Below are 57465 nucleotides of genomic sequence, written 5' to 3'. Positions count from 1 at the left end.
CGCACCGGCACACGTTCGATGACGCAGGTATCCCCGTCGGACAAAAGCCCGATGGGGATACGCCCCAAAGCCCCCCGCGCGTCGATTTCAAGGCAGTCAATCGCGGCCAGTTCGTTTTCAACGGGTTTTATGATGTCGCTGTAAAGGCGCTTGGCAATCTCGACCCATGCATCGGTGTCCGTGGCCGCCAGACGCAGCTCGCCCACGCGTTGGAAAAAGCTCTGCGCCTCAACGTCGAGGCGGACCACCTCGGCGCGGTCGGCCCACAGGTAATGAATTTCGCAATGATCCTCCGCCGGCACAAAGCACAGGCGCAAAACGTCCTTGGGCGGAGGTGGGAGCAGCTCTAGACGGTGCAGCAGACCAGATCGGGTTTTGAAGGTTAACAGGTCCTCAATAATCTCACGGGCCCGTTCAACGGCCTGTCCAAGATGACCCGCAGCGCGCATATCAGCCAGTTCCGCCCGCCAGATCAGCCACTCTGCCTCGGCCTGTTTTTCCGCCGCGTCAAACGGGATCGGGTCAAGAAGCAAGATTTCGGATGCAGGGCGCTTCTGGATGAACACGTAGTGGCGGATGCGTTCATACAGGCGTTCGACGATGGCCGCCTCTTGGTATCGCCCTCTGCTGCGCAAGAGTGTCGCCGCCTTTTCGTTGTACGTATCCCCCGTCTCACATACCGCACGCTGTTCTGCCGCGCTTAGGGACTCGATCGCGCGAATGAACAGTTTGATAACCAGTTTTGCAATGAACGCGGCCGCGTCAGGGTTGCCATTTATTTCCAACATACCTGGTAGCGTGGAAAGCAGTTCGTGTTCGGCGGCGGCATCGCTGCTGCCCCCGTGGGTGGCAAGCAAAATCGCGACACTTTCTTTGGCACCAGGCGGGTCTTTTACGATCTGCTGAAGCTGGGATAGACGAAATACTCCGACCCATTTCATGTCGAGAGGGGCTTGATCGCACAGACGTTTTAGATTGGAAATGGCCTTTGCGCCCCCGTCGACTTTTTGGGCGGCGATGGCATAACATCCGGCCATGTGTAATTTGTTGACCCAATTGTCTGGATCTTGCTTTTCGAGCAGGTTTAAAAAATCCCAGAGGATTTTGGCCTCTTTCGCAAAATCTTTCTGGTATTGTGCCAACAGTGCCCGAGTGTTCGCTATCGAAGTGTCCCCAGCCAGAGGGACCGTGTCGACATGATCGCGGATCTCGATCATGCGCTCGATTTGGCGCTGAGCCGTGGCCATATCCCCCGTCCGCAAACACAGTTCCGCATAATTCCCGAGGACGGGCAGATACATAGAGGCCTGCGCCATGTCGTCAGGGATGTTCTGTTTCGCCGCCGCGAAACTGGCCTTTGCATCCTCTATATGGGCGTTTTCCCAGTGTAGGACACCTACGGCGTGGTGCCATTGTAGCCGCTCAAGTGGGGGTGTTTTTTCGGTCGGCGCAATGCGTTGGTATAGGGTAAGCGCCGCCTCATGGTCCCGCGCCGTGCTTAGGGCAATGGCCCACGTTCGGATGACGCCGGTCGGGTCAAGGTCATGCTTTATACAGAGCTGCTCTAATTCGGGAAGGATCTCCAGAGCTTCCTGAATGTGCCCCATTTCACGCAGGGTGTTGGCCAATTCTTTTTTTGCCCACACCACAATGTTGATTGGTGCATCCTCGGGTAAAAGTGAGACGGCTTTGCGATACGAATTCAGACTGTCTGAAATTTTTCCCGCGTTCCAAAAATCAAACCCGCTTTGCATCAAATCGTTGATCTGTGAAAGAATATCTTTGGTCACCTGGGCGCATTTCCTTTGTCGAAATTCGATCAAGGATTTCCGCTTTGGACGCATTCTGTCAAAGAAAAAGATCGCTACAGGACGCCTGCGGGACAGCCTAGGTCAATCGAAATGCCTTTAGCCGCCGAAATGACCGCGTTTATCTGAGCGGGATCGGGCGGGGTTTCGATATATTGGGTCAGGCTGACGATCGCGATGGTCGCGACCACCTTGGCGTCTGCGTCCATGATCGGGCAGGCCAGCGCGTTCAGGCCCAGCATTGTCTCATTCGGCGCGGTGGCCCAGCCCTGTGTGGCGATGGCGTCCAGATGGGCGTCGAATTCCGCTGGGTCTTTGATGGTGAACTGGGTGGTTGCGGGCAAAACGGTGGGCAGGGTGGCCTGACGCGCCTCTGGGGGCATCTTGGCCAGTGCCATTTTGCCTTGGGCCGAGTTGGTGAACCCAAGTAGCGATCCGGGGCGGACGCCGACCTCAATCTCCATGGTGCCGGCGATTGTGTTCAGGATGCGGATGCCGGTGTCCTGCACCTGACCCAGACTGACCGCGTGCCCGGTCGCGTCCCTGAGCGCCCGCATATGGGGCAGAGCGGCCGAGCTGAGATCAGCCGAACCAGACGCGGCCTTTCCAAGCGAGATCAGACGCGCACCGATTCGATAGCGCTCGGTCTCTTCGGATTGCGAGATATAGCCCAGCGTCACCAATGTCCGCAGGTGGCGATAGATGCGGCTTTTGGTGGTGCCAAGCGCAGTCGCCAAGGCGGTTACGCCGATGTCACTGTCACTTTCTGCAAGCGTTTCAAGGAGCTGCAGGGCAAGTGCCACGCTCTGGATCACGTCGGATTTGTCGTCATTCGCCGGTGTCACGCGCGTCTCTCCCTGTGTCGTCTGTCGTCTTACATCCCCTCAAACGGTCCTCGGATGCAATGCTTGACAGCGTCGCAAAACTCTCTCTATGTTTTATCTAAAGAAACATCGTATCGCCTAGCGAAACAAATGCAATAGGAAACGACGGCGCCACATATTGGCATTTACCGTTTCCGTCGCGGGGCACACGATTTGAGGGGGGAGAATGCCATGTATGACAAATCCGATCCGCGTGCGTCTTTGGCGCCCCAAGCGGCGGCCAGCATGATCGGTGTGACGGGCCTCGTCGCGGAGCCGCAAGAGGGGTATTTCTACGACACCGCGCCGCAGATTGATGACGGGACGGGCAAGACATGGCTGCATCGCGGGCATAATTTTCTGATCGCCTACACCGAGGCCCTACCGGGGGCGGTGTTCGGTCGGATCGGGCAGACGGATGAATATGCCGTGCTGTTGCCTGAGGCCGCTGCGATTATCGAATGGGACGGCGCGCGTGAGGACGTTTCCGGCAATAGCTTGACCTTTGTTCCGCCCGGAAACAGTGCCGTTACCTTGCCCGAGGGCGGCGTGATCGTGCGCCTGTTTTCGACCCAGAACTCCGATCTGGCCGAGGCCTGTGGCAACGCGCGGGGCTATGACGCGCCGCGCACGCATATTCCCGATTTTGTACCTTGGCCGGAGCCGGTGGGTGGCTGGAAAATCCGGTCCTATGATCTGGACGTGCCGCGCCAAGAGGGGCGGTTTGGCCGTATCTTCCGGTGTACGACATTGATGGTGAATGTGCTGGAGCCCTTTGACGGGCCGCGCGATCCATCCAAGATGTCGCCGCATCACCACGATGATTTTGAACAGGGTTCATTGGCCCTGTCGGGGAATTTTACCCACTATCTGCGCTGGGCATGGACCAGCGATATGGCCGACTGGCGCGATGACCGCGCGGTTGAGATGGGCGCGCCATCTGCCCTGATCATTCCGCCGCCCGTCATCCACACCACCCGCGCCACGGGTGAGGGCAGCAATGTCTTGGTCGATATCTTCAGCCCGCCGCGCGTCGATTTTTCGATGAAGCCGGGCTGGGTTCTGAACGCCGACGACTACCCCATGCCCGAGGGCTAATCCCACGCACGACAAAGCACGCCAAGGACCGCTTGGCCAAGGAGACACTCTTACGATCACTTGGGAGGAGAAACCGATGATCACCAGACGACACCTGTTACAGACCAGCACCGCCGCCGTGGCGGGGACGTTGATGGCCCCGCATGTGGCGCGCGCCGCAGGGAAATCGATGAAGATCGCGCATGCCGCGAACGAGGTTCATCCGGGCCATATCCTTGCGACCAGCTTTGCCGTCGCGCTTGAGGAACTGATGCCCGGCGGGTTCAACATCAACATCTTCCCCAACCGTCAATTGGGTGATGACAAACAACTGTTGGAAAGCACCGTGGCCGGAAGCATGGACGTCACCGCCGTCTCGGGCGTACTGATCCCGCTGGTCACCGGTCGTCAGGCGATGAACGCATGGCAATTGCCGTTCTTGGTGCGCGACTATGACCACTTTGGCGAACTGGCTCTTGGTCCGGTCGGCCAGAAAATTCAGGACGATCTACGCGCCGCCGGTTTGATCAGCCTTGCCACCGCCGACACCGGTCAGCGTCATTTCCTGTCGATCAAGGATCCGGTGACGTCGCTGGATGATCTGTCGGGTCTCAAGACGCGGATCGTGCCCGTGCCGTTGCACAAACAGATCTGGGAAACCTTGGGCACCGCGCCTGTGGGCCTGCCCTATGGCGAGATTTACGGCGCACTGGAAACCGGTGTTCTGGACGCGGTTGAGATCAACGTGTCCTCGATGCTGGGCGAAAACCTGTGGGAGGTCGGCAAGAACTTTACCCTGACCGGCCATTATCCGTGGCACATGACCACCATCATGTCCGAACGGTACTGGAATGACCTCAATGACGAGGAAAAAGCCGTCGTGACTGAGGCCGGTCGTCGCTCGGTGTCCGCCACGTTGGACTATGCCAAGACACAGGACGCCGAGGGCCGCGAGACCCTGAAATCCAAAGGGGTCGAGGTTTTGGAATTGTCCGATCTGGACGCGATGCGCTCCAAGGTGTCGGCGATGACGACCGAATGGGCCGCCAAAGATCCGTTGATCGCGGAACTGGTCGCCGCCGCCGGTTGATCCGGCCACGAACCATTCCCCGCGCGGGCCAAAACCGCGCGGGGGCTTTTCTGAAAGGTAGGTCATGACCTCTGTCTCCCCATCGCCGCCGCCCTTAATCGTGCGCGGCTATTTGATGACTGTGCGCGTTCTGGCGGGGATTTGCATGGCGTTGATCGTGGTGATCATGATTGCGCAGGTCTTTGCACGCTATGTTCTTGGGGATTCACTGATCTGGGCCGAGGAACTGTGCCGCTACCTGTTGATCTGGCAGACGTTTCTGGTGCTTGGCCTTGCCTATCAGCGCGGTGAGTTCGTCACGTTGGACTTTGTTCCGATGCAATTGCCGCCGCGCGGACGTTGGGTCCTTAGTGCGATGATGGCGGGGCCGATCCTGTTCTTTCTGGGGCTGATGGCGATGCACGGCTATAGCTATGCCGCACGGTTTGAGAGTCAGACGATCCCCGCCCTCGATTTCATCTGGGAATCCCTGACCGGCGACCCCCTGGGTCTGTCGATCCGCTGGGTCTATGTGTCGGTGACGGTTGGTCTGTCCCTGATGGGGGTGCATGTGATTGCCGATCTGATCGTCCGTTTCGGCCCCGAATTCCGCAATAACATCGACCTATCAGGCGCGGGTGCGACCCCGTCCGGAGAGCTGGGCTAATGGGCAGTTTCTTTATTGTTTTCGCCGGTCTGCTGGCCAGTGGCATTCCCATCGCGCTGGCCCTTGGGATTGGGGGCACGATCTATCTGTACCTTTCGGGCAACGGGATGATGGCGCTGTTGTTGCCGCAGCGGATGATCGCGGGGATTGACCAGTTTGTTCTGCTGACCATTCCGTTGTTCCTGTTGGCGGGGACGTTGATGAACGTCGGGGGCGTGACGGATCGGATCGTCAATTTCGCCCGAGCCATGGTCGGTCATCGACGTGGCGGCATGTCGTCCGTGTCGATCCTGTCCTCGGGTTTTTTCGCGGGCATTTCGGGCAGTGCGACCGCCGAGGCGTCTGCGCTGGGCACGATCCTGATCCCGACCATGTCCAAACAGGGGATGCCGCCCGCCTATGCCGCCGCCCTGATCGCGGTCAGTTCGGTCATGGGGCCGATCATCCCGCCGTCAATCACGATGATCATCTATGGCGTGTTGTCGGGCGCGTCGATTGGTCAGTTGTTTCTGGCCGGTGTCGTGCCGGGGATCATGATCGCGACGGGCCTGTTGACCTATGGCACATGGCGCGCGCGCCGCGACGGGTTTCCCGTGACCGAGAAGATGGGTCTGGCTGATCGTCTGTCGGCCACGCGCCGCACCTTGCCCGCGCTGATCTTGCCGTTGATCATTCTGGTGGGAATCAAGGCGGGGATTTTCACCCCGACCGAGGCCGCAGCCGTCGCCGTCGCCTATGCCCTGATCATCGGGTTCATCTACAAGGACCTGACCGTCACGCGCGTGTGGAACGCCTTGATCGCGACGGCGCTTGTGTCGACCTCGATCCTGTTCATCACCTCGATGGCCAGCATCGTGTCCTTCGTCTTTACGCTGGAACAGGTGCCGACATTGATCGCCAACGCGATGCTGTCGGTGACGGAAAACCCGTGGCTGATCCTGTTGTTCCTGAACCTGTTCCTGTTGGTTCTGGGCATGTTCCTCGAGCCGATTTCGATCCTGATCCTGACCATGCCGATCCTGTTGAAGATACAGGCGATCATCGGAATGGATCCGGTGCAATTCGGCACGGTCGTCGTACTGAACGTGGTGATCGGGATGGCGACGCCGCCGGTGGGTATCCTGTTGTTCATCGCCTCGGCGATTTCGGGCGAACCTGTCACGCGGGTGATCCGTGAAGCGCTGCCGCTGGTCGGGATTTGCTTGGCTATTCTGGCGCTGATCGCCCTGATCCCGCAACTGACGCTGTTCATTCCGCGTGCGTTGTTCTGAGGTTCCTGATGTCTGATACGCGAAATGTCCTGATCGTTGTGGCGCATCCTGAACCGCGTTCATTCAACCATGCTTTGGCCGGGGAAATGGCGGATGCATTGCGCACGGCCGGTCACACCGTCACGATTTCCGACCTCGCGGCCGAGGAGTTTCGCGCCGATGTTGGCCGCTACGACATGACCGATCCCGCCGATCCCGCACAGTTTCATGTGCAGGGCGAACAGGCCCACGCCGCACGCCATGGCACATTCGCCCCCGACATCGCGCGGGAACAGGCGCGGGTTGCGGCGGCGGACAATGTGATCCTGCAATTTCCCCTGTGGTGGGGTGGGCCGCCTGCGTTGCTTAAGGGGTGGATCGACCGCGTCCTCAGCTATGGGTTCGCCTATGTCGATGGTCGCCGGTTTGACAGCGGCATCTTAAAAGGACGCCGCGCCATGATCAGCGTGACAACCGGCGGCACGCCCGAACGGTTCTCTGACACGGGTGTCTATGGTCCCATCGGCCCGCTGTTGATGCCGATCCGCAAACTTGCCCTTGAATACATGGGGTTTGGGGTCGCCGAGCCGGTCATCAGCTATGGCGTCCCCCGCACAGACGGAGACGCGCGCGCCGAATACCTGCGCGCTGCGGCGTCTGCTGCCCTGTCCCTTGCCGCGCTGCCCGTAGACCCGACCGACGATTGGCGCACCGCCATAGACACCGTTCCCGACGGCGCATGGGCGCGCAAAACCTGACCCATGCCACATCCCACGAAACCCGCATCAAGAGGTCCAAAATGACAGACATCGCAACCATCCGAACCGATCAGGCCGCGCGGATTGCCGATCTCTTGGTCGGGGCGGTCGACCCGCATGTGCACAGCGGCCCGTCCATCGCGCCGCGTGCCGTCGATCATCTGGACCTTGCGCGCGTTTACTCCGACAACGGGTTCGCCGCGATGGTCAGCAAGGACCACGATTATTCCGGCGTGATGTGCGCGCGGATGATCACCGATCACCACCCCGACCTGAAGACCAAGGTCTATTCGGGCATCGTTCTGAACAACGTGGTGGGGGGCATCAACCCCTACGCGGTCGAACACACGGCGGCCATGGACGGGCGGATCGTGTGGCTGCCGACCTTGGCGGCGGAAAACCATCTGAACTGGGAAAAGACGTCTGGCTGGGCGCATCCCGCCTCGACCCAGAAAATGCGCGCGGCCTCGGCGGTTCCGCTGTTTGACGGGGATCGGCTGCGCCCTGAGGTTCTAGACCTGCTCGACGTGATGGCCGCGACGGGCATGGCGCTGGCCAGTGGGCACATCCACGTGTCCGAGACCAAGATTGTCTTCGCCGAGGCGCGCAAACGCGGGGTCGAGCGTCTGATTTTCACCCACCCCGAGGACATCGTAGGGGCCTCGATGGATGACACCAAAGAGATCGCGGATATGGGCGCCTATGTCGAACATTCGCTGGCCTTCTTTGTCGAAGGGTCCAAGTTCAAGAACCGCACGGATGAAGAATTGCGCGACTTTATCGATCTGGTCGGGGCCGAGCGTACGATCCTTGCTTCGGACCTTGGGCAGACCGGCACGATCAGCCCGCTTGAGGGCTTCCAGAACGGCATCGCCGCCTGCATCGGGCTGGGCTATAGCGATGCGCAGATCCGTCAGATGATCGCCTCGAACGCCGCCGATGTTATCGGCCTGAACGGGTAGGGGGCGGCGATGACAAACGACCTGCGCACACGGATCAAGGCGGGTGAGCTGTTGATCGGCACCTTTATCAAGACGCCTGCGCCCCATAACGTCGAAATTCTGGGGCTGGCGGGGTTGGATTTCGCCGTGATCGATCAGGAGCACGCCCCGATCGGGATCGCTCAGATGGATATGATGGCGCTGGCCTCGCGCGCGGCGGGCTTGCCGATTTTGTCGCGGCGGTGGGGGGCATCGCGGGACTGGATCGCGCCTCTGTTGGATCTTGGCCTGAACGGGGTGATGGTGCCCCATGTGATGGACGCGGCTGATGCGGATGCGGTCTGCGATGCGGTGCGGTTTTCGCGGGGCAAGCGCGGCCTGTCCCCGTCCCCGCGCGCGGGCAACTATAGCGGGATGAACATCCCGACCTATCGCGAACACAGCGACGCCCACAACGTCGTCATGGTTCAGATTGAGGACGCAAGCGCCTTGGATCACCTCGACGACATCGCGGCGATTGCGGATGTCGATATGCTGTTCATCGGGCCTGCGGATTTGGCGCAATCAATGGGGGTGACCTATCCGTCGCCTGAACTGGACGCGGCTATTTTGCGCGTGATTGAGGCGGGGCAAAAGGCCGGAACGGCGGTCGGGTTGTTCGTCGGGAACCCCGCCCAGATTGCCGATTGGCACGCGCGTGGCGTGACCTTGTTCGTCTGTGGGTCGGATCAATCAATGCTGCGCGGCGCGGCAACGCAACTGGCCGCCGCAAAGGGTTAGAGGATCACGCGCGGCTCTGGCCGGCCTTTGATTGGAACGCGGGCGGCGTACACGCGCCCTTGGGCCGCATCGGGGGTTTCAATCCCCTCGCATGCCGTGGTGACGAAGAGTGTTTGCAGGTCCGGCCCACCAAAGGCCGGACAGGACGAATGCGCGCCGCCGACGGTGACGATCATGTCCTCGGTCCCGTCGGGCATATACCGCACCACGCGGCCCAACCCCCATTGCGCATTCCAGAGCGCGCCTTCCGCATCCACCACCGATCCGTCGGGGTGAATGCCCCGCGCGCCGAGGTCCAGAAACACGCGGGCCTCGCCCGTGGGCCAGCCCGCCTCGTCCAGCGGTTGGCGCATGATCTGACCCGCCGTCGTGTCGGTGTAATAGGCCGTGCGCCCATCCGGTGCAAAACAGATCGAATTGGGGATCGTGATTCCCGACACCAATTTGCGCAGCGTACCAAGATAGAACCGATAGATCGCGCCGCGCCCCGTTTCGGCGTTCTTGCCCATGGTCCCGATCCAGAACCCGCCATGCGGATCGGCACGCCCGTCGTTGGAACGGGTGGCGGGATCATCGGCCTCAAGCGGCGTGATCAGCTCGCGCGATCCATTCGTCGTGTCAAACCGCCAAAGGCCCGTTTCCGACGCGATCAACAGGGTGGTTTCGTCGATCCACCCCGCCGCCGAACAATGTTCATGCATTGCCCATTCGATCGCCTTATCCCCGTCGCGCGACAGCAACCGGTCCCCCAGAATGTCGAACCAATAGAACCGGTTTTGGGTGGGATGCCAAAACGCGCCTTCGCCCAATTCGCAGGTTCGGGTATCGAACACCTCGGCCTTAATCATTGTGCATGACCGCGTCATAGGCCGCGACGATCGCGCGGGCTTTTTGATCGACGGCGGCGGCATCATCGCCGGGTTTGTAGAGGGCGCTGCCGATGCCGAACCCGTCCGCGCCCGCCGCAACCCAAGCCGCGAAATTGTCGGGGTTTGCGCCGCCGACGGCCAGAACCTCGGTCCCCTTGGGCAGGACGGCCCGTATGGCACGCAGGCCGGAGGGGCCGATCAGCTCACCCGGAAACATCTTTAGACCATCCGCCCCGGCCTGTAGCGCGATAAAACACTCCGTTGGCGTCATTGCGCCCGGATAGGACAGCAGGCCCGCCGCCTTGGTCGCGGTGATGACCGCAGGGTCGGTGTTGGGCGACACGATTAGTTTCCCGCCTGCGTCTTTCACTTGGGCCACCTGCGCGGGCGTCAAAACCGTGCCCGCGCCGATCAGGGCCTGATCGCCGAACGCCTCTGTCATCAGTTGGATCGAGAGGAACGGATCGGGGGAATTCAACGGCACCTCGATCTTGGTGATGCCCGCCGAGATCAGCACGCCTGCGATCATCGGGGCCTCATCCGGTGTGATGCCGCGCAGGATGGCGATGATGTTTCTGCTCATGTCTGGTCTTCCTTCAGACGGTCATGGGCCGCGATCAAACCGGCAAGGGTCATCGCCGTCGCCTCTGCGCGTTGGGCGCGGCCCCCGATGGCGCGGATGGCCTGTTCGTAATGGTCACACAGGTCCGGCGCGCCGATCAACACGACGTCGCCTTGGGTCATCAAATCCTGCGCGCCGTTCAGTTCAATGCCCATCAGCAGACCGGACAGACGCGCGCGGATCGTGGCACCATCCGTCCCGCCCACCAAAGACGCCGCGCGCAGGGAAAACAAGTCAGTGGTCACGCGTCCGGGGGTGTTGAACCCTTGGGCCACCGCGTCGGGGAATGCGTCGTGATCCCACCCCTTGCCGATGCTGTGGCGCAGGATCGATTGGGTGGCGGTGAGATGGAACAACTCGCCCGTCATGAACGTGCGAAATGTCTGGACCATGCCGCCCGAGACTCGCGCCCATTTGCTATGCGTACCGGGCAAGCAGATAACGCCGTCAAAATCGGGCGCACCGGCCAGATATCCCGCGATCTGGGTTTCCTCACCGCGCATCACGTCGGGTGGGGACATCTGGCACAGGCCGGGTAGGATGCGCACGTTCAGGCGCGGGTCACGTGTGGGAACACGGGTTGCCGTTTCTGCAATCGGAGCACAGGGCGTGGTGGTATAGGCCGCCTCGACCCATCCCTGCCGTGCGCCCGCCATGCCACAAATCACGACGTCGCACGGACCATCGCCGATCAGATCACCGGCAAGGTCCAAAAACGCGCCCTCAAATTCATCGGGGGACAGCGTGCCCATGCCGCGATCTGAACGACGTTCAGAAACGGGCGTGCCATCGTCCCCCATCGCCCAGAGGCGCAGGTTCGACGTCCCCCAATCCGCAGCGATCCACGCCGTCCCCGACATGGTTAGGTCAGGTCCGTCGGCAGAAGTGCATCCGGCAGGTTCTGATAGCACACAGGCCGCAGGAACCGGCGGATGGCCAGTGTCCCAACGCTGGTTGCGCCAAAGTTGGTCGAGGCCGGATAGGGGCCGCCGTGGACCATGGTGTCCGATACCTCAACCCCCGTGGGATAGCCGTTGACCAGCACGCGGCCGGCCTTGCGCTCTAGAACCGGCATCAACGCGCGGGCCAGATCGGTATCGGCGTCCTCCATCATCAGGGTGCAGGTCAATTGCCCGTCCAGCGACCGCGCGACGGCGCGCATTTCATCGGCATCGGCGACCCGAACGATCAGGCCAAGGGGGCCAAAGACCTCATGCCCCAAGGCATCGTTGGCCAGCCATTCCGCACCCGTGGTCGCGAACAGATAGGGCGTCGCGTTGCGCAGATCACAGGTTGAGGTCAGGACCTCACGCACGCCTTTGGTGTCCGCGATCCGGTCGCGGCCCGCGCGATAGGCGTTCGCGATGCCCTCGGTCAGCATGGTTTGCGCGCCGACCGCCGACAGGGCCTCGGTCGCGGCGGCGATGAATGCGTCTGTCTCGGGGCTATCTATCGCGACAACCACGCCGGGGTTCGTGCAGAATTGCCCGACGCCCATGGTCAGGGATCCGGCCCATCCGGCGGCCATCTCTGCGCCGCGTTCCGACATTGCGCTCGGCAACAGGAACATGGGGTTCACACTGCCCAATTCGCCAAAGAACGGGATCGGGGTCGGACGGGTGGCGCACATGTCAAACAGGGCCCGGCCCGCGCCCAGCGATCCGGTAAACCCGACCGCATTGATCAACGGGTGGTTCACCAATGCCGCACCCAGATCGTTCGTGTTGCCTTGGATCAGGCTGAACACACCCGCGGGCATGCCGGTCTTTTCAATCGCGGCCTTGATCGCCTCGGCGACGATTTCGCCGGTGCCGGGGTGGGCGGGGTGACCTTTGACCACCACGGGGCATCCGGCGGCAAGGGCACTGGCCGTGTCGCCGCCCGCCGTGGAAAACGCCAAGGGAAAGTTCGACGCGCCAAACACGGCCACGGGACCGATGGGGCGTTGCACCATTTTCAGGTCGGGACGGGGAAGGGGCGCGCGGTCAGGCAGGGCCGCGTCATGGCGTTGATCCAGATAAGCACCGTCCAGAATATGGGACGCGAACAGGCGCAATTGACCGGTGGTGCGGCCGCGCTCACCCTGCAGGCGGGCCTCGGGCAGGCCGGTTTCACGGGTGCCGATATCGGTGATCTGATCGCCGCGCGCCTCAATCTCATCGGCGATGGCGTTTAGGAACGCGGCACGCTCGGCGCGGGTGGAATAGCCATAGGTCCAGAACGCCTCTTCGGCGGCCTGACAGGCGGCGTCGACCTCGGCCGCGCCACCGTTGGCGGTGTGATGGGCGGGGCCACTGACCGGTTGGGACGCAAATGTGTTTTCCGAGCCGACCCAAGCGCCCGCGATCAGGTGTTTTCCATGTGGTTCATATGTCATCTGTAAATCCTCACTTGCCCCAGTTCAGCGCGATCAGATCCAATTCGCGCGAAAGCGACATCAGGCGATCTTTGGTGCGCGGCGACATGGGTTTTAGGGGATGGCGCACGTAATCCGATCCGATCACGCCGCCCTCCATCATCACGGTTTTTGCGGCGCGCAGGCCGCATTGGCGGTTCTCGTGGTTGATCAGGGGCAGGCACAGTTTCCACTGATCCAACGCGGCATCCGTGTTGCCCGCACGGTAATCGACCACGATCGGGCGGATCTTTTCGGGCTGTAGGGCCGAGGTCATCGTACCGGTGCATCCCGCGTCCAGATCGGCCAAGAGGGTCACGGCCTCTTCGCCGTCAAACGGGCCGATGATGTCATCGCCGCCCATCTCGATCAGCGCGGCCAGCTTGTCCGCCGCAAAGGGCGTTTCCATTTTGAAATAGGACACATTTTCGATTTCGCGCGCCATACGCACCAACAACGGCACGGACAGGGTCACACCAGACAGCGGCGCGTCCTGCACCATGATCGGGATCGACACCGCATCCGACGCGGCGGCGAAATGTTCGAAAATGCCTGCCTCAGCCGGGACCAGACCCACGCCGTGATAGGGCGGCATCATCATCAACATCGCCGCGCCAAGCGACTGTGCCTCACGCGCCCGCGCCACCACGATATCGGTTGCGAAATGGCTGATGGTGACAATGACCGGAACGCGGCCCGCGACGTGCTCTAGGCTGACGCGGGTCAGTGTCGCGCGTTCCTCATCCGACAGAAGGAACTGTTCGGAATAGTTCGCAAGGATACAGATCGCGTCGACCCCTTGGTCGATCATGCAATCCAGAACGCGGCGCATCCCGTCGGGGTCAATGGTGCCGTCCGCATGAAAGGGCGTTGGCGCGACGGGCAGGATTCCGGTCAATGGCTGTTTCATCATCTTTCTCTTATGGGGTGCGGGTCACGTGGAAACGCGACACCTGTCTATAGGGCTGTCCGGGCGCGATGGCGGCGGACGGGTAATCGGGGTGGTTCGGGGTGTCGGGCCAGAACTGGGGCTCAATCGCGATACCGGCGTTTGCGGCATAGGGTTTGCCGTGGTGGCCGGTGGTCGGTGCTGTGTTCAGGTTGCCGCCGGAATAGACCTGTAGGCCGACTTCGGTCGTCTGAACGGTCAGGCGGAATTCACCTGCCTCAACCACACAGGCGGTGCGCATTGAACCTTGCTCATCGGTTAGGCAAAAGTTGTGGTCCAGATCAGGCTCGGGGGCGCGGGGCGTGCGGTAATCGAACTGGGTTTCGGCCACAGGTTCCGGTGCGCCCAGCGGGATTTGCGCCGCGTCGACGGGCAGATACGTGTCGGCCATGACGGTCAACCGATGGCCCGACAGATCGTTCGATCCGTCAAGGTTCCAATAGCCGTGAAACGCGGGTGCGAACCATGTCTGGCGATCCGCCGTACCGGTCAGTTCCAGAACAAGCGCGCCGTCCTCGGCAATCTCGTACCGCGCGCGGGCCTCAATCGTGCCGGGGAAATTGCCCAGCCCGTCGTCATGCGTAATGGCAAAGGTCGCCGCTTGTGCATCGGCCTCAACCAAGGTCCAGTTCCGTTTGCTGAACCCCGTCGATCCGCCGTGCAGACAGTTGCCGGTCGCCGCCTCGCTCTGCTCCAGCTGAATCTCTTGTTCGTTCAGAACCAAACGCCCGCCCGCAATCCGGTTGGCGACGGGGCCGACGATAGACCCGAAATGGCGCATCGGTCCGGTGTAATCCAGCGCGTCGGGTGACCCCAGCGCAAACCCGTGCGCCACACCCGACAGGCGAAGGTCCTGCAGGCTGGCCCCCCATGTGATCAGGGTGGCGGTGACGTCGCCGCGTGCAATGGTGACCTGTTGGATGTCACTGCCATCACGGGTGGTGGCGACGGTTGTAATCGTGGAGTTTTGCATTACCATTCAAACGGCGCGACACTGACGCGCCTTCCCAATGTAAAGGCGTCGGCGACATGCCGCATCGGGGCAAGGTCCATGTCCACCGCGCCGGTTTCGACCAGCTTGGCCATCTGGGCATAGAGGCGGGGGTATTCCCCCGTCAGACCCGGCAGGCTGTCATCAGGCATATCGTCGATGATCAGGTGGCCGCCACCGTTTTCCATCCGCATGCGGCCCTGATCGGTCACGGCCTCAATCGACCAAGTTGGATCACCGGGCTCAAGCCAATCGAGGTCCATCGACACATCCGCGCCGTGGGGGTGGTGAAACCGGCAACGCGCTGCAATCGGCGTGTCGCGGTTTTCGGGGAACTGTAACTCTGCCGCCGTCAGGTGTACCGGATCGGGCAGGATTTCGGTCAGGATCGACAGGGCGTTGATGCCGGGATCAAAGACGCCAAGGCCACCTGCCTCAAATACCCAGTCCTGACCGGGGTGCCATTGGCGCACGTTCTCGCGCCATGTGATGGTCAGGCTGATCAGGCGTTTGTCCTGCAACCATGCCTTGGCCGCCGGAACCTTGTCCGCCTGTCGCGAATGCCATGTGGCGTAGAGGGCGACGCCCGCATCGCGTGCCATATCGGCTAACGTATGGCATTCCGAAAGGGTCGCGCCCGGCGGTTTTTCCAGCATCACATGACGCCCCGCCGCAATCGCGCGCGCCGCATAATCAAACCGCGGCACGGGCGGCAGGCACAGGGACACCACGCGGATATCCGTGCGCTCGGCCAGCATCGCGTCGAAATCGTCGTAGGCAGGGACGCCCTCGACCGATCCATGGCGCGAGACCGTCGCGGCCAGTTCCCAATCCGCGCTGGCGTTGATCGCGGGGACATGTTGGTCAACCGCGATTTTGCCAATTCCAACGAGGGCCACCTGCATCAATGTGAATCCTTTCCAACGGCTGCGCCACGGCACCCTTTGAGGAAATCCAGATCGGCGCCGGTATCGGCCCCTTCGACATGCGCTTGGTGCAGCCATTCATACCCGCCATCGGGGGCAGGGTGGGTCGGGACCCATTTGGCCAACCGCGCCTCTAGTTCCGCATCGGAAATATCCAGATGCAGGCGGCGCGCCTCGACATCAACGTCGATCATGTCGCCGTTTTGCACCACGGCCAACGGCCCACCTGCGGCGGCCTCGGGCGAGGTGTGTAGGATCACGGTGCCATAGGCGGTGCCCGACATCCGCGCATCCGAGATGCGGATCATATCGGTGATGCCCTTTTTCAGGACCTTGGGCGGCAGGCCCATGTTGCCGACCTCGGCCATACCGGGATAGCCCTTGGGGCCACAGTTCTTCAGGACCATGATGCAGGTCTCGTCGATGTCCAACGCCTCATCTTCGATCTTGGCCTTGTAGTCGTCGATGTCCTCAAACACGACGGCGCGGCCACGGTGTTTCAGCAGATGTTTTGACGCCGCCGAGGGTTTCAGAACCGCGCCCTTGGGGGCCAGATTGCCGCGCAGAACCGCGATCCCGCCTTGGGGCGTCAGACCCTGACCGATGGGACGAATGACGTCTTCGTTGTGGTTCAGGACATCCTTGACCTCGTCCCAGATGCTGCTGCCCGAGACGGTCAAGGCGTCTTTGTGCAGCTTGCCCGCCTCGCCCAGACGTTTCAGGACAACGGGCAGACCACCGGCGTAAAAGAACTCTTCCATCAGGTAATCGCCCGACGGCATCAGGTTCACGATGGTTTCCACATCGCGCCCACAGCGGTCCCAATCGTCCAGCGTCAGGTCCACGCCGACGCGCCCCGCCATGGCCAACAAGTGGATCACCGCGTTGGTTGATCCGCCGATGGCGCCATTGGTGCGGATGGCGTTTTCAAAGGCCTCTTTGGTCATGATGTCGGACGGTTTCAGGTCGTCCTTGACCATCTGAACGATGCGCCGCCCCGACAGTTGCGCCATCACGCGGCGACGGCTGTCCACGGCGGGAATGGCCGCGTTGCCGGACAGGGCCATGCCCAAGGCCTCGGCCATCGAGGCCATCGTGCTGGCCGTGCCCATAGTGTTGCAGGTGCCTGAAGAGCGCGACATCGATTGCTCGGCCTCTAGGAACTCGTCCTGCGTCATCTCGCCGGCTTTTACCGCCTCGGAGAACTTCCACAGATGGGTTCCGGACCCGACGCGTTCGCCACGGAAATACCCGTTCAGCATCGGACCGCCCGTCACCACGATCGACGGGATATCGGTCGAGGCCGCCGCCATGATCAGGGACGGCGTGGTCTTGTCACAACCGACCAGCAACACCGCGCCGTCGATGGGCTGGGCGCGCATCTGTTCCTCGATGCTAAGGGCGGCAAGGTTGCGATACATCATCGCCGTCGGGCGGAAGGTGTTTTCCGAGGCCGAGAACACCGGTACCTCGACCGGAAAGCCACCGGCCTCCCAGATGCCTGCCTTTACCTTTTCGGCCAGTTCACGCAGGTGCCCGTTACAGGGCGTCAGATCGGACCACGTGTTCAGGATGCCAATCACCGGACGGCCATCGAACAGGTCGTTCGGATAGCCTTGGTTCTTTAGCCAGCCACGGTGGTAAATCGTGTCACGCGAGGTGCCGCCGTACCATTCCTGACTGCGCAGTTTCCGGGGCCATTTTGCAGGGGTAAAGGTCATGGCTCAGCTCTGCTTGGATTTGTTGTAGACGTCGAAGATCACAGCAGCGAGCAGGACGAGGCCCTTGATCATCTGCTGGAAGTCAATGCCGATGCCCATGATCGACATGCCGTTGTTCAGAACCCCCATCAGGAAGGCGCCAACCACGGCCCCGACGATTTTCCCGACGCCGCCCGACATTGACGCCCCGCCGATGAACACCGCCGCGATGACGTCCAGTTCAAGGGCAAAGCCCGCCTTGGGCGTTGCGGTGTTCAGACGTGCCGCGAACACCAGACCGGCGGCTGCGGCCAACAGACCCATGTTCGCAAAGGCGAGGAAGGTCAGACGCTCGGTCTTGATGCCGGACAGTTTCGCGGCCTTTTCATTGCCGCCAAGCGCATAGATGCGACGGCCCAGCGTGGTTTTCTCGGTCACAAAGGCATAGATGATCGTCAGCACGCCCATGGTGATCAGAACATTCGGCAGACCACGGAAGGTCGACAGTTTGAACATGATAAAGATCAGGGCCGCACCGATGATAAAGTTGCGGGCGATGAAAAAGCTGCGCGGTTCATCCACGATGCCATAGGCACGGTTGCGGGCGCGTTTGCGCATGCCCATCCAGACGATGACAAACGCGGCAATCAAACCGGTCCCAAGGGCCAGAACGTTCACCTTGCGCGCATCAAAAACCGGGGCCAGCGTTTCGCCCATACCAGCGGGGAAGACGTCGGGCACGAACCCGTTGGCCAAGACCTGGAATTCCTTGGGGAAGGGGCCGACCGATTGCCCCTCAAGCAGCCACAGAGACAGCCCGCGAAACACCAGCATCCCCGCCAGCGTCACGATGAACGACGGGATTTTCCAATAGGCCACCCAATAGCCTTGGGCCGCGCCGATCAAGGTCCCCGCAATCAGGCAGATCCCGATTGTCAGGTAGGTGTTGATCTCGTAATTCACGATCATCACGGCGGCCAAGGCCCCGATGAACCCCATCACAGACCCCACCGACAAGTCGATGTTGCCCGACACGATGACGATCAACATCCCCAGTGCCATGATGATGATATAGCTGTTTTGCAACAACAGGTTGGTGATGTTCACGGGTCGCAACAGCGTGCCGTTGGTGACGACCTGAAAGAAGCCCATGATCGCGATCAGCGCGAATAAAAGGCCGTATTCCCGCAGGTGCGATTTCAGGTATTCACCGATCCCCTTGGGTTCGGGTTGCATATCCGTGGTCTCAGCCGTTGCCATACCAGGGCTCTCCTTATTCGGTCACGATGAGCGACATGATGCGCTCTTGGCTGGCCTCTTGGGCGGTCAGTTCCCCGACCAAGGCGCCTTCGTTCATTACGTAAATGCGGTCGCACATGCCCAACAGCTCGGGCATCTCAGAGGAAATCATCAGCACGCCTTTGCCCTGTGCGGACAGGTCGTTGATGATCCCGTAGATTTCGAATTTCGCGCCGACGTCGATGCCGCGCGTGGGTTCGTCAAGGATCAGGACATCCGGTTCCGCAAACAGCCACTTGGACAGGACGACCTTTTGCTGGTTACCGCCCGACAGGTTCACGACCTTTTGGAACACGCTGGGGGTGCGGATGTTCATCGCCTTGCGGTATTTTTCGGAAACGCCGGTTTCCTCGTTCTCGTTCAGAACGCCGCCCGATGACACACCTGCGAGATTGGCGAGGGTCACGTTGCGCTGAATGGTTTCGTCCAAGATCAGGCCAAGGCTTTTGCGGTCCTCGGTGACATAGGCAAGGCCCGCGTCGATTGCCTTGGGCACGGTCGAGACATCGACGCGTTCACCGTTGATCGCGACCTGACCCGAGATATTGCGCCCGTAGGACCGGCCAAAGATGCTCATCGCCAATTCGGTGCGTCCCGCACCCATCAGACCGGCGATGCCGACGACCTCACCCGCGCGGACGTTGAACGCGGCGTTCTTGATGACTTGGCGTTCGACATGTTCGGGGTGCCAGACGTTCCAGTCCGAGACCTCCATCAGCATATCGCCTGAACGCCGTTCGCGTTCGGGGTAACGATGCGCCATATCGCGGCCCACCATGTCGCGCACGATGGCGTCTTCGGTGATGGGTTGCGTGCGTGCGTCCATCGTCGACACGGTGGTGCCGTCACGGATGACGGTCACGCTATCGGCAACGCGGCGCACCTCGTTTAGCTTGTGACTGATGATGATACTGGTGACACCCTCGGCCTTGAGTTCCAGCATCAGGTCCAGCAACGCCTGACTGTCGCTTTCGGACAGGGCGGCGGTGGGTTCGTCAAGGATCAGCAGGCGCACCTTTTTCGACAGGGCCTTGGCGATCTCGACCAGTTGTTGTTTGCCAACACCCAGTTTGTCGACCAGCGTGCTGGGCGGTTCTTTCAGGCCGACCTTGCGCAGCAAGGCCTCGGTCCGTTTGAACGTATCGGGCCAGTTGATGACGCCACCCGCCGCACATTCGTTGCCCAGAAACAGGTTCTCGGCAATCGACAACAGCGGCACAAGCGCCAGTTCCTGGTGAATGATAATGATGCCGCGCTCTTCGCTGTCTGCGATGTCGCGGAATTGGGCCAGTTGCCCGTCGTAATGAATTTCGCCGTCATAGCTGCCTGCGGGGTACACACCCGACAGGACTTTCATCAAGGTGGATTTGCCAGCACCGTTTTCGCCGACAAGCGCGTGGATCTCACCGGTCTTGACACTCAGGTTCACCTGATCAAGCGCCTTGACCCCCGGGAAGGTCTTGGTGATCGAACGCATTTCCAGAAGCGTGGACATTGCCAAACCCTGTTCGTTGGCCTGACCCGCCCGAACCGCAGTTCGGGCAAGCCAGGAGGATTGCGGAAAGGATTACTTGATCTGATCCATGGTGTAGTAACCGGTGTCGATCAGGCGCTCTTCCCAGTTGGCCGCAGTCACAGGAAGCGGTTCCAGCAGGTAGGACGGGATCACCTTGACGCCATTGTCATAGGTCGAGGTGTCGTTGATCTCGGGCTCGCCGCCCTTCAGGACCGCGTCGACCATGCCGACGGTCACACCGGCAAGGGTGCGGGTGTCCTTGAAGATCGTGGAATACTGTTCGCCCGCAAGGATCGATTTCACCGACGGTACTTCGGCGTCCTGACCGGTGACGATCGGCATTTTCAGATCGCCCGAGCCATAGCCGACGCCCTTGAGCGAGGACAGAATGCCAATCGACAGACCGTCATAGGGGGCCAGTACGCCGTGGATCTCTTGGTCGGTGTAATGCGCCGACAACAGGTTATCCATGCGGGCCTGTGCCACCGCGCCGTCCCAACGCAGGGTGCCAACCGTGTCCATGCCCATCTGGCCCGACACGATGTTGATCGAACCATCGTCGATCAGCGGCTGGATGACGCTCATCGCACCGTTATAGAAGAAGTAGGCGTTGTTGTCGTCGGGCGAGCCGCCGAACAGTTCGACGTTCCACGGCTTCTGGTCGCCGTAACGCTCTTTCAGGCCGTTGACGAGGTTCGTCGCCTGCAGCACGCCGACCTTAAAGTTGTCAAAGGTCGCGTAGTAGTCGACGTTGCCGCTGTCACGGATCAGGCGGTCATAGGCGATGACCTTGATGCCCGATGCGGCCGCGTTTTCCAGCGCGTTGGACAGCGTGGTGCCGTCAATCGCGGCGATGACCAGAACGTCCACACCCTTGGTGATCATGTTTTCGATCTGGGCCAGCTGGTTGGGGATGTCGTCCTCGGCGTATTGCAGGTCAGTGTCGTAACCTGCGGCGGTGAATTGCTCGACCATCGAGTTGCCGTCGGAAATCCAACGCGCGGACGACTTGGTCGGCATCGCGATACCTACGGTGCCATCGGCATAAGCCGTGGTGGCAAGCAAAAAGGCGGTGCCGGCCGTGGCCAGCAGCGTTTTAAAAGTCATGATGTTCCTCCACATGGCTGCGCCATCTCCTCTGGTGGCGCGTCTCCCTGATAAGTTCATGCGAACTCAGGCACAGGCGTAACCGATGGTTTGCATATCATTCAATTCGTATTAATGGTAATCTGCATATCATTTGGGTTATGTAGATGCCTATGGACCTTGCACGACGACTAAAGCCGAACCAGTTGCAACTGCTCTTGCGGGTGGCCGAAACCGGTCAGTTACAACAGGCCGCGCACATGACGGCGATGTCCCAACCGGCGGCGTCGCGTATCCTTGGCGATGTGGAAACGCTGGTCGGTAGCCCGCTTTTCCTGCGTCACCCCAAGGGGATGGAACCCACCCTGATCGGCAAGGTGTTCATCCGCCACGCCAAGATCATCCTTGAATCGCTGGACGAACTGGAAACCGAGACCCGTCGCTTTTCCACCGGTGATGCGGGTCATGTGCGCATCGGTGCGGTGACGGGGCCGGCGGTGGGGTGCCTGATGCCCGCCGTGCGCCAGATCAAGGCCGAAACCCCCGATGTCGAACTGACGATTGAGGTGGGCCCCTCGACCGAACTGGTGCGGGGTCTGCGTGAATCGCGGTTTGATTTCGTCATCTCGCGCCTGCCCCCCGAATACGACAGCCGCGATTTCAAACTGCACCCCGCGCGCAGTGAACAGGTATCCCTATTGGCGCATCCCGATCATGATCTGGTGGAGAGGTCTGATATCTCTCTGACCGATACGCTGGACTATGAATGGGTCATTCAGGAATTGGGCTCGCCCATTCGGCAGGCGGTTGAGGCCGCGTTCCTGCAAGAGGGATTGCAGACCCCGCAAAAGGTCACCAATTCCTCATCCCTGTTGGTGGTGCTGTCCCTGTTGGAAAACACGGGCACCATCGCACCGCAATCGCGTGAGGTGGCGGCGATGCTGGCCAATGGACCGTTGCGCGCGAATATCGCCGTTCTGGACATCGCGACGCCGATCTCGGTCTCGCCCTGTTTCATCATCGAAAACCGTTTCCGCCCCCCCAGTAAGGCCGCCGAGCGGGTTCTGTCGGCGGTTTATAGCTGGCTCTGATTCCGATCCTGCAACCAATCTGCCGGGCGCGCGTTTTTTCGGTGAAGGAGAGACGTATGAAACATCAAAATCTCATCACATCCGCAGTGTTTGGCGTGGCCGTTCTGGCCGCCCCCATGGCCTATGGCGCGCCGGGGAACGGGCACGGCTGTCCGTCGGGGCTGGCCAAAAAGGACAACGGGTGTCTGCCGCCGGGGCAGGCCAAGAAAATCTATGGCACGGGCGAGCGTGTGGATGGTGAGTACATCATCATCGAACGCCCCGACCGGTTCGGTTTGGACCGCGATGGCACCTATTACCGTGTGGGCGACTATGTCTACCGCGTGGACCGCGAAACGCGTGAGGTCCTTGCCCTGATCGGGGCGGTATCCGCCATCCTGAACTAACAGGCACAAAAAAGCCCCCACCGCGAACGGTGGGGGCGCGTCACCAGGAGGATTACCCGAACATGTCGGTGGTGATGCCCTCGTACCAGCCGATGGATTCCTCATAGGTCGTCTGGCGCAATGCGGCGTCTTCGCCGGTGGCCGAGATGAACCCGTCGACCTTGGCGATCTTTTCATCGGTCGCCTCATAGGTGGCACCGACCTTGACCCCGTTATCCGTGCTGATCAGGGACCAGCAGGTGTTCGAGAACTTGGCGGGGAACACACGCGAATCCGTCAGCGCGCCGCGAATAGCCATGGCCGCGACCTTGGCCTGCGAGTTCGCCGAGAAGCCGGATTTCGGCATGTCACCCTGTGAGCACGCATCGCCCAGCACATGGATGTTCTCGTCGATCTTGGACTGCATCGTGTGGCCCGTGACAGGGGCCCAGTTGCCGTCGGTCACACCCGCCATTTCACAGATGCGGCCCGCCTTCATCGCGGGGATGACGTTGCAGACATCCACCTTTTGCACATCGCCATCGATATCCACGGTCATGTCATCGGCATTTACCGACACTTTGTCCCCACCGAAATCGGGGCCAATCCGTTCGACCATTCCTGCGTAATGCGTGTTCCAACCCTCTTCAAACAGGCCCTGTTTCGAGAACTTGGGCTTGGGATCGACCACAAGGATTTTGGCAGTCGGGTTGGTCTGTTTCAGCATATGCGCGACCATCGACACGCGCTCATACGGTCCCGGCGGACAGCGATAGGGGTTGGGCGGCGCGATCATCGCAAACACCCCGCCCTCGGGCATCGCCTCAAGCTGGGCCTTGAGCAACTCGGTCTGCGAACCGGCCTTATAGGCATGGGGCATGGCGTTCTGGGTGGTCTGATCCCAACCGGGCACCGCGCCGTCAATAAAGTCGATGCCGGGCGACAGAACCAACCGGTCATAGGGCAGGGCGTGGCCTGAGGCGAGGCTGACCGTCTTGGCATCGCGATCAATCCCCACGGCCCAGTCATGCACCACATTGATCCCGTATTGGGCGGCCAGCGTGCCGTAGCTGTGACCGATGCTCTCAATCGTGCGGAACCCGCCGATATAGAGGTTCGAGAAGAAACAGGTGTAATACTGACGGCTTGGTTCGACCAAGGTGACGTCGATTTCGCCCTTGCTGTCCTTGGCCAGATAGCGCGCGACCGTCGCGCCCCCTGCGCCGCCACCGACGACCACAACGCGCGGACGGCCCATTCCCGCCGCACGCACATGCGGCGCGGCAAGGGAAACGGCCCCTGTTGTGGCTAGAAACTTCCGACGTGATAGCTTCATTTCTCTTCCTCCCTAAGTGATTTGAAACTTATTCCAGTTCGGCGAAATACGCGGCCAGCGCCGCAATCTCTTCGTCGCTCAGACGGCCTGCCATCATCTGCATCACCGGATGGGGACGCAGTTTGGTGCGGTAGGCGTGCATGGCGATGACAAAGTCCTCATTCGGCCAGCCGGTGATTGCGGGAATGCCGTCGTTCGTGCCGCTGGCCTGATGACAGGTCAGACATTCCGAGGACAGGTATTCCCCGTATGCCGCGTCTCCCACGATCGCGAGGATCTCGGGGGGTAGGTCCACCTCTTTGGGGATGGCGGTGGGCTGGGCCTCGGGGATGTCTTGGGGGTTGTCCGAGAATTGGCGCAGGAACGCCAAAACGTCCGCGCGGTCCTCGGCGTCCTTGAGGCCGCGGAAATTCATCCGCGTATCACTGACAAGCGATTTCGGGTTGGTCAGATAGGCGTCCAAGGTGCGGGCCTCCCACACCAGACCGTCCTTGCCCTCACGGACCAAGCCGTCCGAGTAATTTCTGAAATCGTCAACATCGCCTGCAACGCGCCCAAAGATTCCGTTCAGATGCGGGCCGACACGGTTTTGCGCGTCGGGGCCAACCTGATGACAGCTTGCACAGCGGCGAAAAATCTCTTTGCCCTTGTCGGCGTCGCCGATGTCCACGGCGATCTCTTCGGCATGCACAGCCGTCGCTAGGCCAAGCGCCAGAGCCAGATATCGAAGCACCACTATCCTCCCATTTGGTGACGATAACGTCGATGTTATGTGCAAAATCGCCAATACACATAGGAATTTTTGCAATTGTGTGAGGCGATGCGATGTGCGTTCAATGCGGATGCCGCGCCGCAGAATGGTGCAAAAGTCTCGCGTTTCGGCAGGTTTGGAGCGGCGTTCGGAGGGAAAAATCACCGGGATTGCTGCCGGAAATTTCGCGTTGCAGCATCGGGCTTGGGTGCCCGAATCCTGTCCTAAACGGTAGGAAAACCCATCTGGCCACCCCCGTCAGAGGCCCGCAATATTGTAGAAATCCCTGCCCGCAATAGCATCAGGCTATATCCCGCCCGCCGGATTGGCCTGTGCCAAAGCCTTTGCCGATGTGGCGTAAAGGCGGGCCGTTCCCCAGTCGCAGTAGAGCCGCGTTCGGCCCGCAACTAAGATGGTCGAAACGAAAAGACGCGGACGGGGACATTATGCAAACGGCACGACCACTGACGGGACTACGGGTTCTAGAACTAGGCGCGTATATCTCGGGGCCTTACGCGGGGGGGCTATTGGCGTCACTTGGTGCGGATGTGGTCAAGGTCGAAGCCCCAAGCGGCGATGCGTTCCGGCGCGGGGTTGGCACGGACAGCCATTATTTCGTCCAGTACAACGCCGGCAAACGGTCCATCGCGGTGAACCTCAAGGACCCGCGCGGGGTCGAGTTGATCAAATCCATGCTGCCTGAATTTGATGTCTTCATCGAAAACAGCCGTCCGGGGAAAACCGCGCAACTGGGCCTTGGGCCCGAGGTGTGCCATGCGATCAACCCGCGCCTGATCTATTCCTCGGCCAGCGGGTTTGGCGACGGCGGCGAATGGCGTGACCGCGCGGCCTATGACTCTATCGGGCAGAGCATGGGCGGGTTCTATTCTGTCATGAGCGAGGCCGGCAAACCGCAACTGTCGGGCACCTGTGTCGGTGACCTGATCACAGCGATCACCGCCGTGGTCGGCATTCTGGCCGGTCTGGTCGGGCGCGGATTGGACCCGCAGGGGATGGGGACGCTGACCCAGACCTCGTTGATGGAGGCGATGTCGTCCCTGACCATCGATGCGATGACCCAATATAACGAAATCGGTTCTGCCCCCACGCGTCAGTCGCGCCACCCGCAGGCCCAGAACTTTTGTCTGGTGTGCAAGGGCGGGGATGCGGTGACGCTGCACCTGTCGTCGTCGCAAAAGTTCTGGCAGGCCCTGACGCGCGCGATTGAGCGCCCCGACCTGGCGGCGGATACGCGGTTCACGGGCTATTACGACCGTATGGAGCATTATTTCGATCTGAAACCCATCATCGAGGCCGAGTTCGCCAAGCGCACCCGCGCCGAGTGGGAAGAGCGTCTGATCGCCGAGGATGTGCCGTTTGCGCCCGTCCTGACCATGTCCGAACTGGCCCAGCATCCGCAAACCGAATGGCTCAAGCTGTTGGAACCGGAACGCGATGGCAAACTTCTGGTGCGCCCGCCGATGCGGTTTCAGGGCGAACGCCCGACGCGCGGCTTTGATGCGCCCGAGGTGGGCCAGCACAGCCGCGAGTTGGCGGCGGAATTCTGTGGCCCCGAAGAAGCAGATCGTCTGATCGCCGATGGGGTTTTGCTTCAGCACCAAGTCAAGGAACCCGCATGAGCTATCTCGATCATATCTTCGGCGTCGCCGGTAAAACCGTTCTGGTCACAGGCGGCGGTCGCGGCATTGGCGCGTCCATCGCCGAAGGGTTCGTGCGCGCAGGTGCCAAGGTCTATATCTGTTCACGACGCGCCGAAACCTGCGCCGAAACGGCCAAGGCCCTGTCGGAATTCGGTACCTGTATCGCCTTGCCGGTGGCTGGGGACATCGCAACGCCCGAGGGCCGCACGGCCATCGTCACCGCCATGACAGAGCGTGAGGAGCGCCTCGACATTCTGATCAATAACGCGGGCGCATTATGGGCGGCTCCGCTGGCCGAGTATCCCGAAAACGGCTGGGACAAGGTGTTCGATCTGAACGTGAAGGGGCTGTTCTTTCTGATCCGCGATCTGGTGCCGTTGCTTGAGGCGGCGGGGTCCAAGGCCGATCCGTCGCGCATCATCAATATCGGGTCCATCGACGCGTTCCATATTCCGAAACACGAAACCTATGCCTATTCGTCGTCCAAGGCCGCATCGCACCAACTGTCGATCCACTTGGCAGATCAGCTTGCCCCGCGCCACATCACGGTCAATGTCATCGCACCGGGCATGTTCCCGTCCAAGATGATGCAGGGCACGCTGGACCGTGTGGGTGAAGACAAGATGGTCGAAAAGGTCCCAATGCGCCGCCTGACCGGTCCGGATGATATGGCGGGCACGGCGATCTATCTGGCCTCGCGCGCGGCATCCTATGTCACGGGTGCTGTTGTTCCGGTGGACGGGGGCACGGCCACGACGCTTTGATTGCCCGTCGGGCGTCTGATCTGTCCCCTCTGCCGAACCGGTGCGGTCCTGTCTTATTCTTCCAGGAGAGGGCCGCACCTTGAAACCCCGCCAATGGCGGGGTTTTTTAATGCCTGCGTTTGGGTGTGGGGCAAAAGAAAACCGCCGGTGACACGGGGCCACCGGCGGTTTTGGTTTTAATGTGCAGGCGGTGGATCAGTTGATCATCACCGATGGCAGCCACAGGGCAATCGCGGGGAAGGCAATGATCAGGGCCAGCGTGACAATGTCTGTCATTATGAACCACAGGGCCCCGCGGAAGATCGTCGACAGCGACACCAACCCCCGGAGCGAGGAACTGATCACGTAACAGTTCAGTCCCACAGGCGGCGTGATCATCCCGATTTCAAGCAGTTTGATCACGATGATACCAAACCAGATCATGTCGACATTCGCGGCTTGCAGCATCGGGAAAAAGATCGGCAGCGTCAGCAGCATGATCCCGATGGATTCCACGAACATCCCCAACAGGACATAAACCACCCCGATCATAATGATCAGCATGATTGGATTGTCCCCACCCAGCGCCAGCAGGGTCGAAGATACGGCACGCGGTACGCCCGCCAGACCCATGAACGACGTGAACATCGTTGCGCCAACGGCAATCACAAACACCGTGCTGGTCCCGATTGCCGCGTCACGCACGGCGGTTTTCAGAACGTCCCACGTCAGGCTGCGGCGGACCGCGGCCAACAGAATGGCAAGCGACGCGCCGACCGCACCGGCCTCGGTCGGGGTCATGACACCGGCAAAGATGCCACCCAAAACCCCAAGGATCAGCGTCGGCAGCGGCCAGACCTCACGGATCGCCGCCCATGTTTCGCCCGGTGCGGGACGTTGAACGTCACGCGGCGCAAGCGACGGGTTCAGTTTCACACGAATGGTGATCATCAGAACATACATGACCGCAGACAGGACACCCGGGATAAAGCCCGCCATGAACAGCTTGCCCACCGAGACATTTGCGAAAATCGCGTAGACGATCATCAGGATCGAGGGCGGGATCAGCGACCCCAGCGTCCCCGCCGAGGCAATCGCGCCGGTGGCAAGGGCCTTGTCATAGCCTTGCTTCAGCATCTCGGGCACAGCGATCCGCGACATGGCCGCCGCCGTCGCAACCGACGATCCCGACGCGGCCGAGAACAGGGCACAGGCACCGACGCCCGCACTTGCCAAACCGCCGGGCAACCACCGCAGCAGGATCTTGAGCGCACGGAACAACCCGTCCGTCAGCCCCCCGTTAGAGGCAACATAGCCCATCAACAGGAACATCGGGACCGCGCTAAAGCTCCAGTTCGCGATGAAATCGAATGGGATGGCGCGGGCAATGCCCCATGCCACGTTGAAATCAAGCGCCGCCCAGATGCCGCCAAAGGACACAAGCAACAGAACAATCCCGATGGGTGCGCGCAGCGCGATCAGGACCAACACCACTGCGATGCTGGCAAAACCGGTTTCTAACATAGACATGGCCTAGATCGCCTCCTTTTCCGGATCGACTTGGTGGATGGCGGTCAGTTCTTCTCGCGCCTTGGGGCTGATGATCAGACGGATCAGGTGGTACACACACACCGCCGTCGCCACGGCCAAGGCTATCGGCAACAGGAACCGCGGGGGCCAGATGTAGATATTCACCGTGCCCATTACGATTTCGTTTTTCTCAAGCGATTCCAACGCGTCAGGCCATGAGATCACGGCCAGACCGCCATAGCCCAAGGCCGTCACTGTCAAGACCATCGCGGTCACGACAATCTGGGCCTTGTTCGGCATCATCTGGTAAAACAGATCAACGGCGATCGATTGGCGCGTCAATTCGACAAACGCCATGGGCAGGACCACGATCGACACCATGTAATAATAGGCGGTGATCTCAAGCGTGCCCTGAATTGGCGTGTTGATGATATATTTCAGGGCAACATCGAGGGTCACATGGACCATCATTGCCAAGACCGGAATGGCTGTGATCGTGAGCATCACCTCAGACAGCCATACAAGTGGGTTTCTCTTCATGTCTCCTCCCCTGTGCGCAATGAGACGTTTTTGCCCCCGCACTTTTCGTGCCGATGCGCTGAATAGTCCCTCAGTCGCTTGTACCTTTCGGTCGCACCCTCGCACAGAGAATTGACCCGCGTGTTGGCCTAGGGCGACACAAGTGCGCCCCTATGGCCTATTCCCGGTCGGGCAGCGTCGCCTGAATCCCATAGCGGTCCACCAGTTCGCGGATGATCGCGTGGATCGTGCGTTCGACAACGGAACTGGCGTTTGATACGGGGCGGCTGCGCTTGCGAACCATATAGGCGGTGCGTCGAATGGTGGGTTCCTCAATCCGGACAAGGCCCAGCACGCCGCTCTCGACTTCGCGGATGACGGCGCCATGGGGCAGGATCGAATAGCCACTGGCGCGGCTGACCATTTCCACGATGTGGGGCAGAGCGTCGATGGTCGCCACCACGTTCAGGCTGAATCCGCCAGAACGGGCATACTTGTCCTGCAACTTGCGCGCGCCGTGGGTGGGGCTGGTCAGGACCAGCGGCAATTCCTCAAGCTTGCTTGCGGGAATCGGGTTCAGGGCGACACCGTCCTCGCCAAACTCATCGTCCCAGTTGTCACGCGCGGCCACAAGGAACAGCTCCTCGGTCAGCAGCGGTTCAAACGAATAGGGCGTGCTGTCGGAAATCTCATAGACCCATCCGACATCGATCCGGTCATTGGCCAGCCATTCAAGGATATCGCCCGACATGGCCTCGGCGATATGGAGGCGGATGTCGGGATGCTCAAACTGGATTGTCTCCAGTAACGGCACACTAAGCAGCATGCTGATCGAGGGCGGAAAGGCGATGGACACAGGTCCGCGCGGCTCACCGTTCAACAGGCGCAAATCCTGCACCAGTTGATCAACCGACCCAAGGATATCGCGCCCGCGTTCGACAAGCATCGTGCCCGCCTCGGTCATCTGGATGCCGCGCGATCCGCGAATGGCAAGCTGTACATCCAATTGCCGTTCAAGCTTGGCCACGTTTTCCGATAGAGACGGCTGCGCGATGTTCAACGCATTCGCCGCCGCCGAGATCGACCCGTACTCTGCAAGCGTCAGAAAATAAGACAGTTGTTTGAGTTTCAGGACGTCAATTGCTTCGTCATTTCCAGCCATAAATGGCACCCTCCTCTTCCCGGGGGTACTCTTGCTATAGGGTTTACCTATGTCAATAGGGGAAATGAGGGGGGCGGTGCTTTGTGTGATAGGCCCGCGAATGCGACGCTCAAGCCATTGGTTCGGTTCCATAAACCCTAGTCTTCCGAATTTAGAAGGGCAAAAACCGCGTCCGATTGGTCGCGCTTGCCGATCACGCCAACCATCGGTCTAAGGTGATTGCTAGATGTACCTTGGCGGGTGGAATCGTAGACGACCTTGCGATCCGCGATGCGCCATGCTCCGTCGCGGTTTTCAAACCGGTCAACATAGCGTCCGAACACCTCATGATCGGTGCCCGCGACCGCACCGTCCTGCTCGCGCCGCTGCAGAGCCCAGAAATAGGTTTCGACAAACGCAACCGTGCCCGAACGGAACTCGATCAGACAATTCAGCAGATAGTGCATTGAAAACGGCAGGTTTTGGTGGCGCGCCTTGACCCAATCGACAAAACCCGCGCTATCGCCATGAAACTCGCCGTGATGGTCCATTGCATCGGGATGAAAACACCCTTTCACCATTTCCCAATCGCGCCGGTCCACACCGCGCGCATAGCGCTTCATACAGTCCTCAATCTCGGACTTGGCGATAAGCCGATCCAACGGTTGCACAGCGATCCTCCCTTTGGCCAAGCAGTTCGGCCGATCCGGTTCAGTCTATGCAGGTTGCCCCCGCCGCGCTAATCGCAGTGGCCTTGGCGGGGGATAGGGGGACGCTATATGCGCCTTTTGAACGTCGTTCAGTTTCGGGCGTCAAGGATTTGTCGCGCCGCCGTCACCGCCGATACCGCGCGGGGCCAGCCGGTGTAATAGGCCAAATGCGAGATCGCCGCGCCCAATTGGCCCTCGGTCAAACCGTTGTCCATCGCGCGGTTGATGTGGAACGTCATTTGCTCCGGCTGCCCCATGGCAATCAAGGCCGCAACGGTAATGAGGCTACGGTCGCGGGCGGCGAGATCGGGGCGGCGCCACAGGTCGGCGAACAGGACATCGTCTGTATCCGCGGCCAGTTGCGCCGAGGTCGGGGCGACATGGGTGGCAACGGCGGCTTTTCGTGCGGCCTCGGCATCGGGCTCAAACTCCAGCATGGGCGCATCAAGCGCCGCCACATCCGCCGCAGACACACCACGTTCCTTATAAATCTTGTCCAACTCAAAGGCCGCCGCCGTGGCCATCGGCCAGCCGCAATAGAAGGACAGGTGGGTCACGGTCTCGCTAAGCTCACGCGGGGTCAGCCCATTGTCCAATGCCCGCGCGCCATGAAACGCGAGGTATCCTGCACGGTTCACCGCGATCAGGGCGGCACAGGTCAGAAGGCTCTTGTCGCGGTTCGAAAGCGCCGTGCGCTCCCACACATCTCCGAACAAAAGCTCGGAGGTATAGGCGGCAAATCGCGGTGTCGCGTCGATAATCTCTTGCGGGGTTTTGTGCGGCTGCTTGGTGTCTGTCATCGGTTTCTCCTTTGCCTTTCTCAGGTCTGGCCTCGTTTGCCTATGGCACGCGTTGACGGCAGTTAAGTCGATCTGCCACTCAGAAACAAAGAGGAGACGCCTATATGAAACCTACCAGATCGCTATTGTTCGTTCCGGGGCACCGCCAAGGGTGGGCAGAAAAGGGCGTCGCCGCCGGTGCGGATGCGTTGATCCTGGATCTTGAGGATTCGGTGCCCGCCGACATGAAATCCGAAACCCGCCACATGGTCGCCGAAACCATTTCATCCCTGCGCAAGGACAATCCCGATCTGGGGATTTACGTCCGTCTGAATGCCTTGGAAACAGGGATGATGGGCGACGACCTAGAGGTGGTTGCGGTCGCGGGATGCGACGGGTTTTTGCCACCGAAAACCTATGGTGCGCGCGACATCATTCAGGCCGACGCCCTGTTGACCCATTACGAGCGACGCAATGGTGTCGATGCGGGCAGGATGGAATTCGTTCTGTCTCTGGAAACCGCCCAAGCCTATGCCGAATGCGAGGCGATGCTGGCCGCCAGCCCGCGCTGTGCGACCCTGTTTGCCGGCACGGCGCGGGATGCGGATGTGTCGCGCTCGATCGGGTTCGAATTCACGCCTGAGGGTCTGGAAACGCTGTACTTGCGGTCACGGGCGGTTCTGGCCGTGCGTGCGGCGGGCAAGGATTTCCCGATTGTCGGGCTTTGGCAGGACCTCAAGGACGATGACGGTGCGTGGGAATTCGCCCGATCAAACAAGAGGTTGGGCTTTCGCGGGATGGTGTCGATCCACCCGAAACATGTCGAAATCGCCAATCAGGTTTTCATGCCGACCGAGGGGGAGGTCGCCTTTTATCAGGGTATGATTGATGCGTTTGAGGAGGGGCTGACCCGTGGCGTCGCCGCCGTCGATTATGAGGGTATGCACATCGATCTGGCTCATGTGAAGACCGCCAAAGAGGTCATCACCCTTTATGAAACACTGTCCTCGAAATGAAGGGGCGTGCATCATTCGGGGCGGCGTCGGCGGCCGTGTGGCATCCGTCCAAGACCGAGCTAGAGCGTAGCCGCCTTGCCCGCGCAATGCGCGCATGGGGTTTTGACGATCTGGCCGCGCTGCACCGGTACTCGGTGGATCAGCCCGCAGACTTCTGGCGGCGCGCGATGGAGGATCTGGGGATTGCGTTTTCGCGCCCTTGGACAGACTTTATCGACACGACCGACGGCCATGCCTTTCCGCGCTGGTTCAACGGTGGTTTGATCAATGTTGCGGACAACTGTGTCACCCGTCACGCCGCCGATCCCGCCTCGGCCAACCGGCCCGCAGTGATCTACGAGGGCGACAACGGCACCCGCACCGAAATGACCTATGGCGCCCTGAATGCCGAGGTTGAGAGGATCGCGGCAGGGCTGGTGTCCATTGGCGTGACACGTGGTGACCGCGTTGCGTTCTTCATGCCGGTGATCCCCGAGGCCGCCGCCGCCGTTCTGGCCTGTGCCAAGATCGGTGCGGTGGGTGTTCCGTCGTTTTCCGGCTATGGGCCTGAACCTTTGGCCGCGCGTCTGAATGCCGCCGAGGTCAAGGTGTTGATCACGGTCGACGGCACCACACGGCGGGGCAAGCGTGTCGCGATGAAAGATGTCGCCGATGCCGCTGCCGAGTTGTCACCGTCGCTGCAACACGTGATCACCATCCGCCATGACGGTGGGCCGGTCGCACGCAATGCCCGCGATCTGGACTGGGCCGATCTGGGGCGGGGGTGTGATCCGGTGCCGACCGTGGCCTGTGATCCGAACGATCCGGTGATGATCATCTATACGTCAGGCACCACCGGCGCGCCCAAGGGGATCGTTCATTCCCACGGCGGGTTCTTGGCCAAATCCGGTATGGATTTCGGGTACGGGTTCGACATTCAGGCGGATGACCGGCTGGGCTGGATCGCCGATATGGGCTGGATGCTGGGGCCGTTGATGATCCTTGGCACGTTGCAATTCGGTGCGACGATTGTCTGGATCGAGGGCCTGCCGAACTATCCCGACGACACGCGGCTGTGGCAGATTGTCGAACGTAACGCGGTGACCGTTTTGGGCATGGCCCCGACGGCGGCGCGCGGCATTCGCGCGGCCATGGACGGGCGCGCGCCAGAGCAGGACCTGTCGTCCTTGCGGGCGTTTACCTCCACGGGCGAGGCATGGGATGTGCCCACGTGGCATTGGTTGTTTGACACAGTCGGGGGCGGGCGGTTGCCCATCTTGAACTATACCGGCGGGACGGAAACCGGCGGTGGTATCCTGACGAACTACACCATCACCCCGATGTCACCGGCCAGTTTTGCAGGACCGATCCTTGGGCAGGATGTCGATGTGTTGGACGCGGATGGCGCGGCCACGGAAGGCATTGGTGAGTTGGTGGTCAAGAACACATGGCCCGGTATGACGCATGCGTTCTGGCGCGATCGCGACCGCTATTTCGCCACCTACTGGGATCGCTGGGACGATGTCTGGGTGCATGGCGATTTGGCCGCGATTGATGGGGACGGCTATTGGCACATTCGTGGCCGGTCCGATGACACGATCAAGGTCGCGGGCCGCCGCATCGGTCCCGCCGAGATCGAGAGTGCCCTCGTCGCCGATCCCCAGATCTCCGAGGCCGCCGTCATTGGCGTGCCCGATCCCGACAAGGGCTCGGTCATCGTGGCCTTTGTGACCCTGAAAACCCCCGAGGCCTTTGATCTTGGCACGGCGCGTGCGTCTGTGACGCGGCTGGTCGGCAAGGCCATGATCCCGTCCCAGATCATTCCGGTCGAGGGGCTGCCGAAAACCAAAAACGGCAAGATCATGCGCCGTGCGATCCGCGCGCGGTATCTGGGCCAAGAGGCGGGCGACATGTCTGCCTTGGATGCTGCAACCCCGCTGGACCTGATACCGGTTCAGCCCCGACAAGAAAGCAAGGTTTGAAATGGCTTTGGACCAATCTGAACTGGATCTGATCCGCGCATCCATCGGCAAAATCGCCGAGCGGTTTGATCTGGAATATTGGCGCAAGATGGACAAGGCCAAGGAATACCCTTGGGACTTTAAGGACGCGCTGGCGGACGGCGGGTGGCTGGGCATGCTGATGCCCGAGGCCTATGGTGGCATGGGGCTGGGCCTTGTGGAATGCGGCATTGTGCTGGACGAACTGGGCCAGAAATGCGGGTTCAACGCCAATTCGGTGTTCCAGTATTATGTCTTTCCGCCGGGGCCGGTGATCCACCACGGCTCGGACGAGATGAAAAAGGAATTCCTGCCGAAACTGGCGTCAGGCAGCGAAATGATGTGTTTCGGTGTCTCCGAGCCGGACAATGGCGTGGACACCTCCCGCCTGAAGACCTTTGCGAAGAAAGACGGCGAACGCTATCTGGTGAATGGGCGCAAGGTGTGGATTTCGAACTCGAAAAACGCCGACCGTATCCTGTTGCTGACACGTACGGCGCCGCGTGATCCAGAACGGCCCTTTGACGGCATGACCCTGTTCCTGACCAAGCTAAAGGACAAGGCGGGTGTCGATATCAAACGCATCGACAAGATCATGCGCAATGCCGTGGACAGCAACGAGATCGTGTTTGAGGATTTCGAGGTCTTTGAACATGAAATCGTCGGCCAAGAGGGCAAGGGCTTTCGCTGTTTGATTGACGGGTTGAACCCCGAACGGATCGCGGTGGCCCAGACCTGTATCGGGCTGGGGCGCGGGGCGCTGAACCTTGCGACGCAATACGCCAAGGATCGCGTGGTCTTTGATCGGCCCATCGGCCAGAACCAAGCGGTTGCGCATCCCCTCGCCGAAAGCTGGATGCGCCTAGAGGCCGCCGATCTGATCACTCAAAAGGCCGCGCGCCTGTTTGATGCCGGTCAGCCCTGCGGCCCCGAGGCGAACGCCGCCAAGTTTCTGGCCAGCGACGCGGGCTTTCAGGCTGCTGATAATGCCATGCAGTTCCACGGCGGTTTCAGCATGTCCACCGAATACCACGTTTCGCGCTTCTGGATGGAGGCGCGGCATCTGAAAATTGCCCCGATCAGCCAGCAAATGGTCCTGAATTTCATTTCGGACAAGGTGCTGGGCCTGCCGCGGTCGTATTAATGAGGAAGTGAAAACTATGCGCGACGCAGTAATTTGCGAACCGATCCGCACCCCCGTTGGGGGCTATGGCGGCACGATGCGGGATGTGCCGGTGGCCCATCTGGCGGCGACTGTGGTCAAGGAACTGGTCAACCGGACCGGCGTCACCAGCGAGATGATCGATGACGTGATTTTCGGACAGGTCTATCCGGGGTCCGAGGCCCCGGCGATCGGGCGGATTGCGGCGCTTGACGCGGGACTTGATATCTCGGTGCCGGGGACACAGATCGACCGGCGCTGTGGCTCGGGTCTGCAGGCGGTGATCAACGCCTGTATGTATGTGCAAACCGGGGCGGCCGATCTGGTGATCGCGGGCGGCGCCGAAAGCATGAGCCAAGCGGAATACTATACCATGGGCGCGCGTTGGGGCCTGAAAGGGCGCGACAGCGAATTCCACTGTCGCATCGGGCGCGGGCGCGTGACATCGGGCGGGAAATTCTATCCGGTGCCGGGCGGCATGATTGAAACGGCGGAAAACCTGCGCCGCGACTTTTCGATCAGCCGCGCCGAACAGGACGAATATGCCGCGCGTTCGCATGCCAAGGCGGCTGCGGCGACGGCGTCGGGCAAGTTTGCCGACGAAATGGTGCCGGTCACGATCAAGACCCGCAAGGGCGAGGTTGAGTTCGCCACCGACGAACATATCCGTCCCGATGCCACCGCCGAGAGCCTGTCGGGCCTGCGTCCGATCCTTGGTAAAAACGACCCCGATGCGACCGTCACGGCGGGCAATGCGTCCGGCCAGAACGACGCCGCCGCGGCCTGTATCGTGACGACGCGCGAAAAGGCCGAGGCGCTGGGCCTGAAGCCCTTGGCGCGTTTGACCAGCTGGGGTTTGGCGGGCGTCGGGCCCGAACGCATGGGCATCGGCCCTGTCCCCGCCGTTGAAAAGGCGCTGAACGCGGCCGGTTTGGGCATGGGTGATCTTGATCTGATCGAGCTGAACGAAGCCTTTGCCGCACAGGTTCTGGCCTGTCTCAAATCGTGGGATGTCTCGCCCGAGGACAGCCGCCTGAACGTGAACGGCTCGGGGATTTCCCTTGGTCATCCGGTCGGGGCGACGGGCGTGCGTATCCTTGCCAACCTCTTGCGTGAAATGGAACGTCGCGACGCCCGCTATGGGGTTGAAACCATGTGCATCGGCGGGGGCCAAGGCCTTGCCGCTGTGTTCGAACGGACGACATAGGATTTGACGATGAGTGTACTCGATAAATACAGCCACTTTGCCATGTCGTTCGAAATGAACGAACCGGGTGTTCTTGAAATCATTTTTGACGGTCCGAACCTGAACGCGGTGGATGCGGATGTGCATTCCGACATCGCCGCCGTTTGGCGGGTGATTGACCGCGACGACGATGTGAACGTTGTTCTGGTCCGTGGCGCGGGCAAGGCGTTTTCGGCGGGCGGTAGCTTTGATCTGATCGAGGATCAGCTTGAGAGCTACAAGACCCTGACCCGCGTTCTGCGCGAATGTCAGGATCTGGTCCACGGAATGATCGATTTCCCGAAGCCGGTGATCTCTGCAATCCACGGCCCCGCCGTCGGGGCGGGTCTGATCGTGGCGATGCTGGCCGATATTTCGATTGCGGCCAAGTCGGCCAAGATCGTGGACGGCCACACCCGTCTGGGCGTTGCGGCGGGCGATCACGCGGCGATGGTCTGGCCGTTGATGTGCGGCATGGCCAAGGCGAAATACTATCTGATGGTCTGTGAGGCGATCACCGGCGAAGAGGCCGAGCGGATCGGTCTGGTCTCGATGTGTGCCGAGGATGACGAACTGCTGGACACCGCGCGCAAGGTTGCTGGCAAGCTGAACAACGGGGCCCAAGAGGCCATCCAGTGGACCAAGCGGTCGATGAACCTGTTCTACAAACAGAACGCGGCGATTTTTGACGCGTCGCTGGGGCTGGAATTCCTCGGGTTCCGTGGTCCTGATGTGCGGGAGGGTTTGCTCAGCCACAAAGAAAAACGCAAACCGGATTTCAAACGTAAGGACTAACGGCACCAAACGTGCAGGTCCTGACCCAGAGGGAGGTCAACGATGACAATTAACCTGAACGGCGCAACGCGTCTCTATCCGCTGTTGGGCGATCCGATCAAATACGCACGTTCGCCCGATTGGCTGAGCAAGCACATGGCCAAACGCGGGATGAACTGTATTTCCCTGCCGATGGAGGTGCCCGAGGGGCAGCTCAAGGTGGTGATGGACGGTCTGGCCGCGTCGATGAACGTGGATGGCCTTAGCCTGACGATGCCGCACAAAATCACGGGCGTGGAATATTGCGCGACCTTGTCGGAAACGTCGCAAATGCTGGGTGTGGTCAGTGCGATCCGCCGTAATAAGGACGGATCATGGTTCGGGCACACCACCGACGGTGATGCCTTTGTCAAAGCGCAGATCGACAATGGCGCAACGGTCGACGGGGCCAAGGTTCTGGTGATGGGGGCCGGCGGCGCGGGCAGTGCCATCGTGATTTCCATGCTGGAACAGGGCGCGGCCGAGGTTGCCGTTTACGATCTGGATCGCGCGCGGTCAGAACGCATCGTGGGCCTGTTGAAGGACAAGGTCGGCGATCGCGTGCGTGTTGCAGACACCAACGATCCCGCCGGTTTCAATCTGGTCTGTAATGCGACGTCGATGGGCATGGACGATAATGACCCGATGCCGATTGATGGCGATAAGCTGACCGCAGACATGTTCGTGGGCGATGTCATCGCAGGTCATGGCGATACCAAGATCATCAAGGCTGCCAAGGCTGCCGGTTGCAAAACCGCCGATGGCGACGCGATGGTTGTCGCGGTGTTGGATGTGATGTGCGATTTCCTCGAAGACGCTTGGAAATAAGCGTCCGCGCACCGGAAATGAAAAGGCCCGCGCGGTGATGCGCGGGCCTTTTGCGTTTATCGGAGGGATTTAGCGATCAAAGCTGAGGACCACGCGCCCGCGCATGCCGCCCGCCTCGGTCATCTGGTGGCCTTTGACGGCGTCGCGATAGCTGAGGATCTCGGCCACGCGGGGTTTTAGGCCACCCGATCCGATCAGGTCTGCAATACGGGTCAGGGTCGCGGTGTCCTCCATCCCTTTCAGGACGGACACATTCAGAACCCGCAGGCGGGGATCGTCGATCTTATACGTGCCGCGCAGGGATACCGCGCCGCCACCATCACGGATCAGGGGGCTGACCTCTTGGCCGATCAGGGCGCCGTCGATCATCCCGTCGACCCCGTCCGGCGCGATTGCGCGCAGGGCGTCCTCGAAATCGTTGCGCGGCAGGATGTGATCGGCCCCAAAGCCCGCGACCATGTCCGCGTCTTTATCTGCGACGTTGGCCAGAACCGTCAGGCCCGCCGCCTTGGCCAACTGTATCGCTGAGCCGCCCAGCATCCCCGCACCGCCGGTGATCAGGATGCTCTGACCCGGCTTCAGGTCCAGAAAGTCGAGGGCAAGCGCCGCGGTCAGGGCATTCATCGGCACCGTCGCGGCCCCCTCTAGGTCAACATCGCCGGACAGGGGCGCGACCGATTTTGCCGACACAGCGATTTGCTCGGCGTAGGAGCCGCCGCTGGGCGTGCGCGGGTTCAGAACGCCAATGACCGGCGTGCCTTCGGCCATGCCGCTGTCCCCGCCGTTCAGGATTGTGCCGGAAAACTCCATTCCCGCGATATAGGGCGGGGTCAGGTCGGTCATCATGCCCGCCTGCGCGCCGTTGCGCATCATCAGGTCGGTGGGGTTCACCGTCGTGGCCGAGACCTTGACCACCACCTCACCCGCCGCAGGTGTGGGATCGGGCAGATCGGTAATGCTCAGGACCTCGGGGGCGCCGAATTCGGTGAATGTAATAGCGTGCATTGTTCAATCCTTTCGGGAAATGTCATCCGCCCCGATCAGCGCGCGATAGGCGGCGCGACGGGCGGGATCAACGGTCAAGGGACGGTCATAGGACGGGTCATCGGGACCCCGCGCGGGACCACGACCGGCGTTCATAAAGGCGCGTTCCTCGGCGCTGAGCGAAGCGGCGGTCGAGGTCATCGCGGACAGGTCGGTGGCGTCGGGAATGTGATCAAGGTCCGACCAATCGCGCAGGGTGACCCGCGCGGCGATGCGCCAGATCCCATCGCGTTTCTCCAGCCGGTCGATATAGCGCCCACCCCCGATCGTCAGGGGCTTGCCCGCGCGGTTCATCGCAGTGAACATGAAATAGGTCTCGGTATGGGCGGTGTCCCCGTCCAGATCGCACCAATGATTCAGCAAACAGTGCTGATGGGACTGTTGCGCGGTTTCGTGCATGTTCAGGGCCCAGTCGACAAATTCGTCCCGTGTGCCAACGAATTTCCCGTGTTCGTCCAGCGCATCGTCGTGAAACGCCGACCGGATCAGGTCGCGGTCAAATCGATCCACCCCGCGTGCATAGCGGTGCAGGCATTGCCGGATTTGCTCACGGTCCCAGAGGTCCGTCACCATCTGCTCAACCGTGGGCATTACACCGTTCCCCCGTTGCGTAGGGCGGCGATTTCGTCCGTGCTAAACCCGTAGTCGGCCAGAACCGCATCTGTATGTTCGCCCAGCAGAGGCGGACGCGACACCGGCACCGCGCCGCGTGACAGGCGGGCAGGGGGCGGAGCGATCGGCACGGGGTTAGAGTTGGGGAAGTCCACTTCGCGCATGTAGGTCGCGCGCAAATCCATCGCGCCGCCCATCACCTCGGCGGGGGACAGGACGGGGCCACAGCCGATATTGGCCTTGTTCAGGATGTCGATACAGTCGTCGCGCGTTTTCAGGGCGCACCATTCCTGCATGATCGCACTCAGGTCCGCGCCATTTTCCCCGCGCAGATCGTCATTGGCATAGTGCGGATCGTCCAACAGATCCTCGCGTCCGATGACCTTGCACCAGCGGGCGAAGACCTTTTGTCCGATCACCTGCATGATGAACCACCCGTCGCGGGCGCGGAAAATGTCCGAGGGGCTGGACATCGGACTACGGTTGCCGGTGGGTTCGCGGTGGCGAAATCCGGTCGCCTCTTCCATCAGGATTTGGTTGGTGATGTTTAACGATGTGCCGACCAAAGACGCCTCGACATGGGCACCTTCGCCGGTTTTCATCCGCCCGATAATCGCGGCCAACGTCCCATATGCCAGTGACAGAGAGGTCGAGAAATCAATCGGCGCGGTGGCCGCGCGGGTGGGCGATCCGGGCTCTCCGGTCAGGTAAATCGCGCCCGACACGGCCTGCCCCACACCGTCGAACCCGATCCGTTCGGCCAGATCCCCCTCAGATCCATAGGCGGATGCGCTGGCCAGAATGATATCTGGTTTGATGGATTTCAGGGTGTCGTAATCAAGGCCAAAGTACTTCAGCGCGCCGGGCGAATAGTTCGCCACAACCACATCGGACTGTTCGATCAGACGGCGCATGACCGCGCGTCCCTCATCCGAGGTCATGGCAAGCGTCAGGCACCGTTTCCCGCCATTACATTGCAGGAACTGCGCGCCTTCGCCATGGGCGGTCACAGGCATCAAATACCGGTCATCTTCGCCCTTGGGACGCTCGACGCGGGTCACTTCGGCGCCAAAGCTTGCCAGAATATGCGCGCAATAGGGACCGGCGATCCAGCGTCCGAAATCCAGAACGCGGATGCCCTCAAGAATACCGGACATGATGGGGCCTTTCGGTTGTGTGGGGACGGGGAATGCGCGCGCCAAACGGTCGCACTTCACGCAGACGCATAGCGGATATGCCTGCCTGCGCCTTGTCTCTGCGGCGCAGCAAAACTATGTTGCATTGCAGAGACGATGTCTTGGATGAATGAGGAAAACGATATGTACGCTGATGTTGATCAGTCCGTCGTGGCAGCCGCCAAAGCAGAACGCGCCGAAATGCTGAAGAGCATCTTTGCCCGTCTGTTTGCACGCAAGCACGGCGTTCCCGCTCAGGCCTGATCGAACCGATCCGACCTGATGCCAAGATGCCCGCGCCCGAATAGGCCGCGGGCATTTTCCGTTTCTGGGGGTGGACGCGTGACACCTTAGGCGCCAGGCACCAACAGGGCGGTCAGATCAGTGACCGCACCGGCGGGTTGCATCCCGTCCACCAGATCCCACAGGCGGTGGGCCTGCTTCAGACCGATCACGGTTTCGGTCAGATCATCCAGTTTCTTTAGATGCGCCTCGGGTGTGAACGGCTTCATCGGCGAACCGGTGGATTGCTCTTGAAAGATATCCTGCGTGGTGCCGTCGGCGTAATGCACGGTCACATCCGCGACGAAGTATTTGTATTTTTCGTCCAGCGCGGGGTCGATTTCGATATGCACTTTTTCCAACATTTCACGCACTGCCGAGCCAGGCCCAAGGTCAAGCGCCCCCTCTAGGATCGCATGGTGGGCCTGAAACCCGTTGCCGTGGCCCAGAACCGACAGGGCCATCTGCGCGGGCAGGGAATACTGCACCTCTTCGATGTTCGAGGGCGTATAGATATTGGCGTTGCGCGTGCCGACGATGCTGTTGACCATGGTCTGCAGGCGGGCGTCGATGCGGGTGATGTCGGAGGCGCGGTCCTGAACGGTTTGCATCGCCTCGATATACGAGAACGTACAGGCGCAACAGCAATAGGCCTTATAGCTGAGGCCGGGCATCAGGTTCGGCGCATCGGGGGCGAAATCGGCAATCGCCTCGGCACCCACGTCCAGATCGCAGAACATCTTGTAAAGGCCACGGTTGCCGGTCAGGAAATTGCGCGGACCGGTGATGCCTGCGCGGGCCAACTCGGCGGCCTCGATCCCGTTGCGCACGGCGATACCGGCGTGGATGCGTTTGATCGACCCGCCGGATGAAGCATATTCGGTCGGACCGCTTGCATGGGACAGGGCAATGGCAAGGGCGTGGAAGGTCTGTTCTTCGTCCAGATCATACATCTTGGCGGCAAGTGCGGCGATGCCGAACCCCGCCCAGATCGCATGGGGCTGCCAGCCTTGGTTCAACACCGCAGGCGAGCCCCATTTGCCGATCCGCACATAGGTTTCATACCCCACAACCATCGCCGTCAGCGTGGTTTCGATGTCTGCGCCCAGTTCCTCGGCCATGGCGAAGGCGGCGGGTACAACGGCACAACCCGGATGCGCGTTGCCGAAAAAGTCGTCGTATTCAAACCCGTGGCCATAGCTGGCGTTGACATAGGCGGCGTCTACGGCGGCGGCGGGTGTGTCGTGGTTGACGATGGTCGCCTTGCCCGGACGCGGGTTGCGAAACGCCAGTGTTTTTTGTGACCAAGGCAGGACCGAGGCGCCGACCTGAATGGCAAATTGGTCCTTGATCAGACCCTTGGCCGCGTTCAGCGTCGCCTCATCGATATCCGAAAATTTGTAGTTCACCACGAAACGCGCCACGGCGCGCTCAAGGCTTTGACTATTGTCGCTCATGGTTTTGGGTCCATTGCCTGACTGGAAAAAGCTGCGTTACTTGAAACTATTACGCAGCAGAGATCACCGGCGCAAACCTGGATAGGACCGCCCTATGGTTTCCCAAGAATACCCCTGCAAGGAGGCACCGTGCCCGCGAATTACAAAGAACTGGCGACCGGCAAATACTACGAAGAACTCGAACCCGGTGTCGTCTATAAACACGCGATCACCCGCACGGTGACCGAAACCGACAACCTGATGTTTTCGGCCCTGACGCATAATATGGCGTGGCTGCATCTGGATGAGGAATACGCCAAAACCCAGATGTTCGGACAGCGCTTGGTGAACTCGAACTTTACCCTGTCTCTCGTCGCAGGGGTGCAGGTCATGGACCTGACACTTGGTACGACGCTGGCCAATATGGGCTATAGCGACGTGAAATTCCCCAACCCCGTTTTCATCGGCGACACCATCTATACCGAGACCGAGGTCGTCTCCAAGCGCCTGTCGAAATCGCGCCCCAATGCCGGTTTGGTCGAATTTGAAACCCGCGGCGTGAACCAACGCGACGAGATCGTTGTCGTTCTGAAACGCACGGGGCTGATGCTGTTGAAAAACCCGCCCGAAACCACCTGAGCACAGCCTCGGGCTATGCCCTCTATCGTCCGTGGCTAGGGCAGGGGACGCCCCCCTGCCGCGCGGTGTTTTCACCGGCTATAGCGGATGAACAACCGGTCAGTGGACCGGCAAGTGGATGCTATCGGGAGGGCGCAGAATGGACCTTGGGCTAAGCGGAAAGACCGCAATCGTCACCGGCGCGGGCAGTGGTATTGGCGCCGCGATCGCGCGCCGGTTTGGCCACGAGGGCGCGCATGTCGTCGTGTCCGACATCAACCAAGAAAGTGCCGCCGCCGTCGCGCGCGACATCACCGACGCGGGCGGGTCGGCCCTTGGGGTGGCTGCCGATGTCACCGATGAGGCCGCCGTTTCGGCCATGGTCGAGCAGGCCGTCGAGGCGTTCGGGACCGTTCATATCCTGATCAACAACGCCGGTTTGGCGCGTGACGGGCGCATCACCAAGATGAGCGAAAGCGACTGGGATCTGGTCGTGGATACGGGCCTGAAGGGCGCGTTTCTATGCACCCGCGCGGTCCTGCCCCATATGACCGACCAGAAGTGGGGGCGGATCATTTCCATGTCTTCACGTGCGCACAACGGCAACCCCGGACAGGCGAATTATTCTGCGGTCAAGGCGGGCCTGATCGGGTTCACCAAGGCAATGGCTCTTGAGAACGGGCGCAACTTTATCACCGCCAACGCGGTCGCACCGGGCATGATCGACACGCCCTTTGTCCGCAGCCACCCCGCCTATGAGAAAATCCGCGACAACGCGATCAAGACCACCCCGATCCCCCGTGTGGGTGAGGCCGAGGATGTGGCCGACGCGGTCGCGTTTCTGGCCTCGGAACGTGCCAGCTATATCACCGGCGATGTTCTGCACGTGACGGGCGGTCGGTACTGATCCACAGGGCCGTTTTGGCACAGGGATTGCGCCCTTTGGGGCAACCGCGACGTGTGTCGCGATAAAGACATGGAGATTGTCAGATATGGGTACAGATTATTCCAGAGACACGATTTACGTCGGCGGCAAATGGATCACGCCGGACTCTAGCGCCAAGTTGGACGTGATCTCGCCCTTTACCGAAGAGGTCTTTGCCAAGGTTCCCAAGGTGTCGCGCGCGGATGTGGACACGGCCGTTGCCGCCGCGCGTCAGGCGTTTGATCATGGCCCGTGGCCCAAGATGCCCGTGGCCGAACGGGTCGCCGCCATTGGCCGTTTGCGCGACATCTTTGCCGCCCGCCAAGAGGACATGGCCCAAGCCATCACCGCCGAAATGGGCAGCCCCATCACGCAATCCCGCACGATCCAGACCACCGTGCCCTTGATGATGATGGATGAGCACAGCGATCTTGCCCTGAACACCGTCAAATGGACCGAGCTGCGCCAATCGCCCTCGGGCAATGCGTTGGTGCGACGTCAGCCCAAAGGCGTGGCCGCGCTGATCACGCCGTGGAACGCGCCGATGATGACCGTGATCCAAAAGCTGGGTCCGGCCTTGATGGCGGGCAACACCGTGGTTTTGAAACCCGCCTCGCTTGCCCCGCTCAGCGCCTATCTCTTGGCCGAGTTCATCGATGAGGCCGGTTTCCCCGAGGGTGTCGTCAACGTCATCACCTGTGACCGTGGCGAGGCCGAATATCTGGCCCTGCACCCCGGTGTGGATAAGGTGACGTTCACCGGCTCAACCGGCGCGGGGCGCCATCTGGCCGCGAAATGCGGCGAGTTGCTGCGTCCGATCACGCTGGAACTGGGGGGGAAATCGGCGGGGATCATCCTTGACGACGCCGACATTCCGGCGGCGGTCGAGGCGATGCGCCTGTTGTCGTTCCGCAATTCGGGTCAGATCTGTACGCTGAAAACCCGCGTCCTTGTGTCCAAGAAACGTGAGGCCGAGGTGGTTGAGGCGTTGGCGGAAATGGTCAAATCCATGCCCGTTGGCGACCCTCTGGACGAGGCGACCCACATCGGCCCGATGGTCAGTCAAAAGCAACGCGATAACGTCGAATACTACATCGATCTTGGCGTCAAAGAGGGCGCGACCTTGCAGGCCGGTGGCCTTGGTCGTCCGGCGGGCCTGAACCACGGCTGGTTTGTGCAGCCGACCCTGTTCTCGGGGGTCGATGCGGAGTCGCGTCTGGCACAGGAGGAGGTGTTCGGCCCCGTTCTGGCCGTTATCGCCTATGAGGACGAAGAAGACGCCATCCGGATCGCCAACAACTCGGTTTACGGCCTAAGCGGGTCGGTCTTTTCGCAGGATGTTGAGCGCGCCGTCTCTGTGGCCGACCGTATTAAAACCGGCGTGCTGGAGGTCAACGGATCGCCCTTCGGTTTCCATGCGCCGTTTGGCGGGGTCAAGGAATCCGGCACCGGTCGCGAAAGCGGTTGGGAAGGGTTCGAGGCCTATCTCGAACTGAAATCCATCGGCGTCCCCAAAGACTACGCCGACAGCATCGCCTAATGACATCGCCCCGCACCATTACAGTGCGGGGCGTTTCATTTCAGGCGGGTCAGCGCATCAAAGGCCCAGCGTCGTGCCCCCGTCCACCACCAATGCCTGACCGGTGATCCAGCGGCTATCGTCACTGGCGAAAAACACCGCCGCCTTTGCAATATCAAATGCATCGCCCAGCCATCCCATCGGCACCTGTGCCGTGCGCGCGGCCCAATAGGCGTCCATCTGTTCAGGGGTATCGGCCCAGTTCCGCTCGGCAGAAGCCTTGGCCATCGGCGTGTCCATCAGACCGGGTACGATGGCGTTGACGCGGACCTGATCAGGCGCATGTTGCGCCGCCGTGACGCGGGTCATGTGGTTCATCGCGGCCTTGGTCGAATAATAGGCCACATAGGGTTTGTTCAGGTATTTCAGTGACGAAATGGACGAGATGTTGATGATCGACCCGCCCCCCGTTTCGATCATCGCGGGAATGGCGTGCTTCATCGCCAAAAACGCCGATTTCAGGTTCACATCAAAGGCGCGATCCCAGTCCTCTTCGGGGAGGTCCACCACCCCGCCGCGTACGACGATACCGACGTTGTTGACCAGAATATCTAGGCCGCCATAGGTCGAAACCGCCAGATCGACCGCCGCCTTCATGTCCATCGAAACGGTGGCATTTCCGGCGGTGCCAGTCGCGTCGAACCCTTCGGCGCGGATGGTTTCGGCGGCCTCTTCGGCCAAGGTTCCGTCCAGATCTACACAGACCACGCGCGCCCCTTGGCGGGCGAATTCGGCGGCGCAGGCCTTGCCGTTGCCCCATCCGCCATCAACCGTGCCCGCGCCAATGACCAGCGCCGTTTTCCCGTCCAGACGTCCCATGTCGTCCCCCATCGTCCAATTGCTCTGACATTGCCCCGTCTGCCCCCAAGCCGCAACGGCGGCACGGGGTGGGAGGCCTAGTTCGTGGTGTATTGATCGTCCGATACGGGTTCCAGCCAATCAACGGCAGACCCATCGACGACCTCGGTCACGGCGATATGGGACATGGCGGTGTCGGGACCCGCGCCATGCCAGTGCTTTTCGCCCGCCTCGAACCAGACGGTGTCGCCCGCCTTGACCTCTTGGATGTCGCCGTCCCACGTGCCGACGCGACCACAGCCCGAGGTGATGATCAACAGCTGTCCAACGGGGTGGGTGTGCCACACGGTGCGCGCCGCCGGATCGAACGTCACCTGACCCGCGGCCAGACGCGACGGTTCGGGCGCGGTGTGGATCGGATCGCGGCGCGCGTGGCCGCTAAAGTTCTCGACGGGTCCGATGCTGGACGCTTGGCTGCCGTTTCGTTTGATAAGCATGTATCCCTCCGGTTTTGATGCGAAAATAGATCGGATCGGGCCCTGCCGAAACGGCGGACTAAGCCGATGGATTTTGCCCGAAGGCTGACATAGGTGGGGGCTATGTTAAATAGGGCTGGTTTGGATTGACCCGCGCGCGAAACCTGCCACGCTAAACCCATGCAATATTCAGCTCCTACCACTGTGGATGAGGCCGTCACGATGCTGGCAAACAGCGCGGGACCGGCCCATGTTCTGGCCGGTGGCACCGATCTTGTGGTCCAGATGACCGCGGGTTTGCGCGCGCCCGACCTTGTTGTCGATATCAAACGCATTCCCGACCTGACACAGATTACCCGCACCGATGACGGCGGGTTTCGCATTGGCGCGGCGGTTTGCGGGGCAGAGATCAACGAGCACGCCGATTTGCGCGCCGCATGGCCGGGTGTGTGCGAAGGCATCGACCTCATCGGGTCGATGCAGGTCCAGTCCAAGGCAACACCGGCGGGCAACCTGTGCAATGGCTCTCCTGCGGCCGATAGCGTCCCCGCGATGATCGCAGCAGGTGCCGTGGCCACCGTGATCGGGCCCGATGGTGTGCGAGAGATGCCCATCGCCGACATTCCTGCCGGTCCCGGTCGCACCACATTGACCAAGGGCGAGGTGATCGCCGCGATCACGTTGCCCGCGCGCGGCGTGCACGCGGGTGACGCCTATGTGCGGTTTACGCCGCGCACCGAGATGGACATCGCCGTTGTAGGCGTCGCGGTGAACCTGACCCTGAACGCGGCGGGTATCTGTACGGATGCACGTGTGGCCATTGGCGCTGTTGCGCCGACGGCGCGTCTTGTGCCCGATGCGGCCGCCGCACTGATTGGCACTTCGCTTGATGACGCTGCGCTGGATGCGGCGGCCAAGGCGGTTCAGGCCGCATGCCAGCCGATTGACGACAAACGCGGATCAGCCGCCTATCGCATCCGCATTGCGGGCACCATTTTCAAGCGCGCAGCCACCCGCGCCTTGGCCCGCGCCAAAGGAGAGGTCTGATGGCGAAACTGCATGTCACCACAACGATCAACGGGGATGAGGTGGAATTCCTTGCCCGCCCCGATCAGACCCTCTTGTCGGTTCTGCGCGATGAGTTGAACCTGACCGGCGCGAAAGAGGGCTGTGGCTCGGGCGATTGCGGCGCCTGTTCGGTTGAGGTCGACGGGCGCGTCACCTGTTCCTGTCTCATGCTGGCCGGTGAGGCCGAGGGGCGCACGATCACCACGGTTGAGGGCGTTGCCGATCATGGGCACCTGCACCCCGTGCAGCGCCACATCCTAGAGGGCGCGGCATTGCAATGCGGATTCTGCACACCGGGGATCGTGGTTGCCGCGAAGAACCTTCTTGAACGCAATCCTGACCCGACCGAGACCGAAATCCGGTTCTGGCTGGCGGGGAATCTGTGCCGCTGTACGGGCTATGACAAGATCATTCGCGCGGTGCAAAACGCCGCCGCCGAGATGCGCGAAACGGCCTAAGGGCGGGCGCATGAAACAGATCGGGGGCCGCGTGGCCCCCGTTTTTGTTCAGGCTTTATGCCGATCGGCGAATCCCGGCACGCCATAGGACGGATCGGTGCGATCCCGCGTGCCGTGGTTGTTGTCCGGCCCTACTTCGCGCGCGGGTGTGACGACCTCATCCAGACGGCTCCAGTCATCGATGACCACGCGTTTGATCACCTGCCAACGTCCATCTTCGCGCACGAACTTGTCCAGATACCGCCCCGAGCGCACCCGCGTCCACGTCTTGCCGCCCTCGACGCGGGTCTGGGACGCCATAAAATAGGTTTCGACATTGGCCTCATCCCCGTTCAGGTCGATCAGGATATTGCCCAGATGATGCATGGATGCGGTGACGTCGGGGTTTGCCGCGCTTTTGGCCAAAGCGGCCAGCGCGGTCGCCTTATCCCCACGGAAATTGCCGTGATCGTCGTCGCAATCGGCGTGGAATGCGAAATCCAGCAACTCGGCGTCGCCCCGATCCACACCGCGCGCATAGGCATACATCGCCTGCCGGATTTCTTCGTGGTCGCGCAGGCGCCGGACCTCGTCGGTCAGCGCCTGCACCTGCTGTTTCAAATCGTCTGTCTCAGACATGGATCAGTGAACCGCCGCATACATGATGCGTTCCTCTGTTGCGTCATGTGCGGTCATCTCTTCGACGACCTGACCCTGACGGGCGACCAGAATGCGGTCGGACAGGGCCAGCACCTCGGGAAGGTAGGACGAGATCAGAACCACAGCAATGCCCGCATCGGCCAGTTCGTTGATCAGATCGTGGATTTCCACGATGGACCCCACGTCCACACCGCGCGTGGGTTCGTCAAACACCACCAGACGCGGCTTTTGCACCAGCGATTTGGCGATGACGACCTTTTGCTGGTTGCCGCCCGACAGTTCCAGCATCTTGGCAGACGAGTTGATCGCGCGGATCGACAGCTTTTTGGTCCATTGCGCGGCCAGTTCCTTGGCCTTGGTCATGGTCACGATGGACGCGGGGTTTGATCCACCCGCCAGATCACCCATCCAGATGTTTTCGGCAATCGACATGGTCTCAAAGAACCCGTCCAGCTTGCGGTCCTCGGTGATGTAAACGATGCCGTCATTCACCGCCTTGCGGGGTACGCGATAGCGCACGGGTTTGCCGTCCAGACGAATTTCCCCGCCGTTCAGGAAGTCCCGTTTGATTGCGCCCGACACGATCTGCATCGTCTCGGTCCGCCCTGCGCCGACCAGACCGAACATGCCGGTGATCTGGCCGTCATAGATGCTGAACGAGGTGTTGCGCACGATCTTGCCCTTGGTGACGTTCTCGACACTCAACAGCTTTTTGCCGGGTTTGCGCACCGGAACCTCAATCCCTTTGCGCGAGCCGTAGAGTTCATTTTCCAGACTGCGACCGACCATGGCACGCACGATTGAATCGCGGTCGAAATCCTTGGTGTCGCCACTTTCGACCAAGGACCCGTCGCGCATGATCGTCAGGCGATCGGAATATTGCAGCGCCTCTTCCAGAGCGTGGGTGATGAACAGGATCGAGATACCCTTTTCCTTGAGACGACGCACAAGGCCAAAGAAATAGCTCTTTTCCTCGGGCGTCAGGGTCGCTGTGGGTTCGTCGAAAATGATGACCTTGGCGTTGTGGTGCGTGGCGCGGGCGACCTCGACCATCTGTCGTTGCGCCGCGCCAAGCGTGTTGACCAGCGCCGTCGCCTCAACGTCAAAGTTCATCGACAGCAGGTATTGCTGGGCGTCGATGTGCATACCACGCAGACGGTTCAGGAACTTCTCATCCCCCAGAAAGATATTCTGGGCCACCGTCATGGACGGCACGAGGTTGGTTTCCTGAAACACCATGGCGATGCCCGCCTCTAGGGCGTCGCTGGGGCTGTGGAAATGGACCTGTTTGCCCTCCATGTGGATTTCGCCGTCCGACAGTTCGTGCACACCGGCAAGGGCCTTCATCAGTGTCGATTTACCGGCCCCGTTTTCGCCCAGAACCGCATGCACCTCGCCCCGCGCCAATTGCAGGTCGATGCCACGGATCGCATAGACGCCACGGAAGTGTTTGGTCGCCTGTTTGAGTTCAAGGATCACATCCATCAGTTCGCCTCCGCAACGGTATTCGGGGATAGGGCAACGCACACGCCCGCGCCTTTGGACGCGACGAGGATCTTGTCGCCTTGGGCACAGACCGAGGTCACGCCGTGGCGGTTGCCGTCGGCGCGGCTGTGATAGCTGGCCACGGGGGCAAACCCGTCATCCAGCGACACAACCAATCCATAGGACCATGTCGGCGCCCATGGCTTGATGATGCCCATGGTTTTCAGGGCGGCACCCTGCATGGGTTCCTTGAACCCCTGACCCCACATCAGTTTCGGTGCGATCCAGTGATCGGACGGCACTTGGGTTGTCATGGCGTGCAGGAACTCTGGCTCCCGCAGTACAAATTCCACCAGCTGGTTGCGCGGGGCAAACACGGCCAGAACATAGCCACCGGCTGCATCGGGCACGAGGCGCGCGGGATAGCCAGGCAGGTCCTCAAGCATGGGGGTGATTTGGCCGCTCTCGCCGATCAGGATGATGCGGTGCGCCCATGCCTCGGACACGGCCAGGCCGTTGGGGCTGGGGCAGATGCCATAGGGATAGCCCAGACCACCGGCCAGCTTCTTGCCCGTGCCGTTGGTCAGGTCGACGCGCCACACCTCGCCGGTGCGGCCTTGGGCCATCAGGTCGCGCTTCCATTCCGCGTGGACGCGGTCGCGCGCGCCGACCGTGATGACAAGGCTGTGGTCATCCTCGAACGCGACCGCCGTTGCGCATTTCAGGGCATTCCCGCCCAGCTTTTCGATGTGGCGCCCGTTATGGGCCCCACCGCGGATGTAGATACCGCCGCCATCAACGCCGATGGCCGTTGCTCCGTCACCGGAGGCCGCCAGGCAGGTGATGGGCGCGTCGAACGTGTCGACAACCTCGGGGGTGCCGTCCGCAGACACGCGCAGCAACGCGGCGCCGCTGCTGCACCAGATGTCGGTGCCGATAAGCGTCAGGTTGTCGATGTCCGTGGCGTCGAACAGATGCTCGGCGTGGTCCAGCTTGTGATTGGGGTGCAGAGGACCGTCCATCACCGGAACAGCGATCGAATACTTGCCGCGTCCCAGAAATTTGTCGGTCCGATCCAGGAGTGCTCGGATCATGTGTTCTGCTCCCATTTGCTGTGTTCGGACCATTCGGGATCGGCCCCCGGGATCGGCCATTTGCCGATGCGGTTGTTGGAGACGCCGCCGATGAACAGGTGACCGCGGTCTTCTTTGCACGAGGTCGGCATCGGGTGGTTGACGCAATCCTTGTCCCAGAAGGCCTCAATCACTTCACCCTCGGGGGTGATTTTCACCAGACAGCCCATGTTGATGTTCGGATAGAGCCAGTTCGCAGGCGCAACGCGGCGCGTCATGCGGCGGCGGAACCCGGGGCGGGTCATCGCCATGTCCAGAACCGGCGCACGCATCCCGATCAGGCACAGCCAGATGTTGCCATCCGAGGCGCGGTTGATGTTGTCGGGATAGCCGGGCAGGTTGCCGATGACCTCTTCGACCTTGCCCTTGTTCGGACCGTCGTACCAGAACCGCATCAGGCGGCACGCCCATGTCTCGCAGAACAACAGCGACTGGTTGTCGGGCAGACAGACGATCCCGTTGGGGAAGATACGGTTGCCCAGAACCGTTTTGGTCGTCTTGGTCGCGGGGTCATAGCAGATGATCCGCCCGTTGCCGCGACTCTCCAGCATATCCACCTGCCATTCGTGACCGGAATAGCGATAGGTCGCCTCGGAGAAGAAGATCTTGCCATCGGGTGCGATATCAAGGTCGTCCGCCAGACGCAGGCGGCTGTCGTCGATGATCGACCACGGCGTGCGGTTGGTTTCATCGGTCAGTTTGACCACTTCGCGCTCGGGCGTGACCATATAGAGACCCATGCCGCCAACGCAGACACAGAGGTTCCCGTCCTTGTCAAAGTTCATCCCGTAGGTGCCGCCGCCGATATGGGCGAAAATCTCGTGCTGGGTGTAATCAGGGGCCAGCCAGCGATGGATTTCACCGTGACGCGAACCGGAATAGAGGTTTCCGTCCTTGTCGATTGCGACGTCCTCGGGGCCTTCGACATCGCCAAGCGCCAGAGGTTTCGAATTGGCCAGACCATCGTTCACCGCATAGACGCCGCCGTCCTCGGGGTCGGGCGCATCGGGCAGTTTCAGATAGGCGGGCGAGACATACGAGCTGTTCAACAGTTTCTCGCGGTTCTTCAGCCAGCGCACATCGACCCAGACCCCGAACAACAGGACCAGACCAAGGATCATCGCCGAAGTCGTGCCAAGCAGACCCATCTGCAACAGGCCGTTTTGTAGGATCAGAACGATCACCGTCCCCATCAACGCCTTGGCGACCGAGCCACGCCCGCCCCCAAGGGTGGTGCCGCCCAGAACAACGCCGGTCAGGACGGTGATTTCGATGCCGACACCCGTGTCGGTGCCGATCCCGTTCAGACGCGCGCCGTAGAACACCGCTGCCAGCGCCACCAGAATGCCCGAATAGACATAGGTCATGAACACAACGCGGCGGACCTTGATCCCTGCGTTAAAGGCCGAGCGACGCGAACCACCAACGGCGGCCATCTGCCAACCGGGACGCGATCGCGACAACAGGATGTGCCACACAATCGCGATGATCGCGGCCAGATAGACCGCATAGGGCAGGCCGCCCAGCGACCCCAGCCCCATTTCGTTCCAGATAAAGGAATCCGGCAGGCCCATCACGATCTTGGTCGCGAAATTCGGCATGATAATTTCATAGACCGACCGGAACATGATCAGCGTCACCAGCGTCGTCAGAAACGCCCGCAACCGCATGTACCCGATCAGCAACCCGTTCACCGCCCCGCACAGGGCGCCGACGCCAACCGTCATCAGCACCGCCAGACCCAGCGGCAGGTTGTAAACATTCAGTGCGGCCAGAATGGTCAGCGCGCACAGGGCAAAGATCGACCCGATGGACAGGTCGATCCCGCCTGCAATCATCACGACGGTCAGAGCAATGGCCATCAGCCCGTATTCCGACACCTGCCCCGCCAGATCAAAGAGTCCAAAGGACGAGAACATGGACGGGTTGATGGTGCCAAACACAGCAACCACCAGGATCAACGCCGCAAAAGGGACGGCGTTGTCGGACCAGCGCTTGGTCAGGACCTCCCCGATCATGTGATCGGGGAAGTATTTTGACCGCGCGCGGACAAAAGTCTCGGAAAGGCTCATATGCCTGTGCTCCTCTTCGTCGTGCGATTAGTTTTCGAGGGACTCGTAGGTCCAGCAGCTACCCGGGTTCAGGTTGTCTGCGGTCAGTCGGTAGTTGGGGGTGTAGTAAACAACCGAGTCATCGCCCGCAGGCTTGTCCGATTGCAGCAGGCGCGACACCTGAACGTTCAGGGCAGCACCCTGCATCCGTGCGTCATAGCCGATGTACATGTCATAGGTGCCATCAGCGACCTTTTCACAGCTGGCCTGCGCCGCACCGCCCGAGGTTACGACATAGACGCTATCCTGCATGCCGGCCTCTTTGACGGCGGCACCGGAACCGGCGTCCATACCGTCCCAGATGCCGAATACCGAACACAGGTCGGGGTGCTGTTGCAGAACGGCGGCGGTGATCGAGTTGGCCTTGGACGGGTCGTAACCGGCCGCCTGTTGCGACACGATTTCAAAGCCGCCACCGGCCTCTTCGAGGGCCTGACGGAAGCCGTAGATCTGGAACAGGTCCACCGGTGCGGTCGGCACACCCATGGTGATCGCAACCTTTTTGGACGGTGCGCCGTCGGACATACAATGTTTGGCGACCTCTTGACCGGCGGCATAGCCGATGCCCTGCCAATCAGCACCGACATAGGTGTCGGAGGGGGTCAGGCTCTCCATGTTCAACTGGATCAGTTTGATGCCCTGACGCTGGGCCTGCTGGATCAGACGGGCATAGGATTGCACGTCGGGGTTTTGCAGAACGATCAGGTCGGGCTTTTCCGAGATGGCCGAGGTTAGGGCGCGCGCACCGGCTTCGGTGCTCCAGTTCGGGTCGCGCAGATCAACGGTATAGCCAAGCTCTTCGGCCTGACGTTGCAGGAACGCATGCCACGCAATGGTCAGGTCGGCGTTCATGTTCATCGGGATATAGACGACACGTTTGCCTTCGAGTTTGTTCATATAGGCCGAGCGTTTCTCGTTCTCCAGACCCTCTTGGGCACCGGCGGAAACGGCGGTCATGGCAAGGGCCGCAAGGCCAAGCGCTAGTTTCTTCATGGTTTTCCTCCCTTGGAAAATTGCGGGCTACCCCCGCAGGTTTGGTGCAGGGCTTTGCCTGCGATGGGTGCCGCGGGTCGCAATGCCCGCGGTATCCGGTCTTAGATGTCGCCCGACTGCGACGTCTGTTCGTCGCGCGGGTTCAGCATGGTCTCGGCAATCAGCGCGACCAGCATCACAAGGCTTTTGATGAAATTCTGGGTGGTGTAGCTGAGGTTCATGATCGTCATCCCGTTCAGCAGAACGCCCACGAACAGGGTGCCGACGATCACATTGCGCACACCGCCCTTGCCGCCGCTCAGGCCAATGCCGCCCAAAACCACAACCAACAGCACGTCATAAACCAGCGTCGTGTAGACCAGACGCGTGTTGATGCCCGAGTTGGTAGCGGTGAAGATCAGGCCGACCATGAACGCGATCAGCGCGGCCAGAACGTATTTCCCGACCAGCATCGGGCGCACCGGAAAACCGGTATGGCGCGCGGCCAGCATGTTGTCCCCGATCGCATAGATCGAGCGGCCATAGCGGGTATAGCGCAGGAACAGGAACACGAGGAACGCCGAGGCCGCGAGGATATAGATCGACGCGGGCACACCAAGGAAACGCTCAAACCCAAGGGCGCGCAGCCATTCCACATCGGCGGGTGCGTTATGGGTGTCTTCGGTGAAAAAGGCGACGTTACCGATGCCGAAAATAACCGGCCCCATGGCCAGTGTGGTGAACACGGCAGGAATTTCCGCATAGGCGACGATGATCCCGATGATCATGCCCATGACAATGGCAAAGGCCGCACCGATGATCAGGGCGGTCACAAAATCCATCCCCGATTGATGCAGCTTCAGGGACCACACGATGCCAACCACCATGGTCGCCACCATCGACAGGTCCACGCCCCGACCGATAACCGTGATCGCCATGCCCAGACCCAACATGCCCAAAACCGAGACGCTGCGCAGCAGGGTGATGACGTTCCCCGAAGAGAAGAAGTTGTCGAGAATGAAAGAGAACATCGCGAACATCGCAACGGTCAGTGCCAAGACGATCGTTTCCTGTGTCAGATGGCGTGTCCAATGACCTTTGCCGCGTGATTGTGTTGACGTATCGCTCACGACACTCTCTCCCTGTGTTTTGCCTCGCCCCTCCTCAACGGTCATGCAGCTGCAACCCCCGCGGGCGTCGGTCGGAAAATTAGCAACCGGCGTGCCAAAGCCCTTGTCGTGGGAGGTAAGCCGGAAAAACGGTGTTCATTATTTGGTGGGGCGGCCTAACCGCCCCGACCTAGGTCAGAGCTTTTCGGTGAGTTCTGGGACTGCTTCGAAGAGGTCTGCGACGAGGCCGTAGTCTGCAACTTGGAAGATGGGGGCCTCTTCGTCTTTGTTGATGGCGACGATGATCTTGCTGTCTTTCATGCCTGCAAG

The 57465-nt window shown here is 61.0% G+C and carries 54 protein-coding genes and 1 pseudogene (1 of these 55 only partly in view); 22 read left to right on the top strand and 33 right to left on the bottom strand.

From position 1 onward, the window contains the following. Positions 1-1628 carry the 5' portion of a CHAT domain-containing protein gene (locus tag R1W00_RS14245; RefSeq protein WP_317263430.1) on the bottom strand. 721 nt of this gene lie to the left of the window's left edge, so 1628 of the gene's 2349 nt are visible here — the first part of the coding sequence; the start codon lies at positions 1626-1628; its stop codon lies off the left edge, out of view. Positions 1629-1864: 236 nt separating this feature from the next. Continuing rightward, positions 1865-2653: an IclR family transcriptional regulator gene (locus R1W00_RS14240; RefSeq protein WP_317263429.1), complete on the bottom strand. Its 789-nt coding sequence runs from the start codon at positions 2651-2653 to the stop codon at positions 1865-1867. 210 nt (positions 2654-2863) lie between these two features. On the opposite strand from R1W00_RS14240, the gene R1W00_RS14235 reads away from it, so the two are divergent. From R1W00_RS14235 to R1W00_RS14205, 7 genes are all read left to right on the top strand, one after another. Next, positions 2864-3769, top strand: a complete 906-nt coding sequence (locus R1W00_RS14235) for a hypothetical protein (RefSeq protein WP_317263428.1) — start codon at positions 2864-2866, stop codon at positions 3767-3769. A gap of 76 nt (positions 3770-3845) precedes the next feature. Continuing rightward, the gene (locus R1W00_RS14230; protein WP_317263427.1) at positions 3846-4838 is read left to right on the top strand and encodes a TRAP transporter substrate-binding protein; all 993 of its coding nucleotides are present in this window, start codon (positions 3846-3848) and stop codon (positions 4836-4838) included. Between the two features lie 64 nt (positions 4839-4902). Continuing rightward, positions 4903-5484 carry a TRAP transporter small permease gene (locus R1W00_RS14225; RefSeq protein WP_317263426.1) on the top strand — a complete coding sequence of 194 codons (582 nt, stop codon included), beginning with the start codon at positions 4903-4905 and terminating at the stop codon, positions 5482-5484. Further along, entirely contained in the window at positions 5484-6755 is a 1272-nt protein-coding gene (locus R1W00_RS14220; RefSeq protein WP_317263425.1) for a TRAP transporter large permease, read from the top strand. Before R1W00_RS14225 ends, R1W00_RS14220 begins: the two co-directional genes overlap by 1 nt. A gap of 8 nt (positions 6756-6763) precedes the next feature. Then, positions 6764-7492: an NAD(P)H-dependent oxidoreductase gene (locus R1W00_RS14215; protein ID WP_317263424.1), complete on the top strand. Its 729-nt coding sequence runs from the start codon at positions 6764-6766 to the stop codon at positions 7490-7492. A gap of 41 nt (positions 7493-7533) precedes the next feature. After that, positions 7534-8454, top strand: a complete 921-nt coding sequence (locus R1W00_RS14210) for a DUF6282 family protein (RefSeq protein WP_317263423.1) — start codon at positions 7534-7536, stop codon at positions 8452-8454. A 9-nt stretch (positions 8455-8463) separates the two neighbouring features. After that, positions 8464-9213 carry an HpcH/HpaI aldolase family protein gene (locus R1W00_RS14205; protein WP_317263422.1) on the top strand — a complete coding sequence of 250 codons (750 nt, stop codon included), beginning with the start codon at positions 8464-8466 and terminating at the stop codon, positions 9211-9213. On the opposite strand, the gene R1W00_RS14200 is transcribed toward R1W00_RS14205, so the two are convergent. The 11 genes from R1W00_RS14200 to chvE all read right to left on the bottom strand — a co-directional run bounded on the left by R1W00_RS14200 (position 9210) and on the right by chvE (position 21587). Then, positions 9210-10061: an SMP-30/gluconolactonase/LRE family protein gene (locus R1W00_RS14200; RefSeq protein WP_317263421.1), complete on the bottom strand. Its 852-nt coding sequence runs from the start codon at positions 10059-10061 to the stop codon at positions 9210-9212. The genes R1W00_RS14205 and R1W00_RS14200 overlap by 4 nt on opposite strands. Beyond that, a complete protein-coding gene (locus tag R1W00_RS14195) occupies positions 10054-10665 on the bottom strand; it encodes a 2-dehydro-3-deoxy-6-phosphogalactonate aldolase (protein ID WP_317263420.1) in 612 nt (203 codons plus the stop codon). The genes R1W00_RS14200 and R1W00_RS14195 overlap by 8 nt, the downstream gene beginning before the upstream one ends. Then, a complete protein-coding gene (locus R1W00_RS14190) occupies positions 10662-11564 on the bottom strand; it encodes a 2-dehydro-3-deoxygalactonokinase (protein WP_317263419.1) in 903 nt (300 codons plus the stop codon). Before R1W00_RS14190 ends, R1W00_RS14195 begins: the two co-directional genes overlap by 4 nt. Positions 11565-11566: 2 nt before the next feature. Beyond that, a complete protein-coding gene (locus R1W00_RS14185) occupies positions 11567-13081 on the bottom strand; it encodes an aldehyde dehydrogenase (NADP(+)) (RefSeq protein ID WP_317263418.1) in 1515 nt (504 codons plus the stop codon). Positions 13082-13091: 10 nt separating this feature from the next. Continuing rightward, positions 13092-14009 carry a dihydrodipicolinate synthase family protein gene (locus tag R1W00_RS14180; RefSeq protein ID WP_317263417.1) on the bottom strand — a complete coding sequence of 306 codons (918 nt, stop codon included), beginning with the start codon at positions 14007-14009 and terminating at the stop codon, positions 13092-13094. A 10-nt stretch (positions 14010-14019) separates the two neighbouring features. Then, positions 14020-15021: an aldose epimerase family protein gene (locus tag R1W00_RS14175; protein WP_317263416.1), complete on the bottom strand. Its 1002-nt coding sequence runs from the start codon at positions 15019-15021 to the stop codon at positions 14020-14022. Continuing rightward, positions 15021-15944 (bottom strand): Gfo/Idh/MocA family oxidoreductase, encoded by a 924-nt coding sequence (locus R1W00_RS14170; protein WP_317263415.1) that lies wholly within the window; start codon positions 15942-15944, stop codon positions 15021-15023. The genes R1W00_RS14175 and R1W00_RS14170 overlap by 1 nt, the downstream gene beginning before the upstream one ends. Continuing rightward, on the bottom strand, positions 15944-17686 hold the full coding sequence (gene araD / locus R1W00_RS14165) for an L-arabinonate dehydratase (RefSeq protein WP_317263414.1): 1743 nt from the start codon (positions 17684-17686) through the stop codon (positions 15944-15946). Before araD ends, R1W00_RS14170 begins: the two co-directional genes overlap by 1 nt. A gap of 3 nt (positions 17687-17689) precedes the next feature. Beyond that, complete coding sequence (gene mmsB, locus R1W00_RS14160; protein ID WP_317263413.1) at positions 17690-18925, bottom strand: multiple monosaccharide ABC transporter permease; 1236 nt, start codon at positions 18923-18925, stop codon at positions 17690-17692. Between the two features lie 13 nt (positions 18926-18938). Continuing rightward, positions 18939-20459, bottom strand: coding sequence for a multiple monosaccharide ABC transporter ATP-binding protein (gene mmsA, locus R1W00_RS14155; RefSeq protein WP_317263412.1), 1521 nt, complete (start codon positions 20457-20459; stop codon positions 18939-18941). Between the two features lie 72 nt (positions 20460-20531). Next, the gene (gene chvE, locus R1W00_RS14150) at positions 20532-21587 is read right to left on the bottom strand and encodes a multiple monosaccharide ABC transporter substrate-binding protein (protein ID WP_317263411.1); all 1056 of its coding nucleotides are present in this window, start codon (positions 21585-21587) and stop codon (positions 20532-20534) included. Positions 21588-21733: 146 nt separating this feature from the next. On the opposite strand from chvE, the gene R1W00_RS14145 reads away from it, so the two are divergent. After that, positions 21734-22657 carry a LysR family transcriptional regulator gene (locus tag R1W00_RS14145; RefSeq protein WP_317263410.1) on the top strand — a complete coding sequence of 308 codons (924 nt, stop codon included), beginning with the start codon at positions 21734-21736 and terminating at the stop codon, positions 22655-22657. A gap of 56 nt (positions 22658-22713) precedes the next feature. After that, positions 22714-23043, top strand: coding sequence for an excinuclease ABC subunit A (locus R1W00_RS14140; RefSeq protein ID WP_317263409.1), 330 nt, complete (start codon positions 22714-22716; stop codon positions 23041-23043). Positions 23044-23095: 52 nt separating this feature from the next. Here the strand turns inward: R1W00_RS14140 and R1W00_RS14135 are convergent, their stop codons facing one another. Both R1W00_RS14135 and R1W00_RS14130 read right to left on the bottom strand, forming a co-directional pair. Further along, positions 23096-24358, bottom strand: a complete 1263-nt coding sequence (locus R1W00_RS14135; protein WP_317263408.1) for an NAD(P)/FAD-dependent oxidoreductase — start codon at positions 24356-24358, stop codon at positions 23096-23098. 28 nt (positions 24359-24386) lie between these two features. Next, complete coding sequence (locus R1W00_RS14130; protein WP_317263407.1) at positions 24387-25091, bottom strand: c-type cytochrome; 705 nt, start codon at positions 25089-25091, stop codon at positions 24387-24389. Positions 25092-25555: 464 nt separating this feature from the next. Here R1W00_RS14130 and R1W00_RS14125 point away from each other — a divergent pair, with 464 nt between their 5' ends. Further along, complete coding sequence (locus tag R1W00_RS14125) at positions 25556-26749, top strand: CaiB/BaiF CoA transferase family protein (RefSeq protein WP_410901561.1); 1194 nt, start codon at positions 25556-25558, stop codon at positions 26747-26749. Then, the gene (locus R1W00_RS14120) at positions 26746-27534 is read left to right on the top strand and encodes an SDR family oxidoreductase (RefSeq protein WP_317263406.1); all 789 of its coding nucleotides are present in this window, start codon (positions 26746-26748) and stop codon (positions 27532-27534) included. Before R1W00_RS14125 ends, R1W00_RS14120 begins: the two co-directional genes overlap by 4 nt. A gap of 195 nt (positions 27535-27729) precedes the next feature. Here R1W00_RS14120 and R1W00_RS14115 read toward each other — a convergent pair whose 3' ends face one another. From R1W00_RS14115 to R1W00_RS14095, 5 genes are all read right to left on the bottom strand, one after another. Then, positions 27730-29043, bottom strand: coding sequence for a TRAP transporter large permease subunit (locus tag R1W00_RS14115; protein WP_317263405.1), 1314 nt, complete (start codon positions 29041-29043; stop codon positions 27730-27732). Between the two features lie 3 nt (positions 29044-29046). Next, positions 29047-29583, bottom strand: coding sequence for a TRAP transporter small permease (locus tag R1W00_RS14110; protein WP_317263404.1), 537 nt, complete (start codon positions 29581-29583; stop codon positions 29047-29049). 157 nt (positions 29584-29740) lie between these two features. Next, on the bottom strand, positions 29741-30724 hold the full coding sequence (locus R1W00_RS14105; RefSeq protein ID WP_317263403.1) for a LysR family transcriptional regulator: 984 nt from the start codon (positions 30722-30724) through the stop codon (positions 29741-29743). A gap of 137 nt (positions 30725-30861) precedes the next feature. Continuing rightward, complete coding sequence (locus R1W00_RS14100; RefSeq protein ID WP_317263402.1) at positions 30862-31374, bottom strand: nuclear transport factor 2 family protein; 513 nt, start codon at positions 31372-31374, stop codon at positions 30862-30864. Between the two features lie 128 nt (positions 31375-31502). Next, on the bottom strand, positions 31503-32213 hold the full coding sequence (locus R1W00_RS14095; RefSeq protein WP_317263401.1) for a carboxymuconolactone decarboxylase family protein: 711 nt from the start codon (positions 32211-32213) through the stop codon (positions 31503-31505). 104 nt (positions 32214-32317) lie between these two features. On the opposite strand from R1W00_RS14095, the gene R1W00_RS14090 reads away from it, so the two are divergent. The 6 genes from R1W00_RS14090 to R1W00_RS14065 are packed head-to-tail and all read left to right on the top strand — an operon-like array spanning position 32318 to position 39215. Next, the gene (locus R1W00_RS14090; RefSeq protein WP_317263400.1) at positions 32318-33208 is read left to right on the top strand and encodes a CoA ester lyase; all 891 of its coding nucleotides are present in this window, start codon (positions 32318-32320) and stop codon (positions 33206-33208) included. Beyond that, on the top strand, positions 33205-35169 hold the full coding sequence (locus R1W00_RS14085; RefSeq protein ID WP_317263399.1) for an AMP-binding protein: 1965 nt from the start codon (positions 33205-33207) through the stop codon (positions 35167-35169). The genes R1W00_RS14090 and R1W00_RS14085 overlap by 4 nt, the downstream gene beginning before the upstream one ends. A gap of 1 nt (position 35170) precedes the next feature. Beyond that, on the top strand, positions 35171-36331 hold the full coding sequence (locus tag R1W00_RS14080; RefSeq protein ID WP_317263398.1) for an acyl-CoA dehydrogenase family protein: 1161 nt from the start codon (positions 35171-35173) through the stop codon (positions 36329-36331). Between the two features lie 16 nt (positions 36332-36347). After that, positions 36348-37556, top strand: coding sequence for an acetyl-CoA C-acetyltransferase (locus R1W00_RS14075; protein WP_317263397.1), 1209 nt, complete (start codon positions 36348-36350; stop codon positions 37554-37556). A gap of 9 nt (positions 37557-37565) precedes the next feature. After that, complete coding sequence (locus tag R1W00_RS14070) at positions 37566-38369, top strand: enoyl-CoA hydratase/isomerase family protein (RefSeq protein ID WP_317263396.1); 804 nt, start codon at positions 37566-37568, stop codon at positions 38367-38369. Between the two features lie 42 nt (positions 38370-38411). Next, on the top strand, positions 38412-39215 hold the full coding sequence (locus R1W00_RS14065; RefSeq protein WP_317263395.1) for a shikimate dehydrogenase: 804 nt from the start codon (positions 38412-38414) through the stop codon (positions 39213-39215). Between the two features lie 69 nt (positions 39216-39284). Here the strand turns inward: R1W00_RS14065 and R1W00_RS14060 are convergent, their stop codons facing one another. From R1W00_RS14060 to R1W00_RS14045, 4 genes are all read right to left on the bottom strand, one after another. Then, the gene (locus tag R1W00_RS14060) at positions 39285-40220 is read right to left on the bottom strand and encodes an NADP-dependent oxidoreductase (protein ID WP_317263394.1); all 936 of its coding nucleotides are present in this window, start codon (positions 40218-40220) and stop codon (positions 39285-39287) included. Positions 40221-40223: 3 nt separating this feature from the next. Beyond that, positions 40224-40850, bottom strand: coding sequence for a nuclear transport factor 2 family protein (locus R1W00_RS14055; protein ID WP_317263393.1), 627 nt, complete (start codon positions 40848-40850; stop codon positions 40224-40226). Then, complete coding sequence (locus R1W00_RS14050) at positions 40850-42028, bottom strand: CoA transferase (RefSeq protein WP_317263392.1); 1179 nt, start codon at positions 42026-42028, stop codon at positions 40850-40852. The genes R1W00_RS14055 and R1W00_RS14050 overlap by 1 nt, the downstream gene beginning before the upstream one ends. Positions 42029-42396: 368 nt before the next feature. Then, a complete protein-coding gene (locus R1W00_RS14045; RefSeq protein ID WP_317263391.1) occupies positions 42397-43785 on the bottom strand; it encodes an MmgE/PrpD family protein in 1389 nt (462 codons plus the stop codon). Positions 43786-43914: 129 nt separating this feature from the next. Here R1W00_RS14045 and R1W00_RS14040 point away from each other — a divergent pair, with 129 nt between their 5' ends. The 3 genes from R1W00_RS14040 (at position 43915) to R1W00_RS14030 (ending at position 46847) form a co-directional block, all read left to right on the top strand. Next, positions 43915-44403 carry a MaoC family dehydratase gene (locus R1W00_RS14040; protein WP_317263390.1) on the top strand — a complete coding sequence of 163 codons (489 nt, stop codon included), beginning with the start codon at positions 43915-43917 and terminating at the stop codon, positions 44401-44403. A 139-nt stretch (positions 44404-44542) separates the two neighbouring features. Beyond that, positions 44543-45289, top strand: a complete 747-nt coding sequence (locus R1W00_RS14035; protein ID WP_317263389.1) for an SDR family NAD(P)-dependent oxidoreductase — start codon at positions 44543-44545, stop codon at positions 45287-45289. Positions 45290-45374: 85 nt separating this feature from the next. Further along, complete coding sequence (locus R1W00_RS14030; RefSeq protein ID WP_317263388.1) at positions 45375-46847, top strand: aldehyde dehydrogenase; 1473 nt, start codon at positions 45375-45377, stop codon at positions 46845-46847. A gap of 57 nt (positions 46848-46904) precedes the next feature. Here the strand turns inward: R1W00_RS14030 and R1W00_RS14025 are convergent, their stop codons facing one another. Continuing rightward, complete coding sequence (locus R1W00_RS14025; protein WP_317263387.1) at positions 46905-47705, bottom strand: glucose 1-dehydrogenase; 801 nt, start codon at positions 47703-47705, stop codon at positions 46905-46907. A gap of 77 nt (positions 47706-47782) precedes the next feature. Next, complete coding sequence (locus R1W00_RS14020; RefSeq protein ID WP_317263386.1) at positions 47783-48181, bottom strand: cupin domain-containing protein; 399 nt, start codon at positions 48179-48181, stop codon at positions 47783-47785. A 159-nt stretch (positions 48182-48340) separates the two neighbouring features. On the opposite strand from R1W00_RS14020, the gene R1W00_RS14015 reads away from it, so the two are divergent. Further along, complete coding sequence (locus R1W00_RS14015) at positions 48341-49207, top strand: xanthine dehydrogenase family protein subunit M (protein WP_317263385.1); 867 nt, start codon at positions 48341-48343, stop codon at positions 49205-49207. After that, positions 49207-49686 carry a (2Fe-2S)-binding protein gene (locus R1W00_RS14010; RefSeq protein WP_317263384.1) on the top strand — a complete coding sequence of 160 codons (480 nt, stop codon included), beginning with the start codon at positions 49207-49209 and terminating at the stop codon, positions 49684-49686. The genes R1W00_RS14015 and R1W00_RS14010 overlap by 1 nt, the downstream gene beginning before the upstream one ends. A 48-nt stretch (positions 49687-49734) precedes the next feature. Here the strand turns inward: R1W00_RS14010 and R1W00_RS14005 are convergent, their stop codons facing one another. The 7 genes and pseudogenes from R1W00_RS14005 to R1W00_RS13975 form a co-directional block, all read right to left on the bottom strand. Next, positions 49735-50304, bottom strand: a complete 570-nt coding sequence (locus R1W00_RS14005; protein WP_317263383.1) for a nuclear transport factor 2 family protein — start codon at positions 50302-50304, stop codon at positions 49735-49737. A 3-nt stretch (positions 50305-50307) separates the two neighbouring features. Then, positions 50308-51810 (bottom strand): sugar ABC transporter ATP-binding protein, encoded by a 1503-nt coding sequence (locus R1W00_RS14000; RefSeq protein ID WP_317263382.1) that lies wholly within the window; start codon positions 51808-51810, stop codon positions 50308-50310. After that, positions 51810-52904 carry a hypothetical protein gene (locus R1W00_RS13995; RefSeq protein ID WP_317263381.1) on the bottom strand — a complete coding sequence of 365 codons (1095 nt, stop codon included), beginning with the start codon at positions 52902-52904 and terminating at the stop codon, positions 51810-51812. The genes R1W00_RS14000 and R1W00_RS13995 overlap by 1 nt, the downstream gene beginning before the upstream one ends. Then, on the bottom strand, positions 52901-55015 hold the full coding sequence (locus R1W00_RS13990) for an ABC transporter permease (protein WP_317263380.1): 2115 nt from the start codon (positions 55013-55015) through the stop codon (positions 52901-52903). The genes R1W00_RS13995 and R1W00_RS13990 overlap by 4 nt, the downstream gene beginning before the upstream one ends. A 27-nt stretch (positions 55016-55042) precedes the next feature. Beyond that, positions 55043-56047: a sugar ABC transporter substrate-binding protein gene (locus R1W00_RS13985; protein WP_317263379.1), complete on the bottom strand. Its 1005-nt coding sequence runs from the start codon at positions 56045-56047 to the stop codon at positions 55043-55045. A 101-nt stretch (positions 56048-56148) separates the two neighbouring features. Beyond that, positions 56149-57156: an ABC transporter permease gene (locus R1W00_RS13980; RefSeq protein ID WP_317263378.1), complete on the bottom strand. Its 1008-nt coding sequence runs from the start codon at positions 57154-57156 to the stop codon at positions 56149-56151. 174 nt (positions 57157-57330) lie between these two features. Continuing rightward, positions 57331-57465: pseudogene (locus tag R1W00_RS13975) on the bottom strand (electron transfer flavoprotein subunit alpha/FixB family protein); the annotation flags it as partial.

Origin of the sequence: Rhodovulum sp. FJ3 (assembly GCF_032918305.1) — a bacterium.
Taxonomy (GTDB): Bacteria; Pseudomonadota; Alphaproteobacteria; order Rhodobacterales; family Rhodobacteraceae; genus SAT37.
This window is presented reverse-complemented; position numbering and strand designations above follow the sequence as displayed.

Bases quoted from the DNA above. Each gene is read 5' to 3' on its own strand.
- R1W00_RS14195 (WP_317263420.1), bottom strand. From the start codon at position 10,665: ATGAGCAGAAACATCATCGCCATCCTGCGCGGCATCACACCGGATGAG.
- R1W00_RS14225 (WP_317263426.1), top strand. From the start codon at position 4,903: ATGACCTCTGTCTCCCCATCGCCGCCGCCCTTAATCGTGCGCGGCTAT.
- R1W00_RS14175 (WP_317263416.1), bottom strand. From the start codon at position 15,021: ATGCAAAACTCCACGATTACAACCGTCGCCACCACCCGTGATGGCAGT.
- R1W00_RS14060 (WP_317263394.1), bottom strand. From the start codon at position 40,220: ATGCACGCTATTACATTCACCGAATTCGGCGCCCCCGAGGTCCTGAGC.
- R1W00_RS14065 (WP_317263395.1), top strand. From the start codon at position 38,412: ATGACAATTAACCTGAACGGCGCAACGCGTCTCTATCCGCTGTTGGGC.
- R1W00_RS14045 (WP_317263391.1), bottom strand. From the start codon at position 43,785: ATGAGCGACAATAGTCAAAGCCTTGAGCGCGCCGTGGCGCGTTTCGTG.
- R1W00_RS14105 (WP_317263403.1), bottom strand. From the start codon at position 30,724: ATGGCTGGAAATGACGAAGCAATTGACGTCCTGAAACTCAAACAACTG.
- R1W00_RS14005 (WP_317263383.1), bottom strand. From the start codon at position 50,304: ATGTCTGAGACAGACGATTTGAAACAGCAGGTGCAGGCGCTGACCGAC.
- R1W00_RS14235 (WP_317263428.1), top strand. From the start codon at position 2,864: ATGTATGACAAATCCGATCCGCGTGCGTCTTTGGCGCCCCAAGCGGCG.
- R1W00_RS14095 (WP_317263401.1), bottom strand. From the start codon at position 32,213: ATGACAGACACCAAGCAGCCGCACAAAACCCCGCAAGAGATTATCGAC.
- R1W00_RS14075 (WP_317263397.1), top strand. From the start codon at position 36,348: ATGCGCGACGCAGTAATTTGCGAACCGATCCGCACCCCCGTTGGGGGC.
- R1W00_RS14035 (WP_317263389.1), top strand. From the start codon at position 44,543: ATGGACCTTGGGCTAAGCGGAAAGACCGCAATCGTCACCGGCGCGGGC.
- R1W00_RS14085 (WP_317263399.1), top strand. From the start codon at position 33,205: ATGAAGGGGCGTGCATCATTCGGGGCGGCGTCGGCGGCCGTGTGGCAT.
- R1W00_RS14145 (WP_317263410.1), top strand. From the start codon at position 21,734: ATGCCTATGGACCTTGCACGACGACTAAAGCCGAACCAGTTGCAACTG.
- R1W00_RS14200 (WP_317263421.1), bottom strand. From the start codon at position 10,061: ATGATTAAGGCCGAGGTGTTCGATACCCGAACCTGCGAATTGGGCGAA.
- R1W00_RS14110 (WP_317263404.1), bottom strand. From the start codon at position 29,583: ATGAAGAGAAACCCACTTGTATGGCTGTCTGAGGTGATGCTCACGATC.
- R1W00_RS14215 (WP_317263424.1), top strand. From the start codon at position 6,764: ATGTCTGATACGCGAAATGTCCTGATCGTTGTGGCGCATCCTGAACCG.
- R1W00_RS14015 (WP_317263385.1), top strand. From the start codon at position 48,341: ATGCAATATTCAGCTCCTACCACTGTGGATGAGGCCGTCACGATGCTG.
- R1W00_RS14120 (WP_317263406.1), top strand. From the start codon at position 26,746: ATGAGCTATCTCGATCATATCTTCGGCGTCGCCGGTAAAACCGTTCTG.
- R1W00_RS14140 (WP_317263409.1), top strand. From the start codon at position 22,714: ATGAAACATCAAAATCTCATCACATCCGCAGTGTTTGGCGTGGCCGTT.
- R1W00_RS14010 (WP_317263384.1), top strand. From the start codon at position 49,207: ATGGCGAAACTGCATGTCACCACAACGATCAACGGGGATGAGGTGGAA.
- R1W00_RS14000 (WP_317263382.1), bottom strand. From the start codon at position 51,810: ATGGATGTGATCCTTGAACTCAAACAGGCGACCAAACACTTCCGTGGC.
- R1W00_RS13985 (WP_317263379.1), bottom strand. From the start codon at position 56,047: ATGAAGAAACTAGCGCTTGGCCTTGCGGCCCTTGCCATGACCGCCGTT.
- R1W00_RS13990 (WP_317263380.1), bottom strand. From the start codon at position 55,015: ATGAGCCTTTCCGAGACTTTTGTCCGCGCGCGGTCAAAATACTTCCCC.
- R1W00_RS14030 (WP_317263388.1), top strand. From the start codon at position 45,375: ATGGGTACAGATTATTCCAGAGACACGATTTACGTCGGCGGCAAATGG.
- R1W00_RS14020 (WP_317263386.1), bottom strand. From the start codon at position 48,181: ATGCTTATCAAACGAAACGGCAGCCAAGCGTCCAGCATCGGACCCGTC.
- araD (WP_317263414.1), bottom strand. From the start codon at position 17,686: ATGACCTTTACCCCTGCAAAATGGCCCCGGAAACTGCGCAGTCAGGAA.
- R1W00_RS14205 (WP_317263422.1), top strand. From the start codon at position 8,464: ATGACAAACGACCTGCGCACACGGATCAAGGCGGGTGAGCTGTTGATC.
- mmsA (WP_317263412.1), bottom strand. From the start codon at position 20,459: ATGTCCACGCTTCTGGAAATGCGTTCGATCACCAAGACCTTCCCGGGG.
- R1W00_RS14080 (WP_317263398.1), top strand. From the start codon at position 35,171: ATGGCTTTGGACCAATCTGAACTGGATCTGATCCGCGCATCCATCGGC.
- R1W00_RS13995 (WP_317263381.1), bottom strand. From the start codon at position 52,904: ATGATCCGAGCACTCCTGGATCGGACCGACAAATTTCTGGGACGCGGC.
- R1W00_RS14190 (WP_317263419.1), bottom strand. From the start codon at position 11,564: ATGTCGGGGACGGCGTGGATCGCTGCGGATTGGGGGACGTCGAACCTG.
- R1W00_RS14185 (WP_317263418.1), bottom strand. From the start codon at position 13,081: ATGACATATGAACCACATGGAAAACACCTGATCGCGGGCGCTTGGGTC.
- R1W00_RS14125 (WP_410901561.1), top strand. From the start codon at position 25,556: ATGCAAACGGCACGACCACTGACGGGACTACGGGTTCTAGAACTAGGC.
- R1W00_RS14050 (WP_317263392.1), bottom strand. From the start codon at position 42,028: ATGTCCGGTATTCTTGAGGGCATCCGCGTTCTGGATTTCGGACGCTGG.
- R1W00_RS14025 (WP_317263387.1), bottom strand. From the start codon at position 47,705: ATGGGACGTCTGGACGGGAAAACGGCGCTGGTCATTGGCGCGGGCACG.
- chvE (WP_317263411.1), bottom strand. From the start codon at position 21,587: ATGACTTTTAAAACGCTGCTGGCCACGGCCGGCACCGCCTTTTTGCTT.
- R1W00_RS14210 (WP_317263423.1), top strand. From the start codon at position 7,534: ATGACAGACATCGCAACCATCCGAACCGATCAGGCCGCGCGGATTGCC.
- R1W00_RS14170 (WP_317263415.1), bottom strand. From the start codon at position 15,944: ATGCAGGTGGCCCTCGTTGGAATTGGCAAAATCGCGGTTGACCAACAT.
- R1W00_RS14055 (WP_317263393.1), bottom strand. From the start codon at position 40,850: ATGCCCACGGTTGAGCAGATGGTGACGGACCTCTGGGACCGTGAGCAA.
- R1W00_RS14115 (WP_317263405.1), bottom strand. From the start codon at position 29,043: ATGTCTATGTTAGAAACCGGTTTTGCCAGCATCGCAGTGGTGTTGGTC.
- R1W00_RS14070 (WP_317263396.1), top strand. From the start codon at position 37,566: ATGAGTGTACTCGATAAATACAGCCACTTTGCCATGTCGTTCGAAATG.
- R1W00_RS14135 (WP_317263408.1), bottom strand. From the start codon at position 24,358: ATGAAGCTATCACGTCGGAAGTTTCTAGCCACAACAGGGGCCGTTTCC.
- R1W00_RS14220 (WP_317263425.1), top strand. From the start codon at position 5,484: ATGGGCAGTTTCTTTATTGTTTTCGCCGGTCTGCTGGCCAGTGGCATT.
- R1W00_RS14090 (WP_317263400.1), top strand. From the start codon at position 32,318: ATGAAACCTACCAGATCGCTATTGTTCGTTCCGGGGCACCGCCAAGGG.
- mmsB (WP_317263413.1), bottom strand. From the start codon at position 18,925: ATGGCAACGGCTGAGACCACGGATATGCAACCCGAACCCAAGGGGATC.
- R1W00_RS14230 (WP_317263427.1), top strand. From the start codon at position 3,846: ATGATCACCAGACGACACCTGTTACAGACCAGCACCGCCGCCGTGGCG.
- R1W00_RS14180 (WP_317263417.1), bottom strand. From the start codon at position 14,009: ATGAAACAGCCATTGACCGGAATCCTGCCCGTCGCGCCAACGCCCTTT.